Source organism: Castellaniella sp. (assembly GCF_034675905.1).
GTDB lineage: Bacteria > Pseudomonadota > Gammaproteobacteria > Burkholderiales > Burkholderiaceae_B > Castellaniella.
Window position 1 is genome coordinate 503,834 of record NZ_JAUCCV010000002.1, and the last position, 56,711, is coordinate 560,544.

51 protein-coding genes, 1 tRNA gene, 7 pseudogenes and 2 riboswitches (2 of these 61 running past the window's edge) are annotated in these 56,711 nt (G+C 63.4%); of the genes and pseudogenes, 34 read left to right on the forward strand and 25 right to left on the reverse strand.

Features of this window, described 5'->3' with window-relative positions:
• The 4 genes and pseudogenes from tsaE to VDP79_RS03525 all read left to right on the forward strand — a co-directional run.
• Positions 1 to 41: pseudogene (tsaE, locus tag VDP79_RS03510) on the forward strand (tRNA (adenosine(37)-N6)-threonylcarbamoyltransferase complex ATPase subunit type 1 TsaE); it begins 467 nt to the left of the window's first position.
• Positions 8 to 1,372: an N-acetylmuramoyl-L-alanine amidase gene (locus VDP79_RS03515; protein ID WP_323016840.1), complete on the forward strand. Its 1,365-nt coding sequence runs from the start codon at positions 8 to 10 to the stop codon at positions 1,370 to 1,372. Before tsaE ends, VDP79_RS03515 begins: the two are co-directional and overlap by 34 nt.
• A gap of 178 nt (positions 1,373 to 1,550) precedes the next feature.
• The gene (locus tag VDP79_RS03520) at positions 1,551 to 1,847 is read left to right on the forward strand and encodes a type II toxin-antitoxin system MqsR family toxin (protein ID WP_323016841.1); all 297 of its coding nucleotides are present in this window, start codon (positions 1,551 to 1,553) and stop codon (positions 1,845 to 1,847) included.
• Positions 1,848 to 1,849: 2 nt separating this feature from the next.
• Positions 1,850 to 2,254 carry a type II toxin-antitoxin system MqsA family antitoxin gene (locus tag VDP79_RS03525; protein ID WP_323016842.1) on the forward strand — a complete coding sequence of 135 codons (405 nt, stop codon included), beginning with the start codon at positions 1,850 to 1,852 and terminating at the stop codon, positions 2,252 to 2,254.
• A gap of 17 nt (positions 2,255 to 2,271) precedes the next feature.
• On the opposite strand, the pseudogene VDP79_RS03530 reads toward VDP79_RS03525, so the two are convergent.
• Positions 2,272 to 2,917: pseudogene (locus tag VDP79_RS03530) on the reverse strand (VTT domain-containing protein).
• Positions 2,918 to 3,062: 145 nt separating this feature from the next.
• Between VDP79_RS03530 and mutL the strand changes: the two are divergent.
• The 4 genes from mutL (at position 3,063) to miaA (ending at position 6,617) form a co-directional block, all read left to right on the forward strand.
• Entirely contained in the window at positions 3,063 to 4,976 is a 1,914-nt protein-coding gene (gene mutL / locus VDP79_RS03535; RefSeq protein WP_323016843.1) for a DNA mismatch repair endonuclease MutL, read from the forward strand.
• Positions 4,977 to 5,050: 74 nt separating this feature from the next.
• Positions 5,051 to 5,335 (forward strand): hypothetical protein, encoded by a 285-nt coding sequence (locus VDP79_RS03540; protein WP_323016844.1) that lies wholly within the window; start codon positions 5,051 to 5,053, stop codon positions 5,333 to 5,335.
• The gene (locus tag VDP79_RS03545) at positions 5,323 to 5,619 is read left to right on the forward strand and encodes a type II toxin-antitoxin system RelE/ParE family toxin (protein WP_323016845.1); all 297 of its coding nucleotides are present in this window, start codon (positions 5,323 to 5,325) and stop codon (positions 5,617 to 5,619) included. Before VDP79_RS03540 ends, VDP79_RS03545 begins: the two co-directional genes overlap by 13 nt.
• Before the next feature lie 50 nt (positions 5,620 to 5,669).
• Entirely contained in the window at positions 5,670 to 6,617 is a 948-nt protein-coding gene (miaA, locus tag VDP79_RS03550; protein ID WP_323016846.1) for a tRNA (adenosine(37)-N6)-dimethylallyltransferase MiaA, read from the forward strand.
• Positions 6,618 to 6,679: 62 nt separating this feature from the next.
• On the opposite strand, the pseudogene purM reads toward miaA, so the two are convergent.
• A pseudogene (purM, locus tag VDP79_RS03555) lies at positions 6,680 to 7,730 on the reverse strand (phosphoribosylformylglycinamidine cyclo-ligase).
• Positions 7,731 to 7,813: 83 nt separating this feature from the next.
• Between purM and hda the strand changes: the two are divergent.
• From hda to VDP79_RS03580, 5 genes and pseudogenes are all read left to right on the forward strand, one after another.
• Positions 7,814 to 8,560, forward strand: a complete 747-nt coding sequence (hda, locus tag VDP79_RS03560) for a DnaA regulatory inactivator Hda (protein WP_323016847.1) — start codon at positions 7,814 to 7,816, stop codon at positions 8,558 to 8,560.
• A 48-nt stretch (positions 8,561 to 8,608) separates the two neighbouring features.
• Entirely contained in the window at positions 8,609 to 9,313 is a 705-nt protein-coding gene (locus VDP79_RS03565; protein WP_323016848.1) for an HAD family hydrolase, read from the forward strand.
• 10 nt (positions 9,314 to 9,323) lie between these two features.
• On the forward strand, positions 9,324 to 10,697 hold the full coding sequence (pcnB, locus tag VDP79_RS03570) for a polynucleotide adenylyltransferase PcnB (protein ID WP_323016849.1): 1,374 nt from the start codon (positions 9,324 to 9,326) through the stop codon (positions 10,695 to 10,697).
• 3 nt (positions 10,698 to 10,700) lie between these two features.
• Positions 10,701 to 11,207, forward strand: a pseudogene (folK, locus tag VDP79_RS03575) (2-amino-4-hydroxy-6-hydroxymethyldihydropteridine diphosphokinase); the annotation flags it as partial.
• A gap of 33 nt (positions 11,208 to 11,240) precedes the next feature.
• Positions 11,241 to 11,735, forward strand: coding sequence for a dihydrofolate reductase (locus VDP79_RS03580; RefSeq protein WP_323017009.1), 495 nt, complete (start codon positions 11,241 to 11,243; stop codon positions 11,733 to 11,735).
• A gap of 6 nt (positions 11,736 to 11,741) precedes the next feature.
• On the opposite strand, the gene VDP79_RS03585 is transcribed toward VDP79_RS03580, so the two are convergent.
• The 11 genes and pseudogenes from VDP79_RS03585 to apbC all read right to left on the reverse strand — a co-directional run bounded on the left by VDP79_RS03585 (position 11,742) and on the right by apbC (position 28,973).
• Entirely contained in the window at positions 11,742 to 11,957 is a 216-nt protein-coding gene (locus VDP79_RS03585; RefSeq protein WP_323016850.1) for a 4-oxalocrotonate tautomerase family protein, read from the reverse strand.
• A gap of 123 nt (positions 11,958 to 12,080) precedes the next feature.
• The gene (gene gcvP, locus VDP79_RS03590) at positions 12,081 to 14,963 is read right to left on the reverse strand and encodes an aminomethyl-transferring glycine dehydrogenase (RefSeq protein ID WP_323016851.1); all 2,883 of its coding nucleotides are present in this window, start codon (positions 14,961 to 14,963) and stop codon (positions 12,081 to 12,083) included.
• Between the two features lie 10 nt (positions 14,964 to 14,973).
• On the reverse strand, positions 14,974 to 15,345 hold the full coding sequence (gene gcvH / locus VDP79_RS03595) for a glycine cleavage system protein GcvH (RefSeq protein ID WP_323016852.1): 372 nt from the start codon (positions 15,343 to 15,345) through the stop codon (positions 14,974 to 14,976).
• 51 nt (positions 15,346 to 15,396) lie between these two features.
• Entirely contained in the window at positions 15,397 to 16,479 is a 1,083-nt protein-coding gene (gene gcvT, locus VDP79_RS03600) for a glycine cleavage system aminomethyltransferase GcvT (protein WP_323016853.1), read from the reverse strand.
• Positions 16,480 to 16,517: 38 nt separating this feature from the next.
• A riboswitch (glycine riboswitch) is annotated at positions 16,518 to 16,623 on the reverse strand.
• A 12-nt stretch (positions 16,624 to 16,635) separates the two neighbouring features.
• Positions 16,636 to 16,732, reverse strand: a riboswitch (glycine riboswitch).
• 124 nt (positions 16,733 to 16,856) lie between these two features.
• Positions 16,857 to 18,080, reverse strand: coding sequence for a CoA transferase (locus VDP79_RS03605; RefSeq protein ID WP_323016854.1), 1,224 nt, complete (start codon positions 18,078 to 18,080; stop codon positions 16,857 to 16,859).
• Between the two features lie 68 nt (positions 18,081 to 18,148).
• The gene (locus tag VDP79_RS03610; protein ID WP_323016855.1) at positions 18,149 to 19,459 is read right to left on the reverse strand and encodes an aminoacetone oxidase family FAD-binding enzyme; all 1,311 of its coding nucleotides are present in this window, start codon (positions 19,457 to 19,459) and stop codon (positions 18,149 to 18,151) included.
• Positions 19,456 to 21,715, reverse strand: a pseudogene (locus VDP79_RS03615) (Orn/Lys/Arg decarboxylase N-terminal domain-containing protein). The gene VDP79_RS03610 and the pseudogene VDP79_RS03615 overlap by 4 nt, the downstream one beginning before the upstream one ends.
• A gap of 80 nt (positions 21,716 to 21,795) precedes the next feature.
• On the reverse strand, positions 21,796 to 22,359 hold the full coding sequence (gene dcd, locus VDP79_RS03620; RefSeq protein ID WP_323016856.1) for a dCTP deaminase: 564 nt from the start codon (positions 22,357 to 22,359) through the stop codon (positions 21,796 to 21,798).
• 76 nt (positions 22,360 to 22,435) lie between these two features.
• The gene (locus VDP79_RS03625) at positions 22,436 to 25,978 is read right to left on the reverse strand and encodes a translocation/assembly module TamB domain-containing protein (RefSeq protein WP_323016857.1); all 3,543 of its coding nucleotides are present in this window, start codon (positions 25,976 to 25,978) and stop codon (positions 22,436 to 22,438) included.
• Entirely contained in the window at positions 25,975 to 27,822 is a 1,848-nt protein-coding gene (locus tag VDP79_RS03630) for an autotransporter assembly complex protein TamA (RefSeq protein WP_323016858.1), read from the reverse strand. Before VDP79_RS03630 ends, VDP79_RS03625 begins: the two co-directional genes overlap by 4 nt.
• Before the next feature lie 65 nt (positions 27,823 to 27,887).
• Positions 27,888 to 28,973 (reverse strand): iron-sulfur cluster carrier protein ApbC, encoded by a 1,086-nt coding sequence (gene apbC, locus VDP79_RS03635; RefSeq protein WP_323016859.1) that lies wholly within the window; start codon positions 28,971 to 28,973, stop codon positions 27,888 to 27,890.
• A gap of 164 nt (positions 28,974 to 29,137) precedes the next feature.
• On the opposite strand from apbC, the gene VDP79_RS03640 reads away from it, so the two are divergent.
• Both VDP79_RS03640 and metG read left to right on the forward strand, forming a co-directional pair.
• The gene (locus tag VDP79_RS03640; protein ID WP_323016860.1) at positions 29,138 to 29,413 is read left to right on the forward strand and encodes a hypothetical protein; all 276 of its coding nucleotides are present in this window, start codon (positions 29,138 to 29,140) and stop codon (positions 29,411 to 29,413) included.
• Positions 29,414 to 29,533: 120 nt separating this feature from the next.
• Positions 29,534 to 31,603 carry a methionine--tRNA ligase gene (gene metG / locus VDP79_RS03645; RefSeq protein ID WP_323016861.1) on the forward strand — a complete coding sequence of 690 codons (2,070 nt, stop codon included), beginning with the start codon at positions 29,534 to 29,536 and terminating at the stop codon, positions 31,601 to 31,603.
• Here the strand turns inward: metG and kch are convergent.
• Positions 31,597 to 32,805, reverse strand: a complete 1,209-nt coding sequence (gene kch / locus VDP79_RS03650; RefSeq protein WP_323016862.1) for a voltage-gated potassium channel protein — start codon at positions 32,803 to 32,805, stop codon at positions 31,597 to 31,599. The two genes, metG and kch, sit on opposite strands and share 7 nt — an antisense overlap.
• Positions 32,806 to 32,885: 80 nt before the next feature.
• Between kch and VDP79_RS03655 the strand changes: the two genes are divergently transcribed.
• On the forward strand, positions 32,886 to 33,779 hold the full coding sequence (locus tag VDP79_RS03655) for a cation diffusion facilitator family transporter (RefSeq protein WP_323016863.1): 894 nt from the start codon (positions 32,886 to 32,888) through the stop codon (positions 33,777 to 33,779).
• 33 nt (positions 33,780 to 33,812) lie between these two features.
• On the opposite strand, the gene cadR is transcribed toward VDP79_RS03655, so the two are convergent.
• Entirely contained in the window at positions 33,813 to 34,241 is a 429-nt protein-coding gene (gene cadR / locus VDP79_RS03660; RefSeq protein WP_323016864.1) for a Cd(II)/Pb(II)-responsive transcriptional regulator, read from the reverse strand.
• Positions 34,242 to 34,330: 89 nt separating this feature from the next.
• Between cadR and VDP79_RS03665 the strand changes: the two genes are divergently transcribed.
• A complete protein-coding gene (locus VDP79_RS03665) occupies positions 34,331 to 36,664 on the forward strand; it encodes a heavy metal translocating P-type ATPase (RefSeq protein ID WP_323016865.1) in 2,334 nt (777 codons plus the stop codon).
• Positions 36,665 to 36,688: 24 nt separating this feature from the next.
• Here VDP79_RS03665 and VDP79_RS03670 read toward each other — a convergent pair whose 3' ends face one another.
• Positions 36,689 to 37,495: an META and DUF4377 domain-containing protein gene (locus VDP79_RS03670; protein WP_323016866.1), complete on the reverse strand. Its 807-nt coding sequence runs from the start codon at positions 37,493 to 37,495 to the stop codon at positions 36,689 to 36,691.
• Positions 37,496 to 37,613: 118 nt separating this feature from the next.
• Here VDP79_RS03670 and VDP79_RS03675 point away from each other — a divergent pair.
• Positions 37,614 to 38,697 (forward strand): annotated as a pseudogene (locus VDP79_RS03675) (permease).
• 10 nt (positions 38,698 to 38,707) lie between these two features.
• On the opposite strand, the gene VDP79_RS03680 reads toward VDP79_RS03675, so the two are convergent.
• From VDP79_RS03680 to VDP79_RS03695, 4 genes are all read right to left on the reverse strand, one after another.
• Positions 38,708 to 39,763 (reverse strand): DUF72 domain-containing protein, encoded by a 1,056-nt coding sequence (locus VDP79_RS03680; RefSeq protein WP_416233037.1) that lies wholly within the window; start codon positions 39,761 to 39,763, stop codon positions 38,708 to 38,710.
• A 31-nt stretch (positions 39,764 to 39,794) separates the two neighbouring features.
• A complete protein-coding gene (locus VDP79_RS03685) occupies positions 39,795 to 41,021 on the reverse strand; it encodes a HipA domain-containing protein (protein WP_323016868.1) in 1,227 nt (408 codons plus the stop codon).
• Positions 41,021 to 41,332, reverse strand: a complete 312-nt coding sequence (locus VDP79_RS03690) for a helix-turn-helix domain-containing protein (protein ID WP_416233038.1) — start codon at positions 41,330 to 41,332, stop codon at positions 41,021 to 41,023. Before VDP79_RS03690 ends, VDP79_RS03685 begins: the two co-directional genes overlap by 1 nt.
• 341 nt (positions 41,333 to 41,673) lie before the next feature.
• Positions 41,674 to 41,747: transfer RNA gene (locus VDP79_RS03695), tRNA-Gly, on the reverse strand.
• A gap of 129 nt (positions 41,748 to 41,876) precedes the next feature.
• Here VDP79_RS03695 and trmB point away from each other — a divergent pair.
• From trmB to bfr, 4 genes are read left to right on the forward strand one after another with little or no spacing between them, the layout of a single operon-like run.
• Positions 41,877 to 42,587, forward strand: a complete 711-nt coding sequence (trmB, locus tag VDP79_RS03700) for a tRNA (guanosine(46)-N7)-methyltransferase TrmB (RefSeq protein WP_323016870.1) — start codon at positions 41,877 to 41,879, stop codon at positions 42,585 to 42,587.
• Positions 42,584 to 43,519 carry a prolyl aminopeptidase gene (pip, locus tag VDP79_RS03705; protein WP_323016871.1) on the forward strand — a complete coding sequence of 312 codons (936 nt, stop codon included), beginning with the start codon at positions 42,584 to 42,586 and terminating at the stop codon, positions 43,517 to 43,519. The genes trmB and pip overlap by 4 nt, the downstream gene beginning before the upstream one ends.
• Before the next feature lie 19 nt (positions 43,520 to 43,538).
• Complete coding sequence (thiS, locus tag VDP79_RS03710) at positions 43,539 to 43,739, forward strand: sulfur carrier protein ThiS (RefSeq protein WP_416233044.1); 201 nt, start codon at positions 43,539 to 43,541, stop codon at positions 43,737 to 43,739.
• 40 nt (positions 43,740 to 43,779) lie between these two features.
• A complete protein-coding gene (gene bfr / locus VDP79_RS03715) occupies positions 43,780 to 44,244 on the forward strand; it encodes a bacterioferritin (RefSeq protein WP_323016873.1) in 465 nt (154 codons plus the stop codon).
• 15 nt (positions 44,245 to 44,259) lie between these two features.
• Here the strand turns inward: bfr and ffh are convergent, their stop codons facing one another.
• On the reverse strand, positions 44,260 to 45,675 hold the full coding sequence (ffh, locus tag VDP79_RS03720; protein WP_323016874.1) for a signal recognition particle protein: 1,416 nt from the start codon (positions 45,673 to 45,675) through the stop codon (positions 44,260 to 44,262).
• A 91-nt stretch (positions 45,676 to 45,766) separates the two neighbouring features.
• On the opposite strand from ffh, the gene VDP79_RS03725 reads away from it, so the two are divergent.
• From VDP79_RS03725 to rlmF, 8 genes are all read left to right on the forward strand, one after another.
• Positions 45,767 to 46,618, forward strand: coding sequence for a cytochrome C assembly family protein (locus VDP79_RS03725; protein ID WP_323016875.1), 852 nt, complete (start codon positions 45,767 to 45,769; stop codon positions 46,616 to 46,618).
• Positions 46,611 to 46,859 carry a PP0621 family protein gene (locus VDP79_RS03730; RefSeq protein WP_323016876.1) on the forward strand — a complete coding sequence of 83 codons (249 nt, stop codon included), beginning with the start codon at positions 46,611 to 46,613 and terminating at the stop codon, positions 46,857 to 46,859. The genes VDP79_RS03725 and VDP79_RS03730 overlap by 8 nt, the downstream gene beginning before the upstream one ends.
• An 80-nt stretch (positions 46,860 to 46,939) precedes the next feature.
• Positions 46,940 to 47,458 (forward strand): 1,6-anhydro-N-acetylmuramyl-L-alanine amidase AmpD, encoded by a 519-nt coding sequence (gene ampD, locus VDP79_RS03735; protein WP_323017010.1) that lies wholly within the window; start codon positions 46,940 to 46,942, stop codon positions 47,456 to 47,458.
• 2 nt (positions 47,459 to 47,460) lie between these two features.
• Positions 47,461 to 47,883, forward strand: a complete 423-nt coding sequence (locus VDP79_RS03740) for a VOC family protein (RefSeq protein ID WP_323016877.1) — start codon at positions 47,461 to 47,463, stop codon at positions 47,881 to 47,883.
• Positions 47,884 to 48,090: 207 nt separating this feature from the next.
• A complete protein-coding gene (locus VDP79_RS03745) occupies positions 48,091 to 48,420 on the forward strand; it encodes a hypothetical protein (RefSeq protein WP_323016878.1) in 330 nt (109 codons plus the stop codon).
• 163 nt (positions 48,421 to 48,583) lie between these two features.
• Complete coding sequence (locus tag VDP79_RS03750; RefSeq protein WP_323016879.1) at positions 48,584 to 49,003, forward strand: hypothetical protein; 420 nt, start codon at positions 48,584 to 48,586, stop codon at positions 49,001 to 49,003.
• A gap of 149 nt (positions 49,004 to 49,152) precedes the next feature.
• Positions 49,153 to 49,764, forward strand: coding sequence for a CDP-alcohol phosphatidyltransferase family protein (locus VDP79_RS03755; RefSeq protein WP_323016880.1), 612 nt, complete (start codon positions 49,153 to 49,155; stop codon positions 49,762 to 49,764).
• Positions 49,765 to 49,831: 67 nt separating this feature from the next.
• Positions 49,832 to 50,812, forward strand: a complete 981-nt coding sequence (gene rlmF / locus VDP79_RS03760; protein ID WP_323017011.1) for a 23S rRNA (adenine(1618)-N(6))-methyltransferase RlmF — start codon at positions 49,832 to 49,834, stop codon at positions 50,810 to 50,812.
• Between the two features lie 64 nt (positions 50,813 to 50,876).
• Here rlmF and VDP79_RS03765 read toward each other — a convergent pair whose 3' ends face one another.
• Complete coding sequence (locus VDP79_RS03765; RefSeq protein WP_323016881.1) at positions 50,877 to 51,488, reverse strand: NADPH-dependent F420 reductase; 612 nt, start codon at positions 51,486 to 51,488, stop codon at positions 50,877 to 50,879.
• 9 nt (positions 51,489 to 51,497) lie between these two features.
• Positions 51,498 to 52,074: pseudogene (locus VDP79_RS14875) on the reverse strand (oxidoreductase).
• Positions 52,075 to 52,187: 113 nt separating this feature from the next.
• Between VDP79_RS14875 and VDP79_RS03775 the strand changes: the two are divergent.
• The 4 genes from VDP79_RS03775 (at position 52,188) to VDP79_RS03790 (ending at position 54,730) form a co-directional block, all read left to right on the forward strand.
• A complete protein-coding gene (locus VDP79_RS03775) occupies positions 52,188 to 53,108 on the forward strand; it encodes a LysR family transcriptional regulator (RefSeq protein ID WP_323016882.1) in 921 nt (306 codons plus the stop codon).
• Positions 53,109 to 53,219: 111 nt separating this feature from the next.
• Positions 53,220 to 54,044, forward strand: coding sequence for an isocitrate lyase/phosphoenolpyruvate mutase family protein (locus tag VDP79_RS03780; RefSeq protein WP_323016883.1), 825 nt, complete (start codon positions 53,220 to 53,222; stop codon positions 54,042 to 54,044).
• Positions 54,045 to 54,164: 120 nt separating this feature from the next.
• Positions 54,165 to 54,404: a type II toxin-antitoxin system ParD family antitoxin gene (locus tag VDP79_RS03785; protein ID WP_323016884.1), complete on the forward strand. Its 240-nt coding sequence runs from the start codon at positions 54,165 to 54,167 to the stop codon at positions 54,402 to 54,404.
• A complete protein-coding gene (locus VDP79_RS03790) occupies positions 54,404 to 54,730 on the forward strand; it encodes a type II toxin-antitoxin system RelE/ParE family toxin (RefSeq protein WP_323017012.1) in 327 nt (108 codons plus the stop codon). The genes VDP79_RS03785 and VDP79_RS03790 overlap by 1 nt, the downstream gene beginning before the upstream one ends.
• A gap of 13 nt (positions 54,731 to 54,743) precedes the next feature.
• Here VDP79_RS03790 and fghA read toward each other — a convergent pair whose 3' ends face one another.
• Together fghA and VDP79_RS03800 are read right to left on the reverse strand one after the other, a co-directional pair.
• Positions 54,744 to 55,586 carry an S-formylglutathione hydrolase gene (gene fghA, locus VDP79_RS03795; RefSeq protein ID WP_323017013.1) on the reverse strand — a complete coding sequence of 281 codons (843 nt, stop codon included), beginning with the start codon at positions 55,584 to 55,586 and terminating at the stop codon, positions 54,744 to 54,746.
• A gap of 100 nt (positions 55,587 to 55,686) precedes the next feature.
• On the reverse strand, positions 55,687 to 56,711 hold the 3' portion of the coding sequence (locus VDP79_RS03800) for an S-(hydroxymethyl)glutathione dehydrogenase/class III alcohol dehydrogenase (protein ID WP_323016885.1). Its footprint extends 85 nt past the window's final position; only the last 1,025 of its 1,110 coding nucleotides appear in the window; its start codon lies beyond the right edge, outside the window — the gene reads right to left on this strand; its stop codon occupies positions 55,687 to 55,689.

A 56,711-nucleotide genomic window follows, 5' to 3' on the forward strand; every position in this document is an offset into this window, starting at 1 on the left:
GACAGCTATGGCTGACGCACCTGACCCCATCGCACCGATGAATACCGCCCCGGTTCCCCTGCGGCGCAAGCTGATCGCTGGCGGTTGCACGCTGCTGCTGCTGCCCGTCATTCCCCGGCTGGCGCATGCCGCCACCATTCTGGCCGTGCGGACCTGGCCGGCGGACGAATACACCCGCGTCACGCTGGAAATGGACACGGAACTGAAGGCCGAACAGTTCATGCTGGATCATCCGCACCGCCTGGTAGTGGATATCGAAGGCCTGCAGATGGATGCCGCCATCAGTGATCTGGTGTCCAAGATCAAACCCAACGACCCCTACATCAGCACCGTGCGCGTCGGCCAGAACCGCCCCAACGTGGTACGGCTGGTCTTTGACCTGAAGCAGGATGTGGCCCCGCAGGTCTTTACCCTGAAGCCCATCGGGGAATACAAATATCGCCTGGTGCTGGACCTGTACCCGAAAATCGCCCAGGACCCGCTGATGGCCCTGCTGAAGGACGCCCAGAACGATCCGCTGGCCGGCATCCTGGAAAGCCTGGCCCAGAACAGCCCATCGGAAGCGCCGATTCCCTCGGTCGAAGGGCAAAAACTCCCCCCGCTGGCACAACAGAAACCGCCGCCCGCGGAGGTGGTCCCGCCCAAGCCCGCGCCCGGCGGGCGCCGTGATCGTCCCATCCTGATCGCTCTGGACCCCGGACATGGCGGCGAGGATCCCGGCGCCATCGGCAAACGCGGTACCCGCGAAAAAGACATCGTCCTGCAGATCGCGCAGCGCCTGAAAAAACTGATCGACGCCCAGCCCAATATGCGGGCCTACCTGACCCGCGACCGGGATTATTTTGTGCCGCTGAACGTGCGGGTGCAAAAGGCCCGCCGGGTGCAGGCCGATCTGTTCATCTCGATTCACGCCGACGCCTGGATCAAGCCGTCCGCCCGGGGCTCTTCGGTCTGGGCGCTGTCGGAACACGGGGCGACCAGTTCCGCCGCCCGCTGGTTGGCCAAAAAGGAAAACGACGCCGACCTGATCGGCGGGGTAAACCTGGGTTCGCACAATGCCCAGGTCGCCAAGGTGCTGCTGGACCTGTCCACCGGGGCGCAGATCAATGATTCGATCAAAGTCGGCACCCAGGTGCTGCAGGAAATCGGCAAGATCAACCGCCTGCACAAGAACCGCATCGAGCGCGCCGGCTTCGCTGTGCTGAAGGCCCCCGACATCCCATCCATCCTGATCGAAACTGCCTTCATCAGCAATCCCGAAGAAGAATCCTTGCTGCGCACCCCCGCGCACCAGCAAAAGATCGCCGCCGCCGTCCTGGGCGGCGTGCGCGATTATTTCGCCGCCAACCCGGCACTGGCGCGACGGGCGTAATTCGGCAACCCTGCAGCCACCTTCGGGGTGGCTTCGCGCCCTACCCTGCCCGCAATACGACTTTTTCATCCCCTAGGGATTGCCGGTCTGCTCACGCAGCCTTCGGCTGCCGACAATGAACCCCTCCGGGGCGCTTGCACCAAGTAAGCGCTTAAATTAACCAACTAGGTTATAATTAATGGAAAAGGGTACTCCTCATTGTCGACTGTCCAGAGTCAAGCATCTGCTCGCAGCGGGCAAAGTTCGCACCACGCATTCGGCGCGCATCGGCGCCAACGAACTGGGCCTGAGCTTTTCCAGCATGCTGGATGTGCTAATGAGCCTGACCATCAGGGATTTTTACAAGAGCATGACCACTCATGCAGACCATTCAATTTGGCAGGATGTGTACTGCCCTGTCACATCGTACGGTTCCATCTACCTGAAACTGACAGTGATCGATGACGTGCTGATCGTGTCTTTTAAGGAACGCTGAACATGAAAATCTGTCCAGTCTGTGGTGAAAAAAGTCTGTCGCACGACACGCGCGACCAGCCATATACCTACAAAACTCACACGACAGTCATTTCCGCCGTGACCGGGGATTTTTGCGCCGCCTGCGGGGAATCCATCCTGGATGCTGCAGAATCCCGTCGCGTCATGCATGAGATGCAGGCATTTTCCAAACAAGTGAATGCGTCCTTGGTGGACCCAATATTCATCACGACCGTCCGAAAAAAACTGGGGCTTGGTCAAAACGAGGCTGCCCGGCTTTTCGGAGGCGGCGTCAATGCTTTTTCCCGCTACGAAAGCGGCAAAACCCGACCGCCGCTGGCCTTGGTCCAGCTATTCAAATTGCTGGACCGACATCCCGGCCTGTTGGACGAAATCCGCGCCGTCTAACCTGCTGCACGTTCAGATCAGGCGTCGCCGGATGCCTTGCGGCGCAGCAGCTTCCACAAAACGCCGGCCAGCGCCGGCACGGCGGCGGCGGCGATGCCGATCAGGACGATGGTGTTCAGGTGTTCCCGCACGATAGGGACGTTGCCGAAAAAATAACCCAGCGTGATCAGGCCGGCGATCCAGACGACGGCGCCGATGATGTTGTATAGCTGAAACATGAACAGGCGCATGCCGGCCACCCCGGCCACGAACGGCGCAAAGGTGCGAAACAACGGTAGAAAGCGCGACAGGATGATGGTTTTGCCGCCATGCTTTTCATAAAAGGCATGGGTTTTCAGCAAGGCCTTGCGATCCAGAAAGCGATAGTCGCGTGAAAAGACCTTGGGGCCGATGTAACGGCCTACAGAATAATTGACCGTATTGCCCAAGATAGCTGCCGCGATCAGAATGCCCCCCATCAGCACCGGGTCTAACTGGCCGGTGGCGCCAAAGGCCCCGGCGATGAACAGCAGCGAATCCCCCGGCAGAAAAGGGCAACACGATCAGCCCGGTCTCGCCGAAAATGATCAGGGCCAGGATCAGATAGATCCAGGCGCCATACTGTGCGACCCAGATACCCAGAGACTGGTCAATGTTCAGCACCAGATGAAAAAACTCAGCCATGACTGCTTTAAACCTCGTTGAAATGGATGCAACAGCGCGCATCGTGCGTGCGTAACGCTCGAGGCCCTGCAAAGCACCCGCCAGCCCCTGGGCCGCGCAGTCCGCTTTGCCCGATGACGAGCAGACGCTCACTATAATCGTTTTTATGACGCGACCCATCTCTGCCCTGCCCGATATTCTGATCAACCAGATCGCCGCCGGCGAGGTCATCGAGCGCCCCGCCTCGGTGCTGAAAGAACTGCTGGAAAACGCGCTGGACGCAGGCAGCCGGGCTATCGAGGTCCGCCTGGATGGCGGCGGGATCCGGCGCATTCTGGTGGCCGACGACGGACACGGCATTCCGCGCGAACAATTACAGCTGGCGCTGCAGCAACACGCCACCAGCAAGATCACATCCCTGGACGAACTCGAATCCGTCGCCACGATGGGGTTTCGCGGCGAAGCGCTGGCTTCGATCGCCTCGGTGGCCCAGTTGACGCTCAGTTCGCGCACAGCGGATGCGGATCAGGCCTGGCAGATCGGCCCCGGACAGCCGGAACCCTCGCCCGCCGCCGGGCAGACCGGCACCCGCGTGGACGTGCGCCAACTGTTCGACCACATCCCCGCCCGACGCAAATTCCTGCGTTCCGAAGCCACGGAATACGGCCACTGCCTGGATGCCATCGAACGCATCGCGCTGGCCAACCCCGACGTCGCCTTGCGCGTGTTCCACAATGACAAACCACAGCGAAACTGGCCTGCCTCCGACATCCACAGCCGCATCCGCGACGTGCTGGGGGCCGAATTCCAGGCCCAGAGCCTGCCGGTCTCGGCGGAACAGGGCCTGATCACCCTGGAAGGCTGCATCACCCGCCCGACGTTCGCCCGCAACCGGGCCGACCGGCAGTATCTGTACGTCAATGGCCGCTTTGTGCGCGACCGGACGGTGTCGCATGCCATCCGCCAGGCTTATGCCGACGTGCTGCATGGCGACCGCCAGCCCGCCTATGTGCTGTTTCTGGGGCTGGACCCGAGCGGGGTGGACGTGAACGTGCACCCCGCCAAAAGCGAGGTGCGTTTCCGCGACAGCGGGGCCATTCATCGCTATGTGGCGCAATCGCTGGGGCAAGCCCTGGCGCAGCGAGGCGGAGCGGCGGGCGAATCCGCCGACACGCCGCCGGCCCCCAGCAGCGGCGATGCTGCCCCCCCCCCCCCCCCCCCCCTCCCCCCCGGGGGCCCCCTGCCGGATGGCGGCGCGCCTTCCCAGGGACGCAGCCCCGGTCGCTATCCGGGGCAGATCCCTGTGCAGCAGCGCTTTGCGCTGCAGGATTCCAGGCCGGCCCAGGATTGGCGCACTCTGTACCAGCCGCTGGATGGCGCAAACACCCGACCGGCGCCGTCGCCCGGCAGCGCATCAGCGGAAGCATTCCCTCGCGCAGGGACCGCACCCGCCGGCACCGGGGCGCGGCCCCAAGACGCACACCCCGGTGCCGGCGATCTGCCGCTGGGTCTGGCCCTGGGCCAACTGCACGGCATCTATATCCTGGCGCAGAATGCGCGCGGCCTGATTCTGGTGGACATGCACGCCGCCCACGAAAGAGTGGTGTACGAAAGACTGAAAGGCGCGCTGGACGAAGCCCCTCTGCCCGCGCAGGATCTGCTGGTGCCGGTGGTGTTCACCGCCACCGAAACCCAGGTCGCCATCGCCCAGGACCATCAGGACACGCTGGACGCCCTGGGGCTGCGCATCCGCGCCACCGGCCCCGCCTCGCTGGCTGTGCGGGCCGTACCCGCCCTGCTGGCCCAGGGCGACATCGAAGCCCTGGCGCGCGGTGTGCTGGCCGATGTAGAACGATTCGGCCAGTCGGCCCGTCTGACCGAACAGCGCAACGAGCTGCTGTCCACCATGGCCTGCCACGGCGCGATCCGCGCCAATCGCCGCCTGACGCTGGACGAAATGAACGCCCTGCTGCGCCAGATGGAACGCACCGAGCGCGCCGACCAATGCAATCATGGCCGCCCGACCTGGTTTCAATGGAGTCTGAACGACCTAGACAAGCTGTTCATGCGGGGCCAGTGAACAGAAAAACCCCACATCTCTCGCCCCATCGGTGTTACTCTGGTAGCACCGATGCATTCAAGCGCACCGCTGCCATGACCACGACTTCGCTCAAATTATCCGATACGCTCAAAGCTCGCGCCATCCATGCCGCTCAAGGACTGGGCATGACGCCGCATGCCTTTATGGTGTCCGCCATCGAACAGGCCGCCATCTCGACCGAACAGCGGGCGGATTTCCTAGCGCAGGCCCAAGCGGCCCGCCGGCAGGCGCTGGATACGGGCTTAGGCTATACGGCTGACGAAGTCCATGCCTACCTGCGCGCACGTGCTGCAGGCACGCCCGCTACGCCCCCTCAGGCTCGCCCGTGGCGGCCCTGATCTATACCGATCAGGCCATTCTGGATCTGGAACGCTTGACGGATTTTTTACTGGAAAACGATCCTCAGGCTGCCAGCGATACGACTGAATTGATCATCGAAGCGGTTTCGATCCTGCAGCGCCATCCGCTGATAGGCCGCACCGTCGAAGATCCCTGCCGGGAACTCGTCATTTCCAGAGGAAAAACCGGCTATGTCGCGCTATACAGCTACGAATACCCCGCCGATGTCATCCTGGTCCTGAGTATCCGCCATCAGCGCGAAGCGGGCTATCCCGCCTCATGACATCCTGAACGCGGACCGATTTCATCCTCGTTTTGCGCACCCTGTACCCTGTGAATCCAAACGACTCCCCTCTGCTGATCTGCCTGGCCGGGCCGACGGCATCCGGTAAATCGGCGGCATCGCTGGCGCTAGCGCAGCGCTGGCCGATCGAGCTGATCATCATGGATTCGGCCACCATCTACCGGGGCATGGATATCGGCACCGCCAAACCCAGTCTCCAGGAACAGGCGCTGGCGCCCCACCATCTGCTGGACATCCGTGACCCGGCGCAAGCGTATTCGGCTGCGGAATTCGCCCGCGATGCGGCAGTGCTGGCGCAGGACATCCGCCAGCGGGGGCGCATCCCCGTGCTGTGCGGCGGCACCATGCTGTACTACAAGGCGCTGCGCGAAGGGTTGAACGCGCTGCCGGGAGCGGACCCGGAGATCCGCCAGGCCCTGGATGCAGAAGCCAGTGAACGCGGCTGGCCGGCGCTGCATGCGGAATTGGCTCGCGTCGATCCGGCCACCGCCGCCCGGTTGGCCCCCAATGACAGCCAGCGCCTGCAGCGCGCTCTGGAAATCTGGCGCAGCAGCGGACGCGCCATGAGCGACTGGCTGGCCCAGCCCCCGCAGCCCGTGCTGCCGGGATGGCGCTTCCTGACGATCAGCCTGGAGCCGTCCGACCGGTCCGTGCTGCACACCCGCATCGCGCAACGCTATCAGGCCATGATTCACGCCGGCCTGCTGGACGAGGTTCGCGCCCTGTACGCCCGCCCCGATCTGCATCCGGGCCTGCCCTCGATTCGCTGCGTGGGCTACCGGCAGCTCTGGGATTACCTGGACGAGCGGGTTTCCCTGGAACAGGCCATCGAGCAGGCCATCGCCGCCACGCGCCAGCTGGCGAAACGCCAGATCACCTGGCTGCGGTCACTGCCGCAACGCGTCCCTGTGGATTGCCTGTCGGATCAGGCCGTCGCGGAAGTAGCGCAGCATTGCGCCCAGGCGCTGGACGCCTGATCCGGCTGGAGACGCGCCGGAAAACGGCGGTGCAGCTGACGGCTGCCCGCCGGGGCCCCTGACTAATCGACGATGGTCTGGGCGCCGCCGACGGCCTGGGCTTCGATCTGCCCCAACGTATAAACGGTCTCGCCTTGGGCCTGCAGGGTTGCGGTGATGGCGGCTGCCTGATCCGTACCGACCACCAGCACCATGCCGATGCCGCAGTTGAAGACGCGGGCCATTTCCTGGTCCGCCACGCCGCCCTGAGCCTGCAGCCACTGGAACAACGCCGGCCACTGCCAGGCGTCACGGTGCAAACGGGCACACAGGCCATCGCGCAAGATACGCGGCACGTTTTCCAGCAAGCCGCCGCCGGTGATGTGGGCCAGGCCTTTGATCGCCCGCGCGATGGGCCGCCAAAGCGGCCAGCACGGATTTGACGTAGATGCGGGTGGGCTCCATGACCACGTCACCCAGAGGACGACCGCCCAGATCCTGATCGGGCCGAGCGCCGGCATGCTGCAGAATTTTACGCACCAGGGAATACCCGTTGGAGTGCGCCCCGCTGGAGGCCAGTCCCAGTAGGGTGTCGCCAACCTGAATATCGGCGCCATCGATGATGGCGGATTTTTCCACCGCCCCCACGGCAAAGCCGGCCAGATCGTATTCGCCATCGGGGTACATGCCCGGCATTTCGGCGGTTTCGCCGCCGATCAGGGCGCAGCCCGCCAGCTCGCATCCTCTAGCAATGCCGCCGACAACCTGGGCGGCGGTATCGACGGACAATTTGCCACAAGCAAAATAATCCAGGAAATACAAGGGCTCGGCACCCTGCACCAGAATATCGTTGACGCTCATGGCGACCAGATCGATGCCCACGGTGTCGTGACGCTGCCATTCAAAGGCCAGCCGCAATTTAGTGCCCACCCCGTCGGTGCCCGACACCAGCACGGGTTCGCGCAAGTGTTTGGGGATCTCGAACAAGGCCCCGAAGCCGCCGATCCCGGCCATGACGCCAGGTCGCATGGTGCGCGCCGCCAACGGTTTGATGCGGTCAACCAAAGCATCGCCCGCGTCGATGTCGACGCCCGCGTCACGATAGGTCATGGAGGGAGTGGTGCCTGATGTCATGAGAAAAGCCGTCGAATGTGCAAGAATTGCAGGTTTGGACAATATAGTGGCCTGATTTTACGATGAACTCCGGCCCGGTGAGCATGACACAGCAACTGTTACTGGACATCCTGCCCGGCGCGCTGCCCACTTTGGACGGTTTTATGGCGGGCGCCAACCAGGCGGCGATCGATGCGGTGCGCGCCCTGAGCCCTGGTCGCGCCCTGTATTTATGGGGCGGCGCGGGGTCCGGACGCAGCCATCTGCTGCGCGCCCAGGCGCAAGCGCAATCGGGCCACTACCTGGATGCCCGCACCCCGGCTCACTGGCTGCAGGCCCTGGCCACCGACGAAGACCGGGCGCTGACGCTGGTTGCGGTGGACGACGTCAGCGACCTGAACGATGCCGCCCAGGCGGCTTTGTTCGCCCTGTTCAACCGTTGGCGGGCTGCTGCCAGCACGGCGGATGCCTTTGCCCTGCTGACGGCGGGCGACCGGGCGCCCCTGACCATGCCGCTGCGCGAAGACCTGCGCACCCGCCTGGGCTGGGATCTGGTGTACCGTATTGAACAGTTGTCGGATGAAGACCGCGCCCAGGCGTTGCGTGACCGCGCCCAGCAGCGCGGCCTGAATCTGCCCGACGATGTGCTGCACTGGATTCTGATCCACCACGACCGCGACATGGGACGCCTGAGCGCCCTGATCGATACTCTGGACCAATATTCCCTGGCCCGCCACCGCCCCGTCACCCTGCCGCTGCTGAAAGAACTGCTGATGGCCGGGCGTCCGTCGCCACGCCGTCAGCCGGCCCGCCGCCGAATGAATCGACACCGGCGTGTACGCTTACTCTGATTCCGCCCCTCGACCACTTCCGCACATAGTCTGTTGGACGATATTCTCATGCCCGCTCATTCCCATCTTGCCCTGTTCGACCTGGATCACACCCTGCTGCCCTTTGACAGCGACTATCAATGGGCGGAATTCCTGGCCCGGACCGGCCGCGCCGGCGATCCGGAACTGGCCCGCCAACGCAATGACGATCTGATGCGCCGCTACAACGAAGGCACGCTATCGGCCGAAGAAGCCGCCGATTTCATGCTGGGCCTGCTGCGCCTGGGCGAACCGGCGGAACTGGCGCAATGGCACCAGGACTATATGCGCGAGGTCATCGTCCCCGGCCTGCTGCCCGCAGCACACGCCCTGGTGGCCGATCACCAGGCACGCGGCGGGCTGTGCGCCATCGTCACCGCCACCAATTCCTTTGTCACTGCGCCCATCGCCCGGGCGCTGGGCTTCGACCACCTGATCGCCACCATCCCGCAGCGCGATGCCGATGGCCGCTACACCGGGCGCATCGAAGGCACCCCCAGCTTCAAGGCTGGCAAGGTGCTGCGCGTGCGCGACTGGCTGCAATCACAAGGCCTGCAACTGGAAGACTTCACCGAGTCCTGGTTCTATAGCGATTCGCTGAATGATTTGCCGCTGATGGAAGCCGTCACCCACCCTGTCGCCACCAACCCCAGCGCCTCGCTGCGGGAACTGGCCCAGGGCCGGAATTGGCGCATTCTGGACCTATTTGCGGACATGCAGGATACAAAGTCTTAAAATACGCGCCATGCTCAAGCAGACCATCAAAAATTTCGTCTCTCGCCTCCTCGCGCCGCCGCCCAGCGGCCCGGTGCGCCTGTCCCGCGACAAACACGGCATCGACCGGCGGCTGGTGTCACGCCATGCGATCAAGGTCTGCGAGGTCTTGAACCAGCAGGGCTTTGACGCCTACATCGTCGGCGGCGCCGTGCGCGACTTGATTGTCGGCCTGCAGCCCAAGGATTTCGACGTCGCCACCAACGCCACGCCGAACCAGATCCGGCCGCTGTTTCGCCGCGCCCGCATCATCGGCCGGCGTTTTCAGTTGGTGCATGTGGTGTTCGGCCAGGAAATCATCGAAACCTCCACGTTCCGCGCCCCGGCGTCAGGCACGCAGGAAACCGATGAACATGGCCGCATCCTGCGCGACAATGAATTCGGCACGCACGAAGAAGACGCCGTGCGGCGCGACTTCACCATCAACGCGCTGTACTACGACCCGCTGAAAGAAGAAGTGATCGACTTTCACCAGGGCGTGGCCGATCTGAAGAACCGCGTGGTGCGCATGATCGGCGACCCTGAAACCCGTTTTCGCGAAGACCCGGTGCGCATGCTGCGCGCGCTGCGCTTCCAAGCCAAACTGGGCGCCCGCATCGACCCGGCGACCGAAGCCCCGATCACCCAGCTGGCGGCGCTTATCGAACACGTGCCGGCCTCGCGGCTGTTCGACGAAACCCTGAAGTTGCTGACCTGCGGCCATGCCATGGACTGCCTGCGCGAACTGCGCCGGTCCGGCCTGACCAAAAGCCTGATTCCCCTGATCGATCGCATCTTCGAAGAAGACGGCGGCGAGGCCTTTGTGGAAATCGCGCTGTCGCGCACGGATGCCCGCGTGCGGGCCGGCAAGCCCATCAGCCCCAGTTTCCTGTTTGCAGCGCTGCTATGGCGGCTGGTGCAAAAGCGCTGGACTGCCCTGCTGGCCCAGGACGTGCAGCGCAACGAGGCCCTGATCCGCGCCGCCGATTCGGTAATCGACGAGCAGATGCACAAGCTGGCCATCCAGCGGCGTCACCAGGCCGATATGCGCGAGATCTGGCTGATGCAGGCGCGTTTTGAGCGCGCCACGGTGCGCTCCATCTGGCGCATGATGGAGCAGCCCCGTTTCCGGGCCTCCGTAGATTTCCTGCAGCTGCGGGCTGAAGCCCGCGAAGTCGACAGCGTGCTGGCCCAGTGGTGGATGGACTTGGCCGACAGCGGCGACGAGCGCCGCAGCCAGATGATCGATACCTGGCAGGCCGGACACGCTGGCGCGCGACGCCTGGGTTCGGGCACGACACGCAAGCGCCGCCGGCGTCGCAAACCCGGCGCCGGGGCCGAATCCACCGACACCGCAGACGCATAAGCCATGCAGGATCCCGGCCATGCCCCGGACGGGCGCACGGGCGATGTCCTGGCCTACATCGGTCTGGGCGCCAATCTGGGCGATGCCGCCCAGACCGTGCTGGCAGCTGCGCACGCCCTGACCCTAGTCGATGGGGTCAGCCGCCTGCGCCTGTCCCCGCTATACGACACCTCCCCGGTCGGCTGCGCCGGCCCGGATTACGTCAATGCTGTGGCGGGAATTCATACATCGCTCAGCGCATCGGCCTTGCTGGCCGCTCTGCAGGGGATCGAGCAGGCGCATGGACGCGAGCGCCCCTACCGCAACGCCCCGCGCACGCTGGACCTGGATCTGCTGTGGTACGGCGGACAGACGATCACCCAAGCCGACCTGATCGTGCCGCACCCGCGCATGCACGAACGGGCGTTCGTGCTGCAGCCACTGCAGGATCTGGCCCCGGAGCTGATCCTGGCGCAAGGCACGCTGGCCGATCTGTTGACACGCTGCGCAGATCAGGCCATCCGGCCCTTGCCCCGCCCGTCCTTTTTCACCTCGGAAACCGCCATGTCCGCCCTGCCCCCCATTCGTCTGGTCGTCGCCTATACGGACAACCGTGTGATCGGACGCGACGGCGGCATGCCCTGGCATCTGCCGGGTGATCTGGCGCATTTCAAGCGCAGTACGCTGGGCAACCCCATCTTGATGGGCCGCAAGACCTGGCTGTCGCTGGGGCGTCCGCTACCGGGACGGCGCAATCTGGTGCTCAGCCGGGATGCCTCGTTCGCCGCCGCGGGCGCCGAACGCTTTGCCTCGCTGGATGAAGCCCTGGCCGCCTGCCAGGATGCGGAACGCATCTGCGTGATCGGCGGGGAACAGATCTTTCGCCTGGCCCTGCCGCTGGCCGATGAACTGATCGCCACGGAAATCCACGCCCAGATCGAGGGCGACACCTGGTTTCCGGAACTGCCGGCAGGACAGTGGCAGGAAACGGAACGCCTGCCCCAAGCCGCCAGCGACGGCCTGAGCTACGATTTCGTGACCTATCAGCGCCAGCGTTGAATCCGATCAGGCCTTTGCAGCCTTTGCCCGCGCCCGAATGGCGGTGACGGGTTCTCCTGCAATTCCCCAGTTATCGGTATCGACTTCTTCGATCACCACGAACGTGGTCTTGGGGTTCTTGCCCAATACATCCACCAACAGCTGAGTGGCCCCCTGCATCAGGCGGGCCTTTTGTTCGGCGGTGACCCCTTCGCGGGTGATCTTGATGTTCACGTATGGCATGCTTTGTCTTCCCGGATCTGTCTTTTTTGAACGGCCCTGCAGGCCGCAGATGTAAAAAGGCCCCACCGGATGGGTGGGGCCACGGTCAGAGCCTATTCTAGGCCCATTCGACACCGATGCGCATCAGGCGACGGTCTGCGCCTCCGAGGCATAGGCTTCGATCGGCGGGCAGGCGCAGCTGAGATTCCGATCCCCCCAGGCATTGTCCACCCGCGAGACCGGCGGCCAGTATTTACGGGCTGCCATGCCAGGCAGCGGATAGGCCGCCTGTTCGCGCGTGTACGGATGGGTCCAGTCCTGCACCAGCAACACAGACGCCGGGTGCGGGGCATTGACCAGCACGTTGTCTTCCAGCGGCTGTTCACCGCGTTCGACGGTCGCGATTTCCTGGCGGATGGCGATCATCGCATCGATGAAACGATCCAGTTCTTCCACCCCTTCGGATTCAGTCGGCTCGACCATCAGGGTGCCGGCCACCGGGAAGCTCATGGTGGGGGCATGGAAACCGTAATCCATCAGGCGCTTGGCGATGTCTTCGGCGCCGATGCCGCTGGCGTCCTTGATCGGGCGGATATCCAGAATGCATTCATGCGCCACCCGACCGTTCGCACCGGCATACAGGATGGGATAGTGCGGAGCCAGGCGGGACGCCAGGTAGTTGGCGTTCAGGATGGCGACCTGGGTGGCGCGGCGCAGGCCAGCCGCCCCCATCATCATGACGTACATGGTGGAAATCGGCAGAATGCTGGCCGAACCGAAAGGCGCCGCCGACACCGGGCCGGACTGCCCTGCCGGCAGACGACCGTCTTCGCCCACGACGCCCGGCAGGTACGGCGCCAGATGCGCGCGCACCGCCACCGGCCCGACACCGGGGCCGCCGCCGCCATGCGGAATGCAGAAGGTCTTGTGCAGGTTCAGGTGGGAGACGTCCGAACCGAACCGGCCCGGACGCGCCACGCCGACCATGGCATTCATGTTGGCGCCATCCAGATAGACCTGGCCGCCGGCTTCGTGGATCAGGTCGCAGATCTCGGTGACCGTGGTTTCGAACACGCCATGGGTGGACGGATATGTGATCATCAAGGCAGCCAGGTGATCGCCCGTCTGGGCGATCTTGGCGCGCAGGTCATCCATGTCGATGTTGCCGTTGTCGTCGGACGCCACCACCACCACATCCATGCCGGCCAGGTGGGCCGAGGCGGGATTGGTGCCGTGCGCCGAGGCCGGGATCAGGCAGACATTGCGCTGATGATCGCCGTTGGCCTGATGGTAGCCGCGAATCGCCAGCAGACCGGCGTATTCGCCCTGAGCGCCGGAATTGGGCTGCAGGCTGACGCGGTCATAGCCGGTGATCTCGCACAGGGCCGCAGACAGGCGCTCGATCATGTCCTGGTAGCCCTGGGCCTGACCGGCCGGAGCAAAGGGGTGCATGTGCGCGAATTCGGGCCAGGTGACGGGAATCATTTCCGCCGTGGCATTGAGCTTCATGGTGCAGGAGCCCAGCGGAATCATGGTGCGGTCCAGGGCCAGGTCCTTGTCCGCCAAGGCGCGCAGATAGCGCAGCATGTCGGTTTCGGACTTCACCTGGGAAAACGCCGGGTGCGCCAGAATCGGCCCCTGGCGACGCAGGGCGGCCGGAATCGCGTCGCCGGCAGCGGCGAAATCAGGCGCCACACGCGTCGCCCCGGCGCCAGCAGCCAGCACGCCCAGCAGGATTTCGATATCGCCCTGGCCAACGGTCTCGTCCAGCGACAGGGCGACGCAGCCCGCGTCGACCCGGCGCAGATTGATGCCGCCATCCACAGCAGCATCCAGCACGGCCTGGGTCCGGTCGCCGGTCTTCAGGCACAGCGTATCGAACCAGCTGTCATTGCAGACGGTGATGCCCATGCCGCGCAACGCCGTCGCCAGCTGCGTGGTGTGCGTCGCCACCCGCTGCGCGATGCGGCGGATGCCGTCCGGGCCATGCCAGACTGCGTACATGGAGGCCATCACGGCCAACAGCACCTGCGCCGTGCAGATGTTGGACGTCGCCTTTTCGCGGCGGATGTGCTGTTCGCGGGTCTGCAGGGCCAGACGCAGGGCGGGCTGGCCCTGGGCGTCTTGCGACACGCCGACCAGACGGCCGGGCAGATTGCGCTTGTAGGCGTCCTTGCAGGCCATGAAGCCCGCGTGCGGACCGCCGTAGCCCATCGGCACGCCAAAGCGCTGGGCCGAGCCCACGGCGATATCCGCGCCCCATTCACCCGGCGGCGCCAGCAAGGCCAGCGCCAGCAGATCGGTGGCCACGGCCACGATGGCGCCGGCGTCATGCGCCTGCTGCGTCAGGGCGCGGTAATCGGCCACGCCGCCCAGGCTATGCGGATACTGCAACAGCACGCCGAAGCATTCCGGCAGACCATCGGCCTCGTCACCCACCACCACGTCAATGCCGATACCGGCAGCGCGGGTACGCACGACCTCGAGGGTTTGCGCGTGCACGTGCCGGGACACGAAGAACTGACTGGACTTGGCCCGCGACACGCGACGGGCCAGCGTCATGGCCTCGGCGGCGGCCGTGGCCTCGTCCAGCAGGGATGAGTTGGCGATATCCAGGCCGGTCAGGTCCGTGACCATGGTCTGGTAGATCAGCAGAGCTTCCAGGCGCCCCTGGGAAATTTCCGGCTGATACGGGGTATAAGCCGTGTACCAGGCGGGATTTTCCAGGATGTTGCGCAGGATGACGTGCGGCACATAGGTGCCGTAATAGCCCTGCCCGATGTAGCTGCGCAGGACCTGATTGCGCGACGCAATCGTCTTCAGGTCGGCCAAGGCCTCGACCTCGCCCAGCGGGCCGGGCAGATCCAGGTAAGGCGATTCGGACAGAATGTTTTCCGGCACGACTTCACGGATCAGGGCATCCAGGCTGGACGCCCCGATGGCCGCCAGCATGGCCTGCTGATCGGTCTCGGACGGCCCGATATGGCGGGCGATGAATTCGGAATGCGTGGCGGGGTCGCGCAGCATGGAATACTCCTTAAGCCTGGGCCTGATAGGCGGCGGCATCCAGCAGGGCATCGACGTCGGCGGCATTGTCCGGGCGGATCTTGAAGATCCACTGATCGTAGGCCGCTTCGTTGATCAGGGCCGGCTGATCGTTCAGGGCTTCGTTGAAAGCAACGATCTCGCCTGCCACCGGGGCGTAGATGTCGGACGCGGCCTTGACGGACTCGACCACGGCGGCGGTGTCGCCGGCTGCCAGCTGCGCGCCGACCTGCACGTCGCCGACAAAGACCAGATCGCCCAATTGGTCCTGGGCATCGTCGGTAATACCGACCAGAAAGCAGTCGCCGTCAGCCTTGACCCACTCGTGGGAGGCCGTGTATTTGCGGTCGTTGGGAATGGACATGGTGTACCCCGTCTATGGTGTGTTGGTGTGAAATGAAAGTGTCGGGCTGGATCAGACCAGCGCCTTGCCGTTGCGCACAAAAGGCGGGCGCACGATTTCGGCGGGCAGCCATTTGCCGCGGATTTCGACCTCGACGCGATCGCCGGGCGCAGTACCCACGGGCACTCGGGCCAAGCCGATCGAAAAGCCCAGTGTGGGAGCCATGGTGCCGCTGGTGAGTTCGCCTTCGCCCTGCGCCGTGCGGACCTTCATGTGGCCGCGCATGATGCCGCGTTCCAGCAGCTTCAGGCCGACCAGTTCGCGGGCTTTCGAGGCGGATTCCAGGGCCGCGCGGCCGATGAAGTCGCGCGTCTCGTCCTTGAGGGACACAGTCCAGGCCAGACCGGATTCCAGGGGGTGGACGGTTTCGTCCATGTCCTGACCGTACAGATTCATGCCCGCTTCCAGGCGCAGCGTATCGCGTGCGCCCAGGCCGCAGGGATGGACGCCGGCAGCAGCCAATGCATCCCAGAAGGCCTTGACGGCGGTGGCGGGCAACACGATTTCAAAACCGTCCTCGCCGGTGTAGCCGGTGCGGGCGATCAAGGTGTTTTCATCCACCATCGTGCCGTTGAACGGCTTGAGTTCCTGGGTAGCGGCCTTCCATTCGGGATGGATGGACCAGACGGTGTCGCGGGCCTTGGGGCCTTGCACAGCCACCATGGCCAGGTCCCGCCGAGGGGTGATCGTGACGCCGAACGGCTGAGCCTGCTGTTGCATCCAGGCCAGGTCTTTATCAGCCGTACCGGCGTTGACGACGACGCGCCAGCGGTCCGAGGCGAAGAAGTAGACGATCAGGTCGTCGATCACGCCGCCCTCGGGGCGCAACATGCAGGAATACAGGGCCTTGCCGGGCACGCCGGCGATCTTGGCGACGTCGTTGGCCAGCAGGTGGCGCAGGAAGTCGGGGGCGGATGCGCCTGCGACGTCGACGTTCAGCATATGCGACACGTCGAACATGCCGACGCCCTGGCGCACGGCATGGTGCTCTTCCAGTTGGGAACCATAGGCCAGCGGCATGTCCCAGCCACCGAAATCGACGATTTTTGCGCCCAAGGCGACGTGGGTATCAAACAGGGGAGTCTGCGCAGACATGGGAGGGCTCCAAAACATGAGGGCGGCACGGATGCCGGCAGCGCCCTTCTGTCCTTTTGCCTGAGAGTTGCCCCACACAGCGGGGGTTCACCTTCGGCGCCCGCCACCTGGCAAACAGGGGCGGATCTCTCCAGAATGCTGCGATGCGCGTGCGGCATCATGCGAATGGTACAGGGTGCCTGAGCGATTCTGGGCGAATTGCGCCTTCGGCGGCCGCCCAAATCATGGGGCGACGCTCTCCCACCCGCATCGGGTGACAGCAAGGGCAAAATATACCCCGAAATGCCCTGATTCAACAATCGGTACGCCAGCCGATTCCAAAACAAGCCGGGATCCTCTTCCGCAGGGACTCAGCCCATGCCGGCCGCCGCCGCCGATCAGATATAGCCCTGCTCGCGCCAGCGGGCGCGGGTCTGCGCATCCACGCCCAAACGATCCAGCATCGCATCGGTATGCTGGCCCAGCGCCGGAGCCGGCGTCTGGATACCCCCCGGAGTCGCCGACAGTTTCGGCACGATGCCCGGCACCTTGCAGGGCGTGCCATCGGGCAGCGGCTGATCCAGCACCATGTCGCGCGCCTGATAATGCGGGTCCGCCGCGATATCGGCGATGTCGTAGATGCGCCCGGCAGGAATGCGGGCTGCGTTCAGGATGTCCAGGACTTCGTCCTGGGAACGCTGCGCCGCCCAATCACCGATCGCGGCGTCGATGCGAGCCACCTGCGCCACCCGCCCGGCATTGTGGGCCAGATCGGGATCATCGCCCAGGTCGCTGCGGCCGATGGCCTGCATCAGGCGGCGGAAAATGCTGTCGCCATTACCGGCGATCAGCACGTAGCCTCCCCGGCAGGCATAGGCATTGCTGGGGGCGATGCCGGGCAGGCTGCTGCCGGCAGGCTGGCGGACTTCGCCGAACACCGCGTATTCGGGCAGCAGGCTTTCCATCATGTTGAAGACCGATTCGTACAGCGCGACGTCGATCATCTGCCCTGCGCCCTGCTGGTCGCGCGCGCGCAAGGCCAGCAACACACCGATGACCCCGTGCAGGGCGGACAGCGAATCGCCGATGGACACGCCCACGCGCACCGGGGTGCGGCCAGGCTCGCCGCTTAAATGGCGCAAGCCGCCCATGGCCTCGGCCACGACGCCGAAACCGGGGCGGTCACGGTAAGGCCCGGTCTGCCCGTAACCCGAAACCCGCAACATGATCAGGCGCGGGTTCAGAGCATGCAGATCCTCCCAACCCAGGCCCCAGGATTCCAAGGTGCCGGGCTTGAAGTTTTCGACCACCACGTCACATTCCTGCACCAGCTGACGCACCAACGCCTGGATATCCGGCTGGCGCAGATCCAGGGTGACGGACTGCTTGTTGCGCGATTGCACCTGCCACCAGACGGAGGTGCCTTCATGCAGCAAGCGCCAGTTGCGCAAGGGGTCGCCCTGGCCGGGAGGTTCGATCTTGATGATCTCGGCGCCGAATTCCCCCAGGATCTTCGTCGCAAAGGGACCGGCGATCAACTGGCCCATTTCCAGCACCCGGATGCCATCCAGGGGCTTCGTTCCTGGCAAAAAAGGGGAATGTGCGGCAGCGCTTGTCGTCATGATCGTCCTCGGGTGATGGTCGGGATGATTCTATCCCCACTCGCCCAGCCCTGCGATGCAGCACGCCATCAGGCAGCCGCCAGCGCCCGCCCGCACGCTACGCCCGAGGCCCAGGCCCACTGGAAGTTGTACCCCCCCAGCCAGCCGGTGACGTCCACAGCCTCGCCCACGATATACAGGCCGGGGCAGCGATGCGCCTGCAGGCTGCGTTGATCCAGTTCATCCGTATCCACGCCGCCGCGCATGACTTCGGCTTTTTTATACCCAGCCGTGCCGGTGGGCCAGAGCGTCCAGCCATGGATGCGGTCGGCCAGGGCGCGCAACTGACGGTCTGGCAGATCCGCCAGGCGCTGGCCGCCGTCCTGCGCCAGCCAGGCTTCCGCCAGCCGCCGGGGCCAGATGCCGGACAACGCGCCCAGCAGCGTCTGCCGGCTGCCCGATTTGGCGGCGACCAGGGCATCGCCCATCCTCCGGCCAGGGGCCAGATCGATGCGGATCGGATCGCCCGGCTGCCAGTAGCTGGAAATCTGCAGGATGCCGGGGCCCGACAGGCCGCGGTGCGTGAACAGCAGGTCTTCAAGAAATTCGGCGCGCACGGCGCGGCGGCGCTGGTGGCGACCGGTACGCGGCGGGCGGGCAGGCGAGCCTGCCTCCGCAGGGATCGCGGGGGAAGACGCACCTTCGGCCGGACGCTGCGCTGCAGCGCCGTCATCGGACGGCTCATGCGACAGGCAGACTTCCAGCGCCACCCCCGACAGGGCCGCATAGGGCTGCCAATGGGCGGTATCGAAGCTCAGCGGCACCAGGGCCGGGCGCGGCTCGATGATGCGCAGCCCGAACTGGCGGGCGATACGCAGGCTGAAATCCGTCGCACCCAGTTGGGGAATCGCCATGCCGCCGGTTGCCAGCACCAATTGCGCGGCCCGGATCGGCCCGGCATCGGTGGACAGGATGAAGCCATCAGGTTCGCGCGCCACGGACTGCACGCGGCAGGGCATGCGCCAGGCGACGCCGCCCGTCTCGCACTCACGGCGCAGCAGGTCGATGACGGATTCGCTGGAATCATCGCAAAACAACTGCCCGCGGTGCTTTTCATGCCAGGACACGCCATGCGCGCGCAGCAGGTCCAGAAAATCCTGCGGCCCATAGGCCCGCAGCGCCGAACGGCAGAAGTCCGGATTGCGCGACAGGAACTGGGCGGGGCTGGCGCCCAGATTGGTGAAATTGCAGCGCCCGCCTCCGGAAATACGGATTTTTTCAGCCAGCTTTGTGGCATGGTCGATCAGCACCACGCGCAAGCCCCGCTGGCCGGCCACGGCGGCGGCCATCAGGCCGGCCGCTCCCGCCCCGATGACGGCAACGTCAAACGCAGGCTTCACTCGCGGATGCAGTCCACGTAATAGTGGCGTTGGCCGTGATCGTCGGTCTCGTAGGCCAGACCGTGCACGTCGGTTTCAAAGCCCGGAAACTGCTGATTGAATTCCTGTGTGAATTTCAGGTAATCCACGATATCGCGGTTGAAGCGTTCGCCAGGGATCAGCAGGGGAATGCCCGGCGGATACGGGGTCAGCAGCACGCCGGTGACGCGGCCTTCCAGTTGTTCGACGGGGACGCGTTCGACTTCACGGTGCGCCATGCGTGCATAGGCGTCAGCCGGGCGCATCGCGGGCACCATGTCGCTAAGATACACCCGCGTGGTCAGGCGGGCGAAATCGTAGTGGCGATAGGCCTCGTGGATTTCCTGGCACAGATCCCGCAAGCCCATGCCGTCGTAGCGCTTGTGCGCCCGGCTGAATTCCGGCAGCACACGCCACAGCGGCTGGTTGCGGTCGTAGTCGTCCTTGAACTGCTGCAAAGCGGTCAGCAGCGTATTCCAGCGGCCCTTGGTGATGCCGATGGTGAACAGAATGAAAAAAGAATAGAGGCCGGTTTTTTCAACCACCACACCGTGTTCGACCAGGTAGCGCGACACCAGGGCGGCGGGGATGCCGGTATCGGCAAAGGTGCCCGATATATCCAGGCCCGGCGTGACGACCGTCGCCTTGATCGGGTCCAGCATATTGAAGCCCTCGGCCAGATCGCCGAAGCCGTGCCATTCGTCGCCCGACCCCAAAAGCCAGTCGTCGCGGTTGCCGATGCCCTCGGACACCAGCCGGTTCGGGCCCCAGACCTTGAACCACCAGTCGTTCTTGCCGAATTCGGACTCGACCTTGCGCATGGCGCGGCGGAAATCCAGGGCTTCGCGGATGGATTCTTCCACCAGGGCGGTGCCGCCGGGGGGTTCCATCATGGCCGCCGCCACGTCGCAGGACGCAATGATGGCGTACTGCGGCGAGGTCGACGTGTGCATCAGGAAGGCTTCATTGAAGATGTTGCGATCCAGCTTGCGGGTCTCGGAATCCTGCACCACGATCTGCGAGGCCTGCGACAGCCCCGCCAGCAGCTTGTGCGTGGAGTGCGTGGCGTAGACCATGGTGTCGTGGCTGCGCGGGCGGTTGGGCCCGATGGCGTGCATGTCCTCGTAGAACTCGTGAAAGGCGGCATGCGGCAGCCAGGCTTCGTCGAAATGCAGGGTGTCGATTTCCGCGTTCAGCTTTTCCTTGATCATTTCGACGTTGTAGATCACGCCGTCATAGGTGCTTTGCGTCAGCGACAGGATGCGCGGCCGTTTGTTGGCAGCTTCGCGGGCAAAAGGATTGGCCTCGATTTTCTTGCGGATGTTTTCCGGATCGAATTCTTCCAGGGGAATCGGCCCGATGATGCCCAGGTGATTGCGCGTCGGGCGCAGAAACACAGGGATCGCGCCCGTCATGGTGATGGCGTGCAGAATGGACTTGTGGCAGTTGCGGTCCACCACGACCACATCGCCCGCCGCCACATTGGCGTGCCAGACGATCTTGTTGGACGTGGACGTGCCGTTGGTGACGAAAAAGCAGTGATCCGCATGAAAGATGCGGGCGGCATTGCGTTCGGATTCGGCCACCGGCCCGGTGTGATCCAGCAGCTGGCCCAGCTCATCCACGGCGTTGCAGACGTCGGCGCGCAGCATGTTTTCGCCGAAGAACTGGTGGAACATCTGCCCCACAGGGCTTTTCAGGAACGCCACCCCGCCCGAATGCCCCGGGCAATGCCAGGAATAGGAGCCGTCGGACGCATATTCCAGCAGTTCGCGGAAAAACGGCGGCGCCAGGCTGTCCAGATAGGCGCGCGCCTCGCGGATGATGTGGCGCGCCACGAATTCCGGCGTGTCCTCGAACATGTGGATGAAGCCATGCAGCTCGCGCAGAATGTCGTTGGGAATGTGCTGCGAGGTGCGCGTCTCGCCGTACAGATAGATGGGAATGTCTTCGTTGCGAAAGCGCAGTTCACCGATGAAAGGAACGCAGGTTCTTGATGGCGTTGGCCACGTCTTCGGGGGAATCCTCGTCGAATTCCTCGTCGTCGATCGACAAAATGAAGGCGCTGGCGCGGCTTTGCTGCTGCGCAAAGGAACTGAGGTCGCCATAACTGGTGACGCCCAGAACCTCGACGCCCTCGGCCTCGATAGCCGACGCCAGGGCGCGGATACCGAAGCCAGAGGCATTCTCGGAACGATAGTCTTCGTCGATGATGACGATCGGAAAGCGGAATTTCATGGCAATCACCGTAAGAGCCGCCTGCGCGACCCGACATGCCCCCGTCCTGCCTCGGATCGGGAGCCTTCAGCGTTTGGGAATCAGGTGCGCGGCAGCGTCACCCCGTGTTGCCCCTGGTATTTGCCGCCCCGGTCGGCATACGAGGTTTCACAGACCTCGTCGCTTTCGAAGAACAGCATCTGGGCGCAGCCCTCGCCAGCATAGATCTTGGCCGGCAGGGGCGTGGTATTGGAAAATTCCAGCGTCACGTGGCCTTCCCATTCGGGTTCCAGCGGCGTGACGTTGACGATGATGCCGCAGCGGGCGTAGGTGCTTTTGCCCAGGCAGACGGTCAGCACGGTGCGCGGAATGCGAAAATATTCGACGGTGCGCGCCAGAGCGAAGGAATTGGGCGGAATGATGCAGACGTCGCCCTCGAAGTCCACGAAAGAGCGCTCATCGAACGCCTTGGGATCGACGATGGACGAGTTGATGTTCGTGAAAATCTTGAATTCACGGGCGCAACGCACGTCGTAGCCATAGCTGCTGGTGCCGTAGCTGACGATCTTCTGGCCATTGGCCACACGCACCTGCCCGGGCTCGAAAGGCTCGATCATCCCGGCCTGCGAGGCGCGGCGGATCCAACGGTCGTTCTTGATGCTCATGGACACCCTCGATTCAATGTTGCCGTATTTTAAGAGAAAACCCCGGTCCGTCGACCCCGATGATCGCAAACAGCGGTCAATCCTTGGAAATCCAGCGGTAAACCAGGGCCAGACCGCTGACCGTGCCCGCCGCCGCCTCGGCCCGCAGGCCCCGCATCAACCGATAGCTCAAGCGGGCGACCGTGCCGGTCTGCGCCAAGGCCTGCTCCAGGCTGATGCTCAGATCCTTGCTGAGCGTCTTGCTGGCCATGACAAAGCGCTGCTCGATGGGGCTGGCCCCGGTATCCAGGCCGCTGACGACGCTTTCCACCGGCAAGACACTGCCGGTGCTGCCCAACTCGCCGGACCGCATGCTGAGCTCATCCAGTCCGAAACGCTTGTAAAAAGGCTCGCCGCCCGACAGAAAAGAGCTGCCCACCGAAAACAGCAGCGACATGTCGCCGCCACCGTCGTCCGGCCCATGCCCCAGCAGCAGCCAGGTAAGTTTTTCGGTTTCGCTGACGTCTGGAATCGACATCAGATCGATGCGCGGCCGCCGCGCCGTCCCGGCCACCCGCACGCCGGCCTGGACGGCGACGTCCGTGCGCAGGGCCTGGATATCCAGCACGGGGTTGCTGATATCACCCTGGAACGTCACGGTCCCCCGGCGCAACTGCAGGTGCTGGCCATAGGCATCGATGGCGCCGCCCCGCGTGCGCAGCGCTCCCAGGGCGGTGAGTTTGCCCTGATTCAGGTGCAGGTTCAGGCTGCCGGTCAAGCCGGAATCCAGGCCATAGCCGGTCAGATAGAAGCGCGGCCCCAGATCGACCGTCAGATCCGCCCGCATGTCCAACGGCGGGCCTTGTGCCGGAGCCGGCGCCTTTTCGCCGGGCTTGAGCACCACCACATCGCCATCCAGGGAAGGGATGTTGTTCAGCATATCCAGATCGAACCAGCCAGCATCGGCCACGATCTTGCCGCTCAGATCGATACGCGGCAGGCTGGCGCGGATCTGCAAATTCCCCGTGATCATGGCGTAGCGATCTGAACGCTGCAAAATGGGGTAGCGGGAAAAAGCGATCTGCACCTGACCGGCTTCTCCGGTCACATCCCACTGCCCTGACAGATCCAGCTGCCCGTTCTGAGCATCGGGATTCTCGGCGACCCAGGTCGCCGTGCGCCATTCCTTGGGGGCGACCCGGCGCACGGCCGGAAAGCGCAGATGATCCAGCAGCAGCTGAGCGCCGTCGAAATGCGCCTGCAAGTCGCCGTTCAGCAGCCGCACCCCCTGATCCACGACCAGCAACTGGATATTTTCGCCACGCAGAGGGCCGCTCAGGGTCCAGCCGCCCCGCGCCAGACTGCGGCCCGAGATGTCCGCATGGAGGGTGCCGCCGACTTCGGCTGCGCCATCCAGCAGCAGGTTCACCCAGGCCAGGTCTTCGGATTCCGCCTGCAGCCGGAAATGCTTTTCATCCTGCGGGTGGATGCTCAGCCCGCCGCCGGGGCTGGCATGCAGCGGCGTATCGGCCTGCACGCGCAGTTTGCCCATGTCACGCGTATCGACCTGCAGATCCAGCGCCACGCGGCTGACCGCCGCCGCCGTCGGACGGATCGACACATCCAGCTTGGCGGTTTCCAGACCCAATTCAATGGGTATGTCGCCCGGCACGATCAGATCCCCGTCGATGCGCGCCAGACGGATATCGCCCTGCAGCGCCCCGGCAAACTTCAGCTGCCAATCCAGCGCCAGCTGCAAACGGCTGCGTCGCGCCTGTTCGGACAACGCGGTCTGCACCCCACCCATTCGGGAACCCGCCTTGCCCAGCCACGCCTGCAGCTGAGTGATGCGTTCCGGGCTCACGATCAGAGGCTCGATCCGGCCCTGAGTTTCCCACTGACCGGTCTGTCCGGACGATCCTTGATGACGCAGCTGCAGCAAGGGCTGGCTGTCCAGCAAGACATCCAGCAGCGCCTGGCCTGCCCGCCAGCGGCCATCCGGATCGACAGCCAGCGTCACGGCCCCCTGGTTACGCAGCTGAGCGCCCGCATGCTGTACCTGCAAAGCCGTCAAGCGGCCCTGCCAGCCCGCTGCGGACGACCAGGCGCCATCCAGCGCCAGCTGCAGGTCCACGGGCGCCTGCCCTGGAATGCCTGCCTGGGCATCGGGCGGCACATACTGTCCTTGCAAGGACAGGCGGTGCTGCTCCAAAGAACCGTCGGCACTCAGCTTCAGGTCTGCTCCGCCCGGCACGCCCGGCCAGACAGCCGCTAAAGCAGGCATCAGCGCCTGCAAGGACAGCTTGGTCTGGCTGGCGGCGACATTGCCATCCAGCCGCACGCGACCAGACCCCAGGGTCAGCGCCACATCCACCCCATCCGCCCGGATGCCCGACACAGCGGGCGGCACGGCGCTTTCCGCGTCCAGCAAAGGCCCGCCATCACTGGCCAGGCGCGCGATGCGGACATGCCCCCCCAGCGGCTGGCCGTTCCAGCGGCTGGCGGGGTCGATCTGCAAGGCCAGCCCCAGATCCTGTACCTGCTGCCCCGCTGTCAACCGCAGCTGCAGCTCGCCATCCAGATCCAGGCGAGCCGGCCCCAGATCGTCGGGCAGCCAGGGCGTCAACACCAAGCCTTGGGCTTTCAGGGCGGCCTTTACAGGCCGCAGACCATCCGCCCCGATCCGGCCGGGCTGCACATTGAAATCCAATTCCGCCTGTCCCGGCAGGCGGAGCGCCACCTGGGTCTGGCCCAGAGGAAACGCCTGCAGGGGAAAGACGTCGGCATCCGCCTGCAGCGTCGCGCCCTCGCCCCGGCCCCGGGCCTGAACATGAACGGCATCCAACGTACCCGCCAGCCGCAGATCCAGATCGATCCGGCAAGGTGGAGTGTTTACCGCAGCCGTGTCCGCAACCGCTGGCGTCGCCCCCTGCAGCAGCTGCTTGAAGCAGACCGGTGACTGCGGGCTGCGATCCTGCGCCGTGCCATGCAGGTTCAATTCAAAAGGCCAGGGGGCGGCCAGGCCGCGCACGGCCAGATTGCCATTGGCCGACAGCAGGGTGGCGCCATGCGCCAGCTGCAGCTGGTCCAGGACGACAGTGGCGGTATGGGCATCCAGGGTCAGCGCCGTCGATACCGACAGCAGCTCCACCGGCAGCCCGGCAGCCCCCATATGCAGGCCCAGCCCCCCCAGCGACAGGCGGTCCACGCGCAGCCCCAAGGGCAGCGCCGGCATCTGGAAAGGTTCCGTGGACGCGGGCGACTGATCGACCGAAGGCCTGACCGTGACATCCACCCGCACCGCCGACAGATCATTGATATGCAGGCGGCGGTCCAGCAATTCAGGCCACAAGGCTTTCAGATGCAGGCCCAGCACCCGGACATCCATATCGGGCAGGGACAGATTCAGGCCTTCGACATACAGGCCCTGGCGGATGGACCCGCGCACACCCTGGATCTGTCCATCGAATTGGGCCACGGCCGTGCGCAGCAGCCAGCGCGTGCCGGCCGGGCTGGCCACGCACCACCAGGCAAACCCCAGGATCAGCACCAGGGCCGTCACCACCGCCGGCAAACCCCATAGCCAGAAGGCCCGCAGGCCGCGCCGGAGCCGATTGCGCCATTGCGTCAGCCGGTTCAAAACGCGATCCCCAGCGAAAACTGCAAGCGCAAGCGGCGATCTTTCTGCGCCCAGGCCAGATCGACATTGAACGGCCCCGCCGGTGTGCGCACCGCCACCCCCGCCCCGTAGCCCAGATGCCAGTCGAACTGGTCAAAGGCGGGCGCGGCATCTCCGGCATCCACGAACACATTGGCGCCCAATATGTCGGTGAAATAATGCGTGTATTCCAGGCTGACGACACCCAACACAGGCGCGCCGATCACGGCATCGCCGCGTTCCAGGCCGATGCTCTGATAGCGATAGCCGCGGATGCTGCGCGACCCCCCGGTACGCCAGGAAAAATCCTGCGGCAAGCGCTGGGTATGCGCCCAGACCTTGCCGATCTCGCCGCGCACCGTCAACACATCCCGATCGCTGAGGGACCACCATTGCTGCGCACGCAAGCTGCTGCGATAGAAAGCCTGCCCATCATCCAGCGTTGTCCCCACCCCCAGGCCGAATTCGATCAGATTGCCTTCGCGCGGATCGTATTTGGCATTGACGTCGCGCCGCAGCCACTGCCAGGTCGCCGCCCAACTGGGCACTTCGTAGCGATAGGCCCCTGAAATCCGGGTCTTGTCGTAGGCCACCAATGCCGCCCAGGCAGTTTCATATTCGACGCGGCTATCGCCGGCAGCCTGCCGCTGCTGGGTGCGCTTCCACCCCATGCCGGTGCGGCTGGTCTCCACCCCTTCGATATCGGAATGGTCGTACAGCACCCCGACACTATCCTTGTAGCCATCCAGGGTGGGCGGCAGGTGCACGTCGAAAAACGCCCGCTGGCGGTTCTTGTCCACCCCGGCCCCGGTCTCGATCCAGACCGGCAGACCATAAACGACATTCTGCCGGTACAGGCCTTCGACCCGCACCCCATGATCACTGTCGGCGCCCAAGGACCCGCTGACATAGCGGGCCGGGGCTTCCGTTACCTGAACGCGCACCGGCAAAGACACGGGGCCATCCCCATCAGGCCGGGCGGCGGACGCCGCCGCGCCGATGCCGGGGTCGGACGGATCGGCCGCCTGATCAGCCGGGGCAGCGCCATCGGCCAGCGTGACGAATGCCCCGCGGAAAAACGTCGTGGACTGCAAAGCCTGCTGCCAGTCTTCCAACTGGGTCTGGTCGTAGGAGTCGCCGGGCTGATACCGGATGTAGCGGTGGATCAGGGATTCGGGCACCCGTTTGAGGCCGATCACCTGCAGCTTGCCCAGGCGGACCGGCGGGCCGCTGTCGACCGTGACATCCAGATCCGCCTGGGCCGCCTGGGGGTCAACGACGGCGCGCGTCGGGTTCAGCCGGGCGAAATAAAAATCGCGCTGCGCCACGGCATCCAGCAGATCGGATTTGGCGGTATGCCAATCGTCGTTGATAAAGGGCATGCCGGGCTTCAACAGCCAGTCGGCCTTCAAGACATCCCGACGGCCTGCGTAAGCCGCGCCCGACAGCCCTCCCTGAAAGGACATCCCCAATTGGCGCACCCGTGTGCGCGTGCCCGGATCGATGGTGATATCCCAGAACTCGCCGCCGTCGGGCGCGCCTTCCGACACATCCAAGGTGACTTTGGCGTCAAAATATCCCTGCGTCTGCAAGGCCGCCTGGGCCGCGTCCCAGGCGCGCCGACGCAGTCGCGAGACTTCGCGGACATCCTGGTCCTCGGCCAGGCGCGTGATGGCGCCGACGGCCTCGGTGATGGCCTGCAGCACCTTAGGGGGCGACCCGCCGGGGTCGATGATGACTTCGGGACGCGCCGCCAGCGCGGGCGGGCTGGTCAGCAGCGCCAGCATCAGGCAGGACAATCCGCGCACCACAAACCACCGGGCCATCCTTGCGCACCGGTTCGATGTGCAAGGATGGCCCGGCGTCGGAATCGGGAGATCCCCCTGATGCATCAGGTCTGACGCGCCACGACCTTGGGCCGCGTCCCGGAATCATCCAGCGGCTGACCCGCCACATGAATCGCCAGCTGGCGGGCGATCTGGTGATAGAGCGCAGCCGCATTGCCGTCGGGCGAGGCCACCACGCTGGGCCGGCCGGAATCGGTTTCCTGGCGGATATCGAGCTGCAGCGGCAAAGCGCCCAGCCACGGCAGATGATAGGTCGCCGCCAGTTGGCGGCCGCCATCCTGCCCGAAGATGGGCTCGATGTGCCCGCAGTTCGAGCACACGTGCATGGACATGTTTTCCACGATCCCCAGCACCGGGACATCTACCTTTTGAAACATGATCAGGCCCTTGCGGGCGTCGGCCAAAGCCAGGTCCTGCGGGGTGGTGACGATGACCGCCCCCGTCAGCGGGACCTTTTGCGCCATGGTAAGGGCAATATCGCCGGTTCCGGGCGGCATGTCCACAATCAGATAATCCAGATCGTTCCATTTGGTAAGCGACAGCAACTGCGTGAGCGCCTGCGTGACCATGGGGCCGCGCCAGATGGCCGGCCCGTCATCGTCCATCAGGAAACCGATGGAGTTGGCCTGCAAGCCGTGGCCCACCAGGGGTTCCATGCTCTTGCCATCGGTGCTTTTGGGCTTGCCCGACAAGCCCAGCATGATGGGCACGCTGGGGCCATAGATATCGGCATCCAGCAGGCCGACCCGCGCGCCCTGGGCCTGCAAGGCCAGGGCCAGGTTCACCGAAGTCGTGCTTTTGCCCACGCCGCCCTTGCCGGAGGCCACAGCGATGATGTTGCGCACGGAATCCAGCGGCCGCAAGCCGCGCTGCACCGCATGCGTGGCGATCTTCGAGCGGAAAGCCAGCGTACCCAAAGGGATGCCGGCCGCGGCCAACGCCGCCTGGATCGCCTCGCGCAGGGCCTGTTCGCCATTGAATACGGGATAGCCCAGGGTTACAGTGATATCAAAGGCATTGTCGACCGATGCAATCTGCAGTTCGGGTTCCGTCACTGCCAGCGTTTTGCGGGTATCGGGATTGATGACCCGCGACAAGGCCGAACGGATGTCCTGGGGGGTAGTGCTCATAGGGGATCCGGATGAAAACAATCGAAACCACAAGCATAGCGGATTCCCCTGGAAATCTACGGATTGACCCCAATATGCATGTGACCGCATCCATGCCCGCACCATTCCCGGCGGCGCCGTGTCGCCGCCCGCAACTTTTTTTCGGCACTACAGGTCCTACTCTTATGAACATCATTCAACGAATCCTGCGAGCCGCCCTGTTCCTAATCCTGGCCTTTTTCGGCCTGATCATGGCCTTTGTCTTCATGGCCTCGACGATCCTGGCCATCGGCATCCTGTATATCGTGGCCCGCCTGCAAGGCCGTCCTTTCGGCGTCAAAGCCTACTGGGCCGAACGCCGGCGCCCGCCGATGCCTGCGCGCCCCGGCCCCTGGACGCATCCCTCTGATCCGGCCCGCCGCCAGGATGTGACCGATATCGAAATGCGCGAAATTCCCTGACAAGACGCGCCTCTCTGGACGACCCGGACCGGCTGCCGGCCTCCGGGCCGTCGCGCTTGGCGTGGCGGCCCTGGGCGGACTGCTAGAATCAATACCTTTCGACCTTCCGCCCGCCCCCTCATGTCGCGCACGATTTTCGTCACCACCGCCCTGCCCTACGCCAACGGCTCCTTCCATATCGGCCACATCATGGAATACATCCAGGCCGACACCTGGGTGCGGGCGATGCGCATGGCAGGCCATACTGTGCATTTCGTCGGTGCGGACGACGCCCATGGCGCGCCCATCATGCTCAAGGCGCAGGCTGAAGGCATCACGCCCCAGGCGCTGGTCGCCCGTTATGCCGGCGAACGGCCGAAATACCTGAATGGCTTTCACATCCGCTTCGATCACTGGCACAGCACCGATACGCCGGAAAACGTCGCGCTGTCCCAGGACATCTACCGCGCCCTGAAGTCGGCCGGCTTCATCGACAGCCGCGAAATCGAACAGTTCTACGACCCGGTCAAGGGCATGTTCCTGCCCGACCGCTACATCAAGGGCGAATGCCCGCGCTGTCACACCAAGGACCAGTACGGCGATTCCTGCGAATCCTGCGGCGCCGTCTACAACCCGACCGAGCTGATCGACCCGTACTCCACCCTGACCAAGGCGCGGCCGGTGTTGCGCAGCTCAGAGCACTTCTTCTTTCGCCTGTCCGACCCGCGCTGTGTAGCCTTTCTGCAAGAATGGACCAATGGCCGCCGCACCGACGGCACGCCCCGGCTGCAACCTGAAGTCCTGGGCAAGACCCGTGAATGGCTGGGCACCGCCGAAGGGGCCGAAGCCAATCTGGCCGACTGGGATATTTCCCGCGACGAGCCCTATTTCGGCATTCCCATCCCGGATGCGCCGGGCAAATATTTCTACGTCTGGCTGGACGCCCCGGTCGGTTACCTGGCCTCGCTGAAAGCCTACTGCCAGCAACAGGGCCTGGATTACGACGCCCTGCTGGCCCCCGGCGGCGATACGGAACAGGTGCACTTCATCGGCAAGGACATCGTCTATTTCCACGCCCTGTTCTGGCCGGCCATGCTGAAATTTTCCGGCCGCAAGACGCCCGATCTGCTGCACGTGCACGGCTTCATCACCGTCAGCGGCGAAAAAATGTCGAAAAGCCGGGGCACGGGGATTTCCCCGCTGCGCTACCTGGACATCGGCATGGACGCCGAATGGCTGCGCTATTACATCGCCGCGAAACTGAACGCACACGTCGAGGACCTGGACTTCAACCCGGATGATTTCATCGCCCGCGTCAATAGCGACCTGATCGGCAAATACGTCAACATCGCCAGCCGCGCCGCGACGTTCATCAGCCGCCATTTCGATGGCGCCCTGGCCTATGCAGGCGACACGGATGCCCTGCGCGCCGAACTGCGCGCCTGCACAGCGGATGTCCAAGCCGATTTCGAGGCCCGCGAATATGGCCGCGCCATCCGCCGCATCATGGCGCAGGCCGACAAGATCAACCAGGCGTTTGACGCCGCCCAGCCCTGGGTGCTGGCCAAAGGCATCGCCCAGGCCGAACCCGCGCAAAAAGCGGAACTGCAAGACATCTGCTCACGCGCCCTGGCGGGCTTCCAGGCCCTGTCGGTCATGCTGTCGCCGGTGCTGCCGGCGCTGACGGATCGCGTCGCCCGCGAATTGTTCGGCCGCTCTCAGGCCTATGTCTGGACCGATGCCGACGACCTGCCTTCGCGCATCAACGCTTTCAAGCATCTGATGCAGCGCGTCGATCCGGCCCTGCTGGACGCCCTGATCGAACCGCCCCAAGAACCCGTCGCCATCCCCGGCGGCGAACCGATTGCGGACACCATCGACATCAAGGATTTCGCCCGCATCGACCTGCGCATCGCCCGCATCGTCGAATGCAGCGCAGTCGAAGGCTCGGACAAGCTGCTGCGCCTGTCTCTGGACGCGGGCGAAGGCCGCCTGCGCCAGGTGTTTTCCGGCATCAAGTCGATGTACAAGCCCGAAGACCTGACCGGCAAGCTGACCGTGCTGGTGGCCAATCTGGCGCCGCGCAAGATGCGCTTCGGCGTGTCCGAAGGCATGGTGCTGGCCGCCAGTCACGCCGATGAAAAAACCCATCCCGGCATCTACGTGCTGGAACCCTGGGAAGGCGCCCAGCCGGGGATGCGGATTCACTGACCGGGGGTCTTTTCCCCGAACAACAAGCGGGTGATCAAGGCTTCGTCGATGATCTCTCCGCTCAGGGTGCGCGCCAGAATTTCGCTGCCCAGCGCCTGCAGGGAAATCACGATATCGGGATTGACCCGGCGGATCTTGCTCAGGTGCATGGGCGAATTCACCAGGGCGACCAGCTTGGTATCGGGCCCGCCCGCTTCGCGGCCCGCCATGACGATAAAGGCATTTTCCGCATCATCCTGGCGCAAGGCCAGGATGTAGCGCGCCTGGGCCGCCCCCGCCTGCTGCAAGATGCTGGTTTCAGAGGCATCGCCTTCCAGGACATCGGCATCTGCAGGATATGGATGTCCGTCGGCCACGGGCACGATGGTCGTCACATCGTGGCCGCGCTGGCGCAGGGCGGTGTGCAGGCTTTGCGCCAAGGGGCTGACCCCGGCCAGGATAATGTGGTTTTTCCGCATGATATGTGAGGTCCTGCCGCGCACCAATCGCCGGATGTTGCCCCCGATCAAGGGCCCGACCACGGCGCTGATGGAGGTCGCAAAGACCGTAATCCCCAGGATGATGATGGAAATCGTGAAGAGCCGCGCAGCGTCGGTCTGCGGGCTGATGTCCCCATAGCCCACCGTGGACATGGAGACGATGGAAAAATACAGGGCCGTGACGGGATTGTGCACCGGCGGGGAAAACTCATCGCCCAGGTACAGGATGCCGAACACGGCATACACCAGCAGGCTGGCCACGCTGAGCACGGCAAACAGACTGCCCGCCGTCAGGCTGGCCCGGTCGAAATGCCGCCAATAGCCGATCAGCACCGCAACCAACACGACGGTGTAGACCAGCAGGCCCAGATGCCCCTGGCCGTGCCACAGGGAATAAGTACCCACCACGGCCAGCAACAGCAGGCTCATGGCCCAGGCGATCCGCGCCCGGTACAGCAGGCCGACCGCCATGACCTGCACGCCCAGCCCCAGCATCAGGCGCGACATCTGCGCAATACCGCCCGAATCCAGAAAGGCCGTCACGCTGGCGGTGTCGCTGACCTGCAAGGCCTGCAGCAACCCCTGGCGGCTGATGGCCTGCCAGAACGGCTGCAAGAAGACGAACCCGTCGATGGCGACCAAGACGGCGATCAGCCAATGCCAGGGGAACCGGCGCATCTGCCGCGCGCTGCGCGCGACTGTCGAGGGAAAATGAAACTGCATGCGGGCCGCAATCCCGTATAGCTGACTGGGGTGTCAGTGTACTGCACGCTTTTGCGGCGAGCGCCCGTATACTGGCGAGCATGTCCCCGCTTTCCGATACCCATACCGATACGCCTGAGCGCCAGGCCGCCGCGCGCCGCAGTACCTGGATCAGCGTCTGGGTCAATCTGCTGCTGACCGCTGCACAGATGATCATCGGCCTGTTTGCGCATTCCCAGGCCCTGGTGGCCGACGCCATCCATTCGCTATCGGATCTGGTGTCCGACGGCATCGTGCTGTTCGCCAACAAACACAGCGCCAAAGCCCCGGATGCCGACCATCCCTACGGGCATCTGCGCTTTGAAACCGCCGCCACCCTGGGCATCGGCCTGCTGCTGGCCATCGTGGGCCTGGGCATGCTGTGGCGCAGTTTCGAACGCCTGCAGGCCCCGGACCTGATCCCGGTGGTCCACCCCGTCGCTTTCTACGTGGCCCTGCTGGCCCTGCTGTCCAAGGAATTGCTGTTCCGCTACCTGCTGCGCGTGGCGCACCGGGTGCGGTCCACCATGCTGGTCGCCAATGCCTGGCATGCGCGATCAGACGCGGCGTCTTCCCTGGTGGTGGCGCTGGGGATCGGCGCCAACCTGGCCGGCCTGCCGCTGGCCGATCCGCTGGCCGCCCTGATCGTGGGCCTGATGATCATCCGCATGGGCTGGAAATTTTCCTGGCAAGCCTTCAACGACCTGGTGGACCGCGCCGCCGACGACGAAACCGAACAGGCCATCCGCACGCGCATCCTGTCCACGCCGGGCGTGCGCGGCATCCACGATCTGCGCACGCGCAAGATGGGCGACATGATCTGGGTTGAAGTCGACATCGAAATGGATGGCCAACTGACCATCGTCGAGGGTCACGCCATTGCAGTGGCCGCCCGCGAACGCGTGATGGCCGATCTGCCGGTGCTGGACGTCATGACGCACTTCGACCCCGTCTAGGGACGTCGCCGCGATCAGCACGCCAGACGCACGCTACAGGTGTGTTGCGTGCTGCGGGCCGGGCGCAGTTTCCATGCTGGTCAGGCCCTGCACGATGCCGCAGGCATCGACAGCCTGCTCGGTCTGGCACCGGTCCCGCAGGCCGATCAGCTGGCGGCGCAAATCCTGCAATTCGCGCAGGCGCACCTGCACATGGGCGATATGTTCGTCCAGCAACAGATTGATGGCGCCGCAATCCCGCGCCGGTTGATCCACCATGCCCAGCAAGGCGCGGATTTCGTCATGGGCCATGTCCAGCCCCCGGCAATTGCGGATGAAGCGCAGGCGTTCCAGATGCGCGGGGCCGTACTGCCGGTAATTGCCCTGGCTGCGTTCCGGCGCAGGCAAAAGCCCCGCCTTCTCGTAAAAGCGGACGGTCTCTGCAGAGCAGTGGGCGGCGCGGGCCAGTTCACCGATTTTCATGATGCGCGATCCATAACGACAAGAGGCTTGACCCTGTAGCAACTACAAGGTGTCTACTAGCATCATAGAACACCACATGGACCATTACCATGCCTCACGCGCCCCACCACACCGACCCGGCATCCTGCTCGCATCAGGGTCACGATCATCAGCACGGACATGCCGGCCAGCATCCATCGCACCCGACGGAGCCGCACGCAGCCGGCGTGGACGCCTGCTGCCACGGCGCCTCCGATCACGCCCCCCAGTCTGTCATGACGGCGCTGGCCGCCACCACGGCGGACGGCGACGCGCTGCGCACCCAGTTGCGCATCCTGCAGATGGACTGCCCGACGGAAGAAGCGCTGATTCGCCAGTCCCTGGGCCGCTTGCCCGACGTCCGGCATCTGGAATTCAACCTGATGCAGCGCGTCCTGACGGTGGTTCACACACCGGCGGCGCTGGACGCCATCCTGCAAGCCATCCGCGACCTGGGCTTCACTCCGGAACAAGCCGACGGCAACACGCCGCCCGCCGCCGAACCCGCTGCCCCCTGGTGGCCGCTGGCCGCCGCCGGTGTCGCCGCCCTGGCCGCTGAAGCCGTCCAATGGGTGGACGCTCCCTGGCCGACTTCCGCCATCCTGGCGCTGCTGGCCGTGGCCGGCTGCGGTCTGGGCACCTACCGCAAAGGCTGGACAGCCATTCGGCACGGCCAGCTGAACATCAACGCCTTGATGAGCATCGCCGTGACCGGCGCGTTGATCTTGGGCCAATGGGCTGAAGGCGCCATGGTCATGGTGCTGTACGAGCTGGCCGAGCGCATCGAGGCCCTGTCGCTGGACCGCGCCCGCAATGCCATCCAGGGGCTGATGCAACTGACCCCGGACCAGGCCAATGTGCTGCAGCCCGATGGCCTCTGGCAAGACGTCCCGGCGGCGGAAGTGCCGGTGGGCGCCCGGGTCCGCGTGCGGCCTGGCGAGCGCATCGCCCTGGACGGACAGATTGAATCCGGCCGCTCGACCGTCGATCAATCGCCCATCACGGGGGAAAGCCTGCCCATCGACAAGACGCCGGGCGATCCCATCTACGCCGGCACCATCAATGGCGCCGGCACGCTGGAATATCAGGTGCTGACCGCTGCGGGCGAATCCACTCTGGCGCGCATCATCCGGGCCATCGAGTCGGCCCAATCCGCCCGCGCTCCGACCCAGCGTTTCGTGGACCGGTTCGCGCGCGTCTACACGCCGCTGGTCGTGCTGCTGGCGCTGGCGATCGCCGTCCTGCCGCCCCTGTTCGGGCTGGGCGGATGGCATGAATGGATCTACAAGGCGCTGGTGCTGCTGGTCATCGCCTGCCCCTGCGCCCTGGTGATCTCCACCCCGGTGACGGTCGTCAGCGGCCTGGCGGCAGCGGCCCGCCATGGCGTGCTGATCAAGGGCGGCGTCCACCTGGAACAAGGCCGGCTGCTGCGCTGGATCGCGCTGGACAAGACCGGCACCCTGACCCATGGCCGTCCGGTCCTGACGGATAGCCAGGTCCTGGGCGACGACGATGTCCGTATCCACGCACTGGCCGCCAGCCTGGCTGGCCATTCCGATCACCCTGTCTCCCGCGCCATCGCGCAGGGCCTGGCAGCAGATGCCGAGCAGGGGAACGCCGGGCCAGCACAGGTCGCGGATTTCGAGGCGCTGCCGGGGCGCGGCACCCAGGCGCGGATCGGACAGACGCAATACCAGCTGGGCAACCACCGCCTGATCCACGAGCAGGGCCTGTGCTCCCCCGAACTGGAAACCCGCCTGAACACCCTGGAACAACAGGGCAAGACCGTGGTGATGCTGACGGATATGCAGCAGGTGCTGTCCCTGTACGCGGTGGCCGACACCGTCAAACCCGATAGCGCCGCCGCCATCCAGGCCCTGCATGATCAGGGGGTGCGCACCGCCATGCTGTCAGGCGACAACCCGCATACGGCCGCTGCCATCGCCGCCCAGGTCGGCATCGACCGCGCCGAAGGCAATCTGCTGCCTGAAGACAAACTGCAGGTGATCGAAGGGCTGGCCGCCGATGGCATCGCCGTGGGCATGGTGGGCGACGGCATCAATGACGCCCCCGCGTTGGCGCGCGCGAATATCGGCTTCGCCATGGGCGCCATGGGCACGGATGCCGCCATCGAAACGGCCGACGTCGCCCTGATGGACGACGACCTGCGCAAGATCCCCTGGTTCATCGGCCTGTCGCGGACGACGCATCGCATCCTGATCCAGAACATCGCCCTGGCCCTGTCGATCAAGGCCGTCTTCCTGGTGCTGACGGTGATCGGTCTGGGCACCATGTGGATGGCGGTGTTCGCCGATGTCGGCGCCAGCCTGCTGGTGGTGGGCAACGGCCTGCGGCTGCTGCGGCATCGCGGGGTGGCGCCGTCCGCCTCTGGCGCCGGGGCCTAAGCCCGGCCCTGCGCCAGGTGCGCCTTACCGCCCCTGCTGCACGATCAGATCCAGCACATACAGGATGGACGACGCATCGGCCGGCGGTTTTTTCCAGTCATAACGCTTGACTCTCAGGATGGCCTTTTGGCCATCCTGATGCGTATATCCTTGGATCGATTCATACAGCGGGCGCCACGGCCCCGCTGCCGGCGCCAGCACACCAGCATCGCTGTAACGGCGTTCACGCACGCTCAGGCACCGATGATCCGGGATCAGGGGATGGCTGCAGGCCACGGTCTGAGGGGCGATTTCCAGGAATTCCGTCTTGCCCTGGCTGCCGGTCAGGGTTTCTGGCGTCGGCGTGCCGGCAAAGCGCAATACTTTGCCCGTCTGCGTCGTCAGCGACAAAGACGGATCCCCAGGTTGGCCGCCGATCTGCGCCGTCAGCGGACCGCTGAGCAGATCGGCCATCGCGCGATCCCGTTGCATCAGATCCGGGGCGCAGGCCTTCATGGTGCCGGCCAACCCCCGCACCTGCAGGCTGCCGGATGTCAGGGCATAAGCGCCAAACTGCGTATTGCAGCCGCCCAGCACCTGAATGGCCTGATCGGAAAACGTCAAGCGTACCGGGCTGCCGGTCTTGGCTCCCAGCGCCGCGATGGCGCGGCCCTGGGCATCCTGGCTGTCCGTCAGATGCCAGTCATAGGCGGCCAAGGTGCGGGTATCCAGGGATACGGGGGTGGCAGTCGTCATGGCAGCGGAATCCGACGCAGCGGGAAGAGAGGTCGGCGTCTGGGCGCACGCGCCCAGCAACAGGGCCAGAGAGCAGATGGCGAGTGTCTTTTTCATGAAACATTTTTCGGGTGAAACGGACCTCATCATATCAACCATACGGAGGGCGGGACACCCGTGTTTCAGCGGCAAACGGATTGCAAAGACTCTTTACCTCACGCAGTAAAATAAGCAAATGCTGAACACATCCCCCCATCCCCACACGCGCTACCCCCTGTGGGGTTTTTGCGTATTCGTCCTGATCGCCCTGGCCGGTCTGTATTACGTGAAATGGTCGCCTTACTACGACCGGATCTTCGTCGCTGAACAAACCCGATCCATCGGCAGTTCCATCCTGAACGGCAGCGACGGCCTGCTGCCTGCCCCCTCATCTGCAGGCTGCGCTGGACTACGCCATCGCCTATGGCCGGGCGATCTGGAAGGCCCTGATCCTGGGGCTGTTGCTGGGGTCTGCCGTACAGGCCCTGCTGCCGCCCCAATGGATCCGGCGCTGGCTGGGGGGATCGGGCGCAGGCAGCGTCCTGACGGGCAGCCTGCTGTCCATCCCCAGCATGATGTGCACCTGCTGCTCCGCCCCCGTCGTGAACGGCCTGCGGCAGAGCAGCGCAGCCCCCGGCAGCACCGCCGCCTACTGGCTGGGCAACACGATGCTCAACCCGGCGACGCTGGTGTTCATGGGCTTTGTGCTGGGCTGGCAATGGGCGGGGCTGCGGCTGGCTGCAGGGCTGACGATGGTGCTGGGGCTGGGGTGGCTGATCAACCGCCTGAATCGCGCCGAGCCGCCAACGACTGCGACAGCCATTGCGGACGCCCCTGGCGCTGCGACGGATACGTGCGCACCGATGGATGCCTCATCCATGCTGCGGCGCTGGGTACAGGCCTTTAGCGGCATGGCGCTGCGCCTGCTGCCCGAATATCTGGTCCTGGTGCTGCTGCTGGGCGCAGCCCGCGCCTGGCTGTTTCCGGTGCTGGACATGAGCATCGACAACAGCCTGCTGTGGATCCTGGGCGCCGCGCTGGTCGGGATGCTCTTTGTCATCCCCACCGCCGGCGAAGTCCCCATCGTCCAGGCCATGCTGGCGCTGGGCGTTGCTGCCGGCCCTGCCGCGGCGCTGCTGGTGACACTGCCCCCGGTCAGCTTGCCGTCGCTGGCCATGGTGGCCCGTTCCTTCCGGCGCACGGATCTGGCCGTCATGATCATCGGCATCGTGATACTGGGCGCCCTGACGGGCGCAGCGGCGATCCTGCTGGGATTCTGACGCACCCGGCCTATTGCGCCACCGCCTGCGCAAGCTTTTGGATGGAGAGCGGCGCGCAGCCCTCGGCATCATTGCTGATGGTCACATAGGCGGGCTGGCCCGCGCCCGCGATGCCGCGAATGGTACGCGCCAGCACGGTGCGCGTATGCGCGTCTTCGCTCAGGATGGCATTGAAGGGATCGTGCCTTTTCTGCGCATCGGCATAGCCATACGCACCGAAGATGCGGTTCAAGCTCCAGCGACAGACCAGCGGCCCCGGCCAGAGCGCGCGCAGCAGAGGCAGTTGATCCTCGATCGGCGGCATCTTGCCATGCAGGCCCAGGCAAAAGGTGGCGTCATGCGCCTGGAGCACCTGCACCAGAGCCTGGCTCAATAATTCCGGGTCCCGGACTTCCACAGCGACAATCACGCCAGCACCCGCAGGCAGCGCCTGCCGGACGGCGTCCAGCAATTGCCCCAGCCGGTCCAGCAAGCGCACGGGCTGGCTGAGCCATTCCCAAGGCAAAGGGCTGAGCTGAAAGACCAGCACGCCCAGCTTGGCGCCCAGGCCTTGCAGCGTCGGCTGCACAAAGCGTTCGATTACCAGACGCGGGTCCAGAAAATCCGGGTTGGGTTTTTGCGCCTTGCCCTCGTCGCTGCGGATCTGGGCATCGGTGATGCTGGCAGGACATTTGACGACGAAGCGAAAATCATCACCGACCTGAGCCGCATACCCGGCATATTGGCCCGCCGTCAGCGGACGCCAGAAGGTCCGGTCCACGCACACCGTGCGCAGCAAGGGGTGCTGATGGTAGGCATCCAGGCCGTGCTTGGACAGCACGCCCGGATCGTATTCGCCATCCCAGACCAGGCCATCCCAGCCCGGGTAGGACCAGGTCGAGACGCCGAAACGCAGCGATGCAGGCAGCTGCTGCGCCAGGCCGCGCCAGTCTTCTGCGGCGGGGGCGGGGCGTACTTTGGAGGTGTTGCGGCGGACGGATGCGGCCGGACGGGTGCTAGAGGCCGTCATGGCCCGGGGTTCGGTCCGGGGTTGGGAAACCACATCGTCGAAAAGATCGCCTTGCATGCCTGTCATATCGCTATTGATCGTGCCGGCTCTATACAAATGCCGGTTCAAAATCCCGCCAATCAGCGCTTCGCATGCCCAAGCGCTTGCCTACAACGCGCCAGCGGTCCACTGCCTGAGCGACCTCATGCCAGATCGCAGTTGCCTCATCCGCGCTCAGCCTAAAGTATTGCGCCCCCTCCATCAGTACGTCCCGACTGTCGATCACCCCAGAGTGCTCGGTCAGCCATGTCTTGCTCTCGCGACGGTCACCCGGCATAGGATTGAGATCGAAAGCCGGCGACAGGCGCCACCCATGGTTGCGCGCGTCATACAGGAACCCGGTATTGCGCAAGTGATCATCGGTGTTGCAAATTAGGAAATTGAAGACCAGGCGACGCCACAACTCATGAATATCGACGATCGGGTTGGCGCCTTTCTGCAGCAGCACATCCACCAATTCCGTATAGGCATGCGCCGCCTCACGGCCATCAGACTGCAGCATAGTTGCCGCTGACAGATAGGGGATACGCCCTCCGTCACTGACACGGTCGAAACGCCGAATGATGGCGACTGCCGTCTTGTCGATCAGTTCCACACGCGCCGTCGCCACGTTGATACCCGCCTGGGCGGCAAGCAACATGGCCAGGACCTCACCCCGGATCACATCGCGCTGATCCGCTCGACTGGGGAACTTGGCCAAGGCCAGATGACCATCAGCGTCCCTGACAGCCGCCTTGGGGCGAGCCCCTCCCAGCGAAGTCCCCTGCCCCAGTAGATACTGGAGATCCTGCATACTCTCCGTGCCCTCTTCCAAGGCGCGGGTTGCTTGCACAACGACACCCAAGGCCACCAGCGGCGGCATGTACCCTGGCGCCGCCGCAGAGCGCACATACGCGTTGGCTTGGGGATCGAAAAGGCGCAGCGCACCAACACGCGCCTCATCATCCACCCACATCATGAAATCAACGGGTTCCAACGCGGGAGTCTCGCGGTCTTGCTGCCGCAGCTTTGCATGAGCCCGCCGAATCACGCGCTCTCCCCAGGAGTCAGGCCCAGTGTCCTCCAGGGCAAGAAAGAATACCTGTTGGGGATGCTGAACACCCAGCACCGGCTCCAGATCGGGCGATAACGTAAAGAAGCGAGCATCCCGCAGCCAGCGTTCGTCGTAACTGAACGCACTGCGCTTGCCGCTGCCCAGATGCAGCCGCCCTACAACCTGACTGCTGGCGCCCAGGTGCACCTCAAGGTCCCGCCGCCTGGGTGGCTTGATCGCCATCAGAAGCCCTCCAGTTCATCGGTGCGCACCTCTGTATTGCTTTCTTTAGGCTGCTTGGGATTGCTGGCCTGCAGCTTGCCGCCGGAAGCAGTCCGCACCCGCTGCGGCAACTGCTCCCGCACCAGTTCCAGACCCAGCACGTCGTGCTCCATGGCCATCACCTGAGCCAAGGCATCCAGACGACCCAGCACATGCAAGGCGCGCAGGAAGGTATGCAGGGCAGTGCCGGGATAGCCGTCTTCCATGCGCCTGACGGTACTCAGTGATGTGCCGATGCGTTGCGCCAGGTCTTCCTGGCTTAATCGGCGCATTCGGCGCGCCGTCGAGATATCCCGCCCAAGATGGCGCAACGCGCGCGCGACAGGCTGGGGGAACGCTACCCGCGCGCCTGATCGTTTTTGCTCAGAAGATGGCATGCGCTACCACACTCATATATGGATTGAGAATCAAGATATACATTCATATATGAGCATATCCAAGGAACGTCAATCAATCAACACCTTAGCGTAACTAATCAAATATGATCATTAATCTAGCATTTGATTCATATTTGGATGGATATGCCATCGCGTGGCGGCTGAAGCTGATACACTCGAACGGCAGGCCAGAAAACAGAAAGGCCCAAACCGAAGTCTGGGCCTTTCTTGAATTCTGGAGCGGGTGATGGGAATCGAACCCACGACGTAAGCTTGGGAAGCTCAAGTTTTACCATTAAACTACACCCGCAATCGATGCAATCGACTGATGCGCAAGGATTTGTGGGTAAAATTGAAGACCACGAGAATCCCTGAAGCCCTGCATTTTACCTCATTTTGAACCCCCAAAAGTCCCCCCCCGCCCATCGTGACGGCGCAGATGCCTTCGGGCAGCACGCACATCCGCAGCTTTGTCCATCGCCGCGCCCACATCACGCCCAGCCAGGAACAGGCGATCGCCGAATGGCTGCCGCGCTGGTCCATCCACTACCAGAATGCGCCGCTGGATCTGACGGCGGCCTTTGGCCACCAGGCGCCGACGATTCTGGAAATCGGCTTTGGCATGGGCGAAACCACGCAGCAGATCGCCCAGGCAAGGCCGGGCGACAATTTCCTGGGCGTGGAAGTCTTCAACGCCGGCGTGGGCGCCCTGCTGAAGCGCATCCACGAACACGAACTGGACAATATCCGCATCATCCAGCATGACGCGGTCGAGGTACTGCGCGACATGATCGCGCCGGGCTCGCTGGCCGGTGCGCATATCTACTTTCCGGACCCTTGGCCGAAAAAGCGCCACCACAAGCGCCGCCTGATCCAGCCCGCCTTCATCGAACTGCTGGTCAGCCGTCTGGCGCCGGGCGCCTATCTGCACTGCGCCACCGACTGGGAACACTATGCCCAGCAGATGCTGGAAGTGCTGTCGGCGCAAGCCAGCCTGCAGAACACCTGCGCGGACTATGCCCCCCGCCCCGACTATCGTCCCCTGACGAAATTCGAGAACCGGGGCCTGCGACTGGGCCACGGGGTCTGGGATCTGATCTTCACGCGGCGGGTGCAAACCGACGCCGCACACGACACAAAGGCGGAATGATGTATCCGGAAATCGAACCCTACGACCAGGGCATGCTGGAAGCCGGCCACGGCCATCGGGTGTATTGGGAACTCTGCGGCAATCCGCAGGGCACGCCGGTGGTCTTTCTGCACGGCGGCCCAGGCGCGGGGTGTTCCCCGGCGCACCGCCGCGTCTTTGATCCCAGCCGCTACAACATTCTACTGTTCGATCAGCGCGGCTGCGGTCGATCCACCCCATCGGCCTGCCTGGAACACAATACGACCTGGGATCTGGTGGCCGACATCGAACGGCTGCGCACCGACGTCCTGAAAACCGAACAGATGGTGGTGTTCGGCGGGTCCTGGGGCTCCACGTTGGCCCTGGCCTATGCCGAAACCCATCCAGACCGGGTGCGCGCCCTGATCGTGCGCGGGATTTTCCTGCTGCGCCAGGCCGAGCTGCACTGGTTCTACCAAGAGGGCGCATCCTGGCTGTTCCCCGACATCTGGGAAGGCTATCTGGCCCCCATCCCCGAGGCCGAACGCGGCGACCTGATCGCGGCCTACCACCGCCGCCTGACCGGCGACGATCCCCAGGCGCAACTGCAGGCGGCGCATGCCTGGACGCAATGGGAAAGCCACACCATCAGCCTGCTGCCCAATCCCCAGCATCAGCAAGCCCATGCCGCCGACCAGGCGGCGCTGGCCTTCGCCCGCATCGAAAATCACTATTTCGTGAATAAAGGCTTCATGGAAGAAGGCCAGCTGCTGCGCGATGCACACAAACTGGCGGACATCCCCGGCGTGATCGTGCAAGGCCGCTACGACGCCTGCACCCCGGCCAGATCCGCCTGGGACCTGCATCAAGCCTGGCCCAAAGCCGCGTTCCACCTGATCCCGGATGCAGGCCACGCCTTTGACGAACCCGGTATCCTGAAACAGTTGATCGCTGCCACGGACCACTTCGCCTGAAGGAGACCCAGCCATGAGTCTGACCATTCACCTGAACGGCCACGAAACCCGCCTGGAACACGTCCACACCGTGCAGGATCTGGTGGCCCACCTGGGCTACCAGGACAAACGGATCGCCGTAGAACGCAACGGCGACATCGTGCCGCGCAGCCAGCATGGCCAGACCGGTCTGGTCAACGGCGACCGCCTGGAAATCGTCGTGGCTGTGGGGGGTGGGTGAGCATGGCATACTATCCGCATCCCATCTCCAGAGACGCATCATGAAAGGCCACCCCGAAGTCCTCGCCTACCTGACACGCCAATTGCGCGACGAGCTTGCCGCGCGGGATCAGTATTTCATCCATTCCCGCCGCTACCAGGACCTGGGCCTGGAAAAACTGTTCGTGCGCAACGACCACGAAATGCAGGAAGAAACCCAGCACGCCGACAGCCTGCTGCAGCGCATCCTGATGCTGGAAGGCGAACCCGACATGCGCCCCAGCGCCTTCACGCCCGGCACGGACGTACCCGGCATGCTGCGCGCGGACCTGGATCTGGAATACGAAGTCCGCGCATCCCTGCGTGAAGGCATCGCGCTATGCGAAAAACACGGGGATTTCGTCAGCCGGGACTTGTTGCTGGTGCAACTGAAGGACACCGAGTCCGACCACGCCTATTGGCTGGAAAAGCAGATCGGCCTGATCGAACAGATCGGCCTGGAAAACTACCTGCAATCCCAGATGTGATCCGGCGGGGCTTGATCAGCGGAAACCGCCCCGCCCCATTCCGCCCAGGCCCTTCAGCCCGCCCATGGCGCGCATCATCTTTGCCATGCCGCCTTTTTTCATCTGCTTCATCATGCCCTGCATCTGCTCGAACTGCTTGAGCAGGCGATTGACTTCCTGAACCGGCACGCCCGAACCCGTCGCGATGCGGCGTTTGCGGGATGCCTTGATCAGTTCGGGCTTGGCGCGTTCCAGCGCCGTCATGGAATTCAGGATGCCTTCGGTGCGGGCCAGCTGCTTTTCCGCCTGACCACCCTGCACCTGGGATGCCGCCTGCGCGAACTGGGCTGGCAGTTTTTCCAGCAACGATCCCATATCCCCCAGTTTCTTCACCTGCTGCAACTGGTCGCGGAAATCATTCAGATCAAAGCGATCCCCCGATTTCAGCCGCGCCGCCAGCTTCTGGGCTTCGGCGACGTCGATGTTTTTCTGCGCCTGCTCGACCAGCGAGACGATGTCGCCCATGCCCAGGATGCGCTGGGCCATGCGTTCCGGGTGGAAAGGTTCCAGGCCGTCCAGCTTTTCCGACATGCCGACGAATTTCAACGGCTTGCCGGTGATCTGGCGCACCGACAGGGCCGCGCCGCCCCGGGCATCGCCGTCCAGCTTGGTCATGACCACGCCGGTCAGCGGCAAGGCCTCGGAAAACGCACGGGCGACGTTGACCGCGTCCTGGCCCTGCATGGCATCGACCACGAACAGGGTTTCGATGGGGGCCAGCAGTTCATGCAGCGCCCGGATCTCGTCCATCATGGCCTGATCGATGCCCAGACGCCCCGCCGTATCGACGATCAGCACGTCGTAATGATGGCGGCGGGCGTGATCCAGCGCGTCGCGGGCGATATCCTGCGGTTTCTGCGTGGCTTCGGTGGGCAGGAAATCGACTCCCACCTGCGCCGCCACGGTTTTCAACTGATCGATGGCGGCGGGGCGATAGACGTCGGCGCTGACGACCAGTACCTTTTTGCGGCCCGTCTTGCGCCCATTCTGGACGTGATTGCCCTCGGACAGCCATTTGGCGAGCTTGCCGGTGGTGGTGGTCTTACCCGCGCCCTGCAGGCCGGCCATCAGGATCACGGCCGGCGGCTGGGCCGCCAGCGACAGTTCGCCGGCCTCGCCCCCCAGGTCGCCGCCCATCAGGCTGGTCAGTTCCCTGTGCACGATCCCGACCAGGGCCTGGCCGGGATTCAGGCTGTCGACCACATCCTGGCCCAAGGCGGCGGTCTTGACCCGCCCGACGAAGTCGCGCACCACCGGCAGCGAGACGTCGGCTTCCAGCAGGGCCAGCCGGACCTCGCGCAGCATTTCCTGAGTATTGGACTCGGTCAGGCGGGCCTCGCCGCGCATCGTCTTGACGATGCGCGACAGACGGGAGGTCAGGTTATCGAGCATGGCAGGTTCCACAAAACTGGTTGATCTGTCGGCCAGCGCATAAAATGGTGGCTTTTGAGGCGCACGCCGTGCGCCGGACACCGACAGGACTATGTCAGTCAGCATTGTATTTCACTTGCTTGCCGCGCTGGCCTATGCCGTACTGGGCCTGGCCCTATGGCGACCGATTGCGCGCGCAAACCCGGTGCCGTCCAGCGGCACCATCGGCCGCAGCTGCCTGCTGGGCGCCATCGCCCTGCACGGCATCGGCCTGATCGGCGCCGTCATCGTACCCGCGGGCCTGCACCTGGGCTGGGCGCTGGCCCTGTCCACCGCCATGTGGCTGGGCATGATCATCTTCTGGATCGAAAACTTCCTGCTGCGCCTGGACAGCCTGCAACTCTTGCTGCTGCCCGCCGCCGCCCTGGTCAGCCTGCTGGCGGCGATCTTCCCCCATGGCTATCTGGTTCCGCATGCCAACAGTGACTGGCTGCGCATCCACCTGCTGATCGCCATGACGGCCTATGGCCTGATCACGGTCGCCGCCCTGCACGCCATGCTGATGACCGTGCTGGACCGCCACCTGCACCGCCCCATCGAATCCGAAGGCGAACAAGGCCTGATATCCCGCGCCATGGGCGCCATGCCGCCCCTGCTGACCCTGGAACAGTTGCTGTTCCGCCTGATCGGCATCGGTTTCATCGTCCTGACCCTGACCGTCGCCACCGGCATCGTCGTGTCGCTGGATCTCAGCGGCCAGGCCCTGCCCATGGACCACAAAACCGTCTTCACCCTGCTGTCCTGGGCAACCTTCGGGGTGCTGCTGGCCGGGCGCCGCATTCAGGGCTGGCGCGGGCGCATCGCCCTGCGCTGGACGCTGACGGGTTTCGCCTTCCTGCTTCTGTCCTACACCGGCAGCCGTTTCGTCCTGGAAGTCATTCTGCAAAGAGGCACACTTGGGTAAGTTTCTGCTGTGGGCGGTCATCATCCTGGCCGTCCTGTTCGTTTCACGCGTCCTCAGCCATCAAAAAGCCAACGCCCGGCAGGCGGCAGCCCGCCGCCAGGACGTCGAATCCCGCGATGCTGCCGAATCCATGGTGCGCTGCGCCCACTGTCATATCTTTCTGCCCCGATCCGAGGCCTATATGAGCCAAGGCAAGACCTGGTGCAGTGCGGATCATGCGCGGTTGGGGCTGAGGAAGTGAACAGGGCGGGCCCGTCTGCTGGCAACTCGGCGGGCGCCGCCTGCGACCTGACGATCCAGCCGGACGGCTGGCTGCCCCTGATGGGCCCCGGCGTGCTGCGCCGCCCTTCCCCCAATCACGACCTGCGGCCCGGTGGCGAAGACCCGTACCTGCTGGTGATCCACAACATCAGCCTGCCGCCCGGCGTCTTCCAGGGCGACGCCATCATCGATTTCTTTCAGAACCGGCTGGACATCAGCGCCGACCCCTGGTTCGAAAACATCCGCGATCTGCGCGTATCCGCTCATTTCCTGATCCGCCGCGACGGCGTGATCGTGCAGTTTGTGCCGACCGTGCTGCGCGCCTGGCATGCAGGAGTATCGTCCTTTGAAGGCCGCGAACGCTGCAACGATTTCTCCATCGGCATCGAACTGGAAGGCACGGATACCTTGGCATATACGGATGCGCAGTATGCCCGGCTATCTGAGTTAGCGACGGCAATTCAGGCGCGGCATCCGATCCGGGCTGTGCAGGGGCACGAGCAGATTGCGCCGGGCCGCAAGACCGATCCTGGGCCGGCGTTTGATTGGAATCGATTTGAACAAGAGTCCGCGAGGTAGCCATGAAACCACGCATCAGCGTCATTACACTTGCAGTCGATGACCTTCAACGATCGTTGGTGTTCTACCGGGATGGATTGGGACTGGCGACCGAAGGCATTATCGGCGAACAGTTTGCAGACGGCGCGGCGGCGTTTTTTGATCTCCAGCCGGGCTTGAAACTGGCGGTCTGGCCGCGCAAGAGCCTGGCCAAGGATTCCGGTTTACCGCTGAGCAAGGCCAGTGCCACGGAAATCAGCATTGGACATAACGTGTCGTCTCGGGCCGAGGTGGATGCGGTCATGACCCAAGCAAAAGCGGCGGGGGCGATGATTGTGAAGGCAGCGCAGGATACGTTCTGGGGCGGCTATGCGGGATATTTTCAGGACCCGGATGGACATCTTTGGGAGGTGGTTTGGAATCCGGAGATGGTACCTGGGGGGTGAAATTTCTCCGGAGTTTCCAATGACTGGTTCCGGCCAGTAAGAGTCAGCCGTTTCCTTCACCAAGCTGCCCAGTAGCAGCCATTCGAGGCGGAAGCACGTACGGGATCCTGATCATGATGTCAATTTGGTCTAACCGTGTTGAGTATAATTTGACGGATCGAGCGTAAAGAAGTTATTTCGGAATCACAGCTTAGAGGGAAAAGGAATATGACGGTATTGGCAAAGTTCTTGTACGAAATAAAGCCGGGGCAATTTAACGACTTCATGTCAATTTTGGGCCAAGCAGCAGGCCCCGAGTTCGACGGTCCGATACTGCCAAGTTCCGTGCGCCTATTCCGATGCACCGTTCCAGGACCAGACACCAACTTCATTCAACTGTTTATTGAATATCCGGACATGGCGGCCTATGGCCGGAGAACCGATTTCGAAAACAATAATCTCAAGTGGAGAGCGCTATTCACCGAGCAACCCGATTCGCCCCATAGACTGATTTCCGTCGAATTGTTGTCCGAAATTGTGCCAAAGGCTCCCATCTAACAAGACGCCCCAGCCGACTGCAAGCCCGCTGCGTGGGTTATGACACTTATTGCTGGCGTCGGCAACCAGTTTTCCCGTAAGCGGACTGTCACGAATGTCGCTCCGGGGTAGAAAGCAGCCACTAGCACCAGCACAAGCTTCCCCCCTACATACAAAGATCGCTATGAAAGACTTTGCTCGCGCAAATTTTGTAGATATTGAGGAAGTCATCCCTACGCGCCCTGGCATATATGGAATTTACACCTTGGATAATACCCCACTGAAAGTGGGCATCAGTGTAAATCTTAGGCGACGCCTTCGGCAACACAAGGAATCGAAACAAAAATACCTGTCGCTTCGTCCCAATGGATGCTGGGAAAATCCGGCAGACGTCAAAAGCACACGTTCGATCCTAGCCAAACATCTTTATTTCTGGGCGGCAGACGGCTTTAACCTAAAATGCGAGACAGACCGTCAACGGTATCTTCTCGATAATTGCTATATTCTGTTCAAAACAACAGAAAGCAGGGAAGAAGCTCGAGAAATAGAGAAGCGGTTGGAGGCGACCGGAGGATTTCAATTCGTCGGGCGCACTACACAATAACGTCTGCCGCGAGATGCTGGAACACAGCATCTTCTCGTTTGGAGAAGATGCGTCCGTCAGTTACGCGGACATTGCGCAGATGCCAAGCAAGAAGTAGGATGCGCAACGCACTGCACTGTCATCTCCATCCATACCTTCTTGCCTGCACCATGCCGAAACCCTTTTCCATGATCCGCGAATTCAAATTGGCCGACTGGTTCACGCTGGGTAACGCCATGTCGGGCACAGGGGCGCTGTTCTGCATGATGTCCTTTATCGCGGAAGGCGACATCGTTCAGGTGTACTTCGCCTGCGGACTGGTGCTGTCCGCACTGGTATTCGACGTCCTGGATGGGCGCATCGCCCGCTGGCGGCGGTGTTCTTCGGAACTGGGACGCGAACTGGATTCGCTCGCAGACGTCATATCCTTTGGCGTGACGCCGGCCATCATCGCGTACGGTTTGGGGATGAGCAGCCTCTGGGATCGTGTGCTGCTGGGATACTTCATCGCCTGCGGCGTCTCGCGCCTGGCGCGATACAACATCACCACAGAATCGCTCTCCAACGATGCTGGCAAGGTGACGCATTTCGAGGGCACGCCTATCCCCACATCCTTCGCCCTGGTCATCATGCTGGGCATTGCTGCAGCCAATGGCGCATGGGGACCGAACCTGTGGGGCGGCAGCGTCGACATCCTGGGTTACGCGCTGCATCCGCTGACGCTCAGTTTTGGCCTGTCCGGGTCGCTGATGATCAGCCGGATACGCATTCCGAAACCTTAAGCTCGATCCTGCCGGCTGCGATATATCTCTTTAACGAACCGCTTTATCCTCAAAATCAGGTAATTCCATTTCCACATCACCAACATCTACCAGAAAGACGGCCCGGCTCCATCCACGCAACCGCCATCAAGGCCGTTACGACTTTGACGCGCTCATCAAAGAAACACCCGAACTGGCCGCTTTCGTCTTCTTGAATCCGCACGGCGATGAAAGCATCAATTTCGTCGACCCTATCGCAGTCAAGACCCTGAATCGCGCCTTATTAAAATCCTTTTACGGCATCGAGCATTGGGATATTCCTGCAAATTATCTATGCCCTCCTATTCCGGGCCGTGCCGATTACCTGCACTATCTGGCCGATTTGCTGGCCGACAACAATACGGGAATCATTCCCCGTGGCGCCGCAGTACGCGTCCTGGACATTGGCGTGGGTGCAAACGTCATCTATCCCTTAATTGGTCATGCCGAATACGGGTGGCGCTTCTTAGGGTCGGATATCGATGCTAATGCACTGGCATCTGCGCGAGCCATTATTCACGCCAATCATGACTTATCTACAGCAATCAAATTACGTCAACAAAAATCGCACAAGCGTATTTTTCAGGGCTTGCTGAGCGCAAACGACCATTTTGACCTTACGCTGTGCAACCCTCCCTTCCATCAATCTCAGGAAGACGCATTAAGCGGCACCCGACGTAAATGGCGGGGCCTAGGCAAGACTATGCCAAAGCAAAAGACTGCCGTGTTGAATTTTGGCGGACAAAACACTGAACTGTGGTGCGAGGGTGGCGAAGCGCTCTTTATCCGCAACATGATAGAAGAGAGCGCAACCATCAGCAGCCAAGTGCTTTGGTTCAGTACCTTGGTGTCCAAAGCGTCTAATGTGCCCAGTGTGTTGCATGCCCTAAGGAAAGTTAATGCGCTTGATGTACGCACCGTGGAAATGACGCAGGGGCAAAAGAAAAGTCGCTTCGTTGCCTGGACGTTTCTAAACGCCGCGGCACAAGCGACTTGGCGCAATGAACGCTGGGGCCACCAGGGCGGGTAGAAGCAATAATGGCTCACCCGGTCTGCGTGATATCGCCAAAGGCTATCCTCCGGGCCGGATGGCCTTACATCGCTGACGGCGCCTTCTTGAACAGGTCCTGGAAAATTAACGGCCCCCAGGTATTGTTCCGTGCGTGCACAAGCACACCACCCTCTTCGAGCTTCCCAAGATTGATAGGTGAAAAACCGAGTTGCTCGGCGAGGGCCGCCACGGACGCTGCTGCGTCCTCATCGTCGCTCGTCAGGAACACGACTCTTCTACCGCCCTGTACGACCGGATCTTGCTCAAGAACGGCAGCCGCCAAATGGTTGAAGCCCTTAACCAATCTTCCTCCCGTGAAAGCCTGTGCGACGAGTTTGGAAGATGGCCGTCCCTCCAGTTCCTCAGGGGACACGCCATAGGTATTGGTCACGTCAATGATGATCTTTCCCTCCCAGCTCGGCAGCGCTTTCGCGACATCCCTGTGTGACTCGTAGCGGACAGCCAAAAAGACGATGTCCGCCTTGACCGCTTCCGCCAGTGTGTTGGGAATGATGCCGGGCCCGATCGCAGCCGCAGCGGATGCAAAGCTTTCCGGGTCGCGAGTAGTTGCAATGGATACCTCGATACCGTTTCGGGCAAACGCCTTGGCCAGAGCCTGGCCGATCTGGCCGAAGCCAATAATTGCATAGCTCATCTGTTCTCCTTAGGTTTGTGCCAGGCCGCCATCGCGGCGACCTCGCTGGCGGTATAGCTGCTGTCCTGGCGGAGGGCGCCGCCGCCCCGAGTTCCGCCGGTTCGGCCATTTGGGTTATGAGGCGAGACCCTCATGCCCTTCGCCCCCGCCGCTTTCGCGTTCGTGCAGTCGGGCGACAGCCGTTCCCGGATGCCGGTGCCCTTAGGTTCAGGTCCTGGTTACGCACCTTGCTCGCCTTTTGTGTTTGTTATTTTTTGGAGAGATCAAACCCTTCACATTGGTGTCGAAGATTTCGTCAATGTGCTCGGCGGTGATTTTGCCAAGCGGAAGAGGCTTCCCGTCCCGGATTGGAAAGACGATATCGAGGGTTCCGCGCTCGGCCTTCACCGCCGGGAGAGCCGGTCGAGGTCAGCCAGATCAGAGACCGAACCCTTCACTGGGGGGGATTGGGCCGGGGTTCAGCCAAGGGGGGCCAACGCTTCCTGCCGGGGGGGAAGAAGAAAAAAAAACCCCCCCCCAAAAAATTTTGGCCAATGCCGGTTGCGCCGCCGGTGATCACGGCGCTCTTTCCATTCAATCTGTTCATGATGTGTCGCCGGGTGGGCGTCCTTTGTTGAAACTGGAAATCAGTCTAGTTTCCTTGACTCATCAATACAATTGACGAAAAATTGCTTAATTAAATCTATTATCTAGATATAAATGCTTGATAACGTCACCATCAACCAACTGCGTGCGTTCGTTGCGGTATGCGATCAGGGAAGTTTTTCGGGTGCGGCGCAGAAACTCAGGCGCGCACAGTCAGCCGTCAGCCACGCGATCAAGGCGCTGGAAAGCGCATTTGATGTCGAGTTGTTCGAGCGAAACACACGGAAAGCGCAGCTCACTGCGGCGGGGCACAGTCTCTTGCCGGATGCACGGGCGGTGATCTCACGCACGGAAGAGATGAAGAACCGTGCCAGTTCGATCGCCAGGACCGGGGCGCCACAGGTTTCAGTTGCGATCGATGCCTACTTCCCGCGTGCCCGCCTGATCGACTGCCTGCGGACACTGCAAGTGGAGTTCAGCACTGCAGTGATCGACCTGCGGATCACAACCATGCAAGGCGGCGAAAGCCTGGTGCTAGAAAGGGAATGTGCCCTGGCTGTCACGATCGGGAACGTGCCAGAGGTGAGCCCGGATGCCATCGAACGCCACTGGCTGTGTGAGGCCGAGATGGTGACGGTATCCGCGCCATCCCATCCACTCGCCGCGATACGGGAACCCATCCCGATGGACGAGTTTGGCAGACATGTTCAGATCGTCGTGACGGACAACCAGCCAGGAGCGGAAAAGACCCAGCAGGGTGTCGCCGGAAAACGCCAGTGGTTGGTCAATGATCTCGGCGCCAAGCGTGATCTTCTCAGGGCCGGCCTCGGTTGGGGACACCTGCCCCGGCACCTCGTCAGCGAGGACCTGGCGAACGGACAGCTTGTCGAACTTGAGCGCCGCGCCTGGCACATCGGCTCGCTCACATTCATGATCTCGCAGCGACGGGGGTATGACCTCTCCCCGTGCGAGTCGCGGATGATCGAGCTCCTTGGCGCATCGCATGCTACTCATGGACGCACGCCCGCTAAGTAGATCAACGACAGTCTGTTTTCAGAGATGATCTATGACTGTTCAGGATCGATAGCTGACACCCTCCACACATTGAACAATAATAAGACCATCCCCCCCAGCCCAGATACCCCCATGCCCACCCTCTCCCAAAAAGCCCAAGCCTTCCACGCCCTGCACCACACCGACCGCGCCTTCATCATCCCCAATCCCTGGGACATCGGCACGGCGCGGCTGCTGGCGGGCATGGGCTTCCAGGCGCTGGCGACCACCAGCGCGGGCTATGCCTATACCCTGGGCGTGTCTGACTATCATGTCACTCGGGATCAGATGCTGGCGCACGTGGCGGAACTGGCGGCGGCCACCGATCTGCCTGTCAGCGCGGACATGGAAGCGGGCTACGCCGACACCTTGGATGGCGTCGCGGAAACCTACCGGCTGACGGCGCAGACGGGGGCGGTGGGGGCCTCGATCGAGGACGCTACCGGCAGGGATGACGATCCGATCTACGACCTGGCGGAAGCCGTGGACAGGGTCAGAGCGGCGGTCGAGGCGGTGCGGTCCCTACCCTACGCCTTCACGTTGACCGCCCGGGCGGAAAACCATCTGCATGGGCGCACGGACCTGAAAGACACGATCCGTCGCCTGCAGGCGTATCAGGAAGCGGGGGCCGATGTGCTCTACGCGCCGGGGCTGCGGACTCGGGAAGACATCACCGCAGTGGTCAGCTCGGTGGATCTGCCGGTCAATGTGCTGATGGGGTCGCCGGGGATGAATTTCTCGGTCGATGATCTGTCTGGCATGGGGGTCAAACGGATCAGTGTGGGCAGCGCCCTGAGCCGGGCAGCATGGGGCGCGTTCCTGCGCGCCAGTCGCGAGATGCTGGAACACGGCGCCTTCACCTTTGGGGAAGACGCCGTCAGTTACGCGGACATCGCGCAGATGCTAAGCAAGAAGTAGGATGCGCAACGCATTGAACTGTCATCTTCATCCCGACTGCCTGACGGTGACAGTTGGTAGGATCAGCCGGACATCACGGTCAGATTGCCAAAGTTTGGCAAACCCGCTACGCTGGTCCTCATGGGAACCATGAATATCTCGCTGCCCGACGCGCTGAAATCGTATGTGGACGATCAGGTCTCACAACGGGGATTCGGCACGCACAGCGAATACGTCCGCGACCTCATCCGCAAAGATCTGGAACGCCACCAATTACGCGATACTTTGCTGGCTGGCGCAGCATCGCCTCCTGGTACGCCCGTCGATGCAGCTTATTTTGACGCACTGCGTCAGCGTATCCGCCAAAACACAGGCACTTGATGACGACCAGTAGGTCTATCATCCCACGCGGGCTTGCGCGACAGGATGTCGAGGATGCGCTGACCTACTACTTATCCGAGACATCAGAACGCATTGCACTGGGTTTCCTGGACACGCTCGAACATGCGTACGCCCACTTGGCACACTTTCCAGAAACTGGGTCCAGCCGCTATGCGTATGAACTTCAGCTACCGGGTTTACGTGCCTGGGCCTTGGGTACTTACCCATACGTGATTTTTTATATTCTTGCAGACGGCAATATCGACGTCTGGCGCATCCTGCACGCCAGCCGCGATATCCCTGCATGGCTATCCAGCCCTGAATAGCCGCTTACCCTACCTACCCCTGCAACGCCACCGCATGATGCGCCACGTGATCGCCGATAAAACTGGCGATGAAGTAATAGCTATGATCATGCCCGGCCTGCCGGCGCAAGGTCAGCGGATGCCCGGTCTCTTTGCAAACGGCTTCCAGCAGATCGGGGCGCAACTGCCCTGTCAGAAACTCATCCTCCAAGCCCTGATCCACCAATAGCGGCAAACGCTCGGCATCGGCGGCGGCTGAGCGGATCAGCTCGACCGTATCCCACTGCGCCCAGGCAGCCTTGTCATCCCCCAGATAGGCCGCAAAGGCCTTTTGACCCCAAGGCGCCTGAGATGGCGCGACGATAGGCGACAAAGCCGACACGCTGCGGTAGCGGCCAGGATTGCGCAAAGCCGTGATCAGCGCCCCGTGGCCGCCCATGGAATGGCCGGCAATCGCGCGGGCCGAGGTGGCGGGAAAGTGCTGTTCAATCAGGCCGGGCAGTTCTTGCGCCACGTAATCCTGCATGCGGTAATGCGCGGCCCACGGGGCCTGGGTGGCATTCAGATAAAAGCCTGCTCCCTGCCCCAGGTCATAGGCGGCATCGTCGGCCACGCCTTCGCCGCGCGGACTGGTATCCGGGACGACCAGGATCAGATTGTGCAAGGCGGCGTAAGCCTGGGCGCCGGCCTTGGTGATGAAATTCTGTTCCGTGCAGGTCAGACCCGACAGCCAGTACAGCACGGGGCAGGGTTCGCCGCGCACGGCGGCAGCAGGCAGGTAGATGCCAAAGCGCATGTCGCAGTTCAGCACGTCGGATTTATGTTGCCAGACTTCCTGGCTGCCGCCAAAGCTGGTGTGGCGCTCTACGCGCGTCAAAGCAGTATCTCGGGAAACATCATTCACTAGGGTTTTTTCCTCACAAAAAAGATATGGCCGGCTGACGCCGGCCAAAGGCGAAAACACCGATCAGAGCAGATCAGTAATGCACGACAGATCGGATCGACTTGCCCTCGTGCATCAAATCGAAAGCGGTATTGATGTCGTCCAGCCCCATGGTGTGGGTGACGAAAGGCTCCAGGTCGATATCACCGCGCATGGCTTCCTGCACCATGCCGGGCAGCTGGGACCGGCCCTTGACGCCGCCAAAGGCGGTGCCGCGCCAGGATCGGCCCGTGACCAGCTGGAAAGGCCGGGTGGAAATTTCCTGTCCGGCGCCGGCCACGCCGATGATGATGGACTGGCCCCAGCCCCGGTGGGCGGATTCCAGAGCGGCGCGCATGACGTTGACGTTGCCGATGCACTCGAAACTATGGTCCACGCCCCAGCCGGTCATGCCGACGATGACTTGCTGGACAGGCTCGGTGTGATCCTTGGGGTTGACGCAATCCGTCGCGCCAAAGACTTTCGCCAGGGCAAACTTATCGGGGTTGGTATCCACCGCAATGATACGCCCTGCCCCGGCCTGGCGGGCGCCTTGCACCACGGCCAGGCCGATGCCGCCCAAACCGAACACCGCGACGGTGTCGCCGGGCTGGACTTTGGCCGTGTTGCGCACGGCGCCGATGCCGGTGGTGACGCCGCAGCCCAGCAGGCAAACCTGTTCGGGATTGGCCTGGGAGTCGATCTTGGCCAGGGAGACTTCCGCCACGACGGTGTATTCGCTGAAGGTCGAACACCCCATATAGTGATAGATCGGCTGTCCCTGGTAGGAAAACCGGGTGGTGCCGTCGGGCATCAGGCCCTTGCCTTGCGTGGCGCGCACAGCGACGCACAGATTGGTCTTGCCGGACTTGCAGAACAGGCATTCGCCGCATTCGGCGGTGTACAGGGGGATGACGTGATCACCGGGGGCGACGCTGGTGACGCCTTCGCCGACTTCCACCACAATGCCGGCGCCTTCATGGCCCAGCACGGCGGGAAAGACGCCTTCGGGGTCGTCGCCGCTCAGGGTAAAGGCGTCGGTGTGGCAGACGCCCGTATGGGTGATCTTGATCAGGACTT

Bases quoted from the DNA above. Each gene is read 5' to 3' on its own strand.
- VDP79_RS03790 (WP_323017012.1), top strand. From the start codon at position 54,404: ATGACGACCAGTAGGTCTATCATCCCACGCGGGCTTGCGCGACAGGAT.
- pcnB (WP_323016849.1), top strand. From the start codon at position 9,324: ATGCTCAAGCAGACCATCAAAAATTTCGTCTCTCGCCTCCTCGCGCCG.
- VDP79_RS03685 (WP_323016868.1), bottom strand. From the start codon at position 41,021: ATGGCGATCAAGCCACCCAGGCGGCGGGACCTTGAGGTGCACCTGGGC.
- cadR (WP_323016864.1), bottom strand. From the start codon at position 34,241: ATGAAAATCGGTGAACTGGCCCGCGCCGCCCACTGCTCTGCAGAGACC.
- VDP79_RS03520 (WP_323016841.1), top strand. From the start codon at position 1,551: ATGGAAAAGGGTACTCCTCATTGTCGACTGTCCAGAGTCAAGCATCTG.
- VDP79_RS03780 (WP_323016883.1), top strand. From the start codon at position 53,220: ATGCCCACCCTCTCCCAAAAAGCCCAAGCCTTCCACGCCCTGCACCAC.
- VDP79_RS03605 (WP_323016854.1), bottom strand. From the start codon at position 18,080: ATGACGACAAGCGCTGCCGCACATTCCCCTTTTTTGCCAGGAACGAAG.
- VDP79_RS03665 (WP_323016865.1), top strand. From the start codon at position 34,331: ATGCCTCACGCGCCCCACCACACCGACCCGGCATCCTGCTCGCATCAG.
- VDP79_RS03630 (WP_323016858.1), bottom strand. From the start codon at position 27,822: ATGGCCCGGTGGTTTGTGGTGCGCGGATTGTCCTGCCTGATGCTGGCG.
- VDP79_RS03540 (WP_323016844.1), top strand. From the start codon at position 5,051: ATGACCACGACTTCGCTCAAATTATCCGATACGCTCAAAGCTCGCGCC.
- VDP79_RS03670 (WP_323016866.1), bottom strand. From the start codon at position 37,495: ATGAAAAAGACACTCGCCATCTGCTCTCTGGCCCTGTTGCTGGGCGCG.
- VDP79_RS03765 (WP_323016881.1), bottom strand. From the start codon at position 51,488: ATGAGCTATGCAATTATTGGCTTCGGCCAGATCGGCCAGGCTCTGGCC.
- VDP79_RS03565 (WP_323016848.1), top strand. From the start codon at position 8,609: ATGCCCGCTCATTCCCATCTTGCCCTGTTCGACCTGGATCACACCCTG.
- VDP79_RS03725 (WP_323016875.1), top strand. From the start codon at position 45,767: ATGTCAGTCAGCATTGTATTTCACTTGCTTGCCGCGCTGGCCTATGCC.
- VDP79_RS03785 (WP_323016884.1), top strand. From the start codon at position 54,165: ATGGGAACCATGAATATCTCGCTGCCCGACGCGCTGAAATCGTATGTG.
- VDP79_RS03775 (WP_323016882.1), top strand. From the start codon at position 52,188: ATGCTTGATAACGTCACCATCAACCAACTGCGTGCGTTCGTTGCGGTA.
- gcvH (WP_323016852.1), bottom strand. From the start codon at position 15,345: ATGTCCATTCCCAACGACCGCAAATACACGGCCTCCCACGAGTGGGTC.
- metG (WP_323016861.1), top strand. From the start codon at position 29,534: ATGTCGCGCACGATTTTCGTCACCACCGCCCTGCCCTACGCCAACGGC.
- VDP79_RS03740 (WP_323016877.1), top strand. From the start codon at position 47,461: ATGAAACCACGCATCAGCGTCATTACACTTGCAGTCGATGACCTTCAA.
- VDP79_RS03690 (WP_416233038.1), bottom strand. From the start codon at position 41,332: ATGCGCCGATTAAGCCAGGAAGACCTGGCGCAACGCATCGGCACATCA.
- ffh (WP_323016874.1), bottom strand. From the start codon at position 45,675: ATGCTCGATAACCTGACCTCCCGTCTGTCGCGCATCGTCAAGACGATG.
- mutL (WP_323016843.1), top strand. From the start codon at position 3,063: ATGACGCGACCCATCTCTGCCCTGCCCGATATTCTGATCAACCAGATC.
- VDP79_RS03515 (WP_323016840.1), top strand. From the start codon at position 8: ATGGCTGACGCACCTGACCCCATCGCACCGATGAATACCGCCCCGGTT.
- gcvT (WP_323016853.1), bottom strand. From the start codon at position 16,479: ATGTCTGCGCAGACTCCCCTGTTTGATACCCACGTCGCCTTGGGCGCA.
- apbC (WP_323016859.1), bottom strand. From the start codon at position 28,973: ATGAGCACTACCCCCCAGGACATCCGTTCGGCCTTGTCGCGGGTCATC.
- VDP79_RS03750 (WP_323016879.1), top strand. From the start codon at position 48,584: ATGAAAGACTTTGCTCGCGCAAATTTTGTAGATATTGAGGAAGTCATC.
- VDP79_RS03745 (WP_323016878.1), top strand. From the start codon at position 48,091: ATGACGGTATTGGCAAAGTTCTTGTACGAAATAAAGCCGGGGCAATTT.
- VDP79_RS03640 (WP_323016860.1), top strand. From the start codon at position 29,138: ATGAACATCATTCAACGAATCCTGCGAGCCGCCCTGTTCCTAATCCTG.
- VDP79_RS03525 (WP_323016842.1), top strand. From the start codon at position 1,850: ATGAAAATCTGTCCAGTCTGTGGTGAAAAAAGTCTGTCGCACGACACG.
- ampD (WP_323017010.1), top strand. From the start codon at position 46,940: ATGGGCCCCGGCGTGCTGCGCCGCCCTTCCCCCAATCACGACCTGCGG.
- VDP79_RS03580 (WP_323017009.1), top strand. From the start codon at position 11,241: ATGTCCGCCCTGCCCCCCATTCGTCTGGTCGTCGCCTATACGGACAAC.
- VDP79_RS03585 (WP_323016850.1), bottom strand. From the start codon at position 11,957: ATGCCATACGTGAACATCAAGATCACCCGCGAAGGGGTCACCGCCGAA.
- kch (WP_323016862.1), bottom strand. From the start codon at position 32,805: ATGCAGTTTCATTTTCCCTCGACAGTCGCGCGCAGCGCGCGGCAGATG.
- VDP79_RS03655 (WP_323016863.1), top strand. From the start codon at position 32,886: ATGTCCCCGCTTTCCGATACCCATACCGATACGCCTGAGCGCCAGGCC.
- VDP79_RS03680 (WP_416233037.1), bottom strand. From the start codon at position 39,763: ATGCAAGGCGATCTTTTCGACGATGTGGTTTCCCAACCCCGGACCGAA.
- bfr (WP_323016873.1), top strand. From the start codon at position 43,780: ATGAAAGGCCACCCCGAAGTCCTCGCCTACCTGACACGCCAATTGCGC.
- trmB (WP_323016870.1), top strand. From the start codon at position 41,877: ATGCCTTCGGGCAGCACGCACATCCGCAGCTTTGTCCATCGCCGCGCC.
- gcvP (WP_323016851.1), bottom strand. From the start codon at position 14,963: ATGCTGCGCGACCCCGCCACGCATTCCGAATTCATCGCCCGCCATATC.
- VDP79_RS03755 (WP_323016880.1), top strand. From the start codon at position 49,153: ATGCCGAAACCCTTTTCCATGATCCGCGAATTCAAATTGGCCGACTGG.
- pip (WP_323016871.1), top strand. From the start codon at position 42,584: ATGATGTATCCGGAAATCGAACCCTACGACCAGGGCATGCTGGAAGCC.
- hda (WP_323016847.1), top strand. From the start codon at position 7,814: ATGACACAGCAACTGTTACTGGACATCCTGCCCGGCGCGCTGCCCACT.
- dcd (WP_323016856.1), bottom strand. From the start codon at position 22,359: ATGAGCATCAAGAACGACCGTTGGATCCGCCGCGCCTCGCAGGCCGGG.